Source organism: Nocardia sp. NPDC004278 (genome assembly GCF_053602975.1).
This window is the reverse complement of the sequence record NZ_JBSGEQ010000003.1, coordinates 300,139-357,809: the sequence shown is the minus strand read 5'-3', so window position 1 is coordinate 357,809 and position 57,671 is coordinate 300,139. Positions and strand designations below refer to the sequence as shown.

General features: G+C 66.9%; 54 protein-coding genes and 1 pseudogene (1 of these 55 running past the window's edge). 12 read left to right on the top strand and 43 right to left on the bottom strand.

Annotated features, from left to right (window positions below; all coding sequences use genetic code 11):
- The 3 genes and pseudogenes from ACWEO2_RS06600 to ACWEO2_RS06590 all read right to left on the bottom strand — a co-directional run.
- Window positions 1-11, bottom strand: partial view of an SDR family oxidoreductase gene (locus ACWEO2_RS06600; protein WP_452404421.1) — the start only. Its footprint begins 160 nt before the window's first position; only the first 11 of its 171 coding nucleotides appear in the window; its start codon is at window positions 9-11; its stop codon lies off the left edge, out of view.
- A 97-nt stretch (window positions 12-108) separates the two neighbouring features.
- Window positions 109-213 (bottom strand): annotated as a pseudogene (locus ACWEO2_RS06595) (short-chain dehydrogenase); the annotation flags it as partial.
- A gap of 30 nt (window positions 214-243) precedes the next feature.
- On the bottom strand, window positions 244-1,014 hold the full coding sequence (locus ACWEO2_RS06590; RefSeq protein ID WP_452404420.1) for an oxidoreductase: 771 nt from the start codon (window positions 1,012-1,014) through the stop codon (window positions 244-246).
- Between the two features lie 304 nt (window positions 1,015-1,318).
- On the opposite strand from ACWEO2_RS06590, the gene ACWEO2_RS06585 reads away from it, so the two are divergent.
- Complete coding sequence (locus tag ACWEO2_RS06585) at window positions 1,319-2,275, top strand: NAD-dependent epimerase/dehydratase family protein (RefSeq protein ID WP_452404419.1); 957 nt, start codon at window positions 1,319-1,321, stop codon at window positions 2,273-2,275.
- 242 nt (window positions 2,276-2,517) lie between these two features.
- On the top strand, window positions 2,518-2,685 hold the full coding sequence (locus tag ACWEO2_RS06580; RefSeq protein WP_452404418.1) for a hypothetical protein: 168 nt from the start codon (window positions 2,518-2,520) through the stop codon (window positions 2,683-2,685).
- A 31-nt stretch (window positions 2,686-2,716) separates the two neighbouring features.
- Here the strand turns inward: ACWEO2_RS06580 and ACWEO2_RS06575 are convergent, their stop codons facing one another.
- From ACWEO2_RS06575 to dapA, 5 genes are all read right to left on the bottom strand, one after another.
- On the bottom strand, window positions 2,717-4,411 hold the full coding sequence (locus ACWEO2_RS06575) for a carbamoyltransferase N-terminal domain-containing protein (protein WP_452404417.1): 1,695 nt from the start codon (window positions 4,409-4,411) through the stop codon (window positions 2,717-2,719).
- Window positions 4,412-4,483: 72 nt separating this feature from the next.
- Window positions 4,484-7,072 (bottom strand): DNA translocase FtsK, encoded by a 2,589-nt coding sequence (locus ACWEO2_RS06570; RefSeq protein ID WP_452404416.1) that lies wholly within the window; start codon window positions 7,070-7,072, stop codon window positions 4,484-4,486.
- A 237-nt stretch (window positions 7,073-7,309) separates the two neighbouring features.
- A complete protein-coding gene (locus tag ACWEO2_RS06565; RefSeq protein WP_452404415.1) occupies window positions 7,310-7,936 on the bottom strand; it encodes a TIGR03085 family metal-binding protein in 627 nt (208 codons plus the stop codon).
- Window positions 7,937-8,244: 308 nt separating this feature from the next.
- Window positions 8,245-10,251 carry a ribonuclease J gene (locus ACWEO2_RS06560; RefSeq protein ID WP_452404414.1) on the bottom strand — a complete coding sequence of 669 codons (2,007 nt, stop codon included), beginning with the start codon at window positions 10,249-10,251 and terminating at the stop codon, window positions 8,245-8,247.
- 67 nt (window positions 10,252-10,318) lie between these two features.
- A complete protein-coding gene (dapA, locus tag ACWEO2_RS06555; RefSeq protein ID WP_452404413.1) occupies window positions 10,319-11,227 on the bottom strand; it encodes a 4-hydroxy-tetrahydrodipicolinate synthase in 909 nt (302 codons plus the stop codon).
- A 146-nt stretch (window positions 11,228-11,373) separates the two neighbouring features.
- Here dapA and ACWEO2_RS06550 point away from each other — a divergent pair, with 146 nt between their 5' ends.
- On the top strand, window positions 11,374-11,820 hold the full coding sequence (locus tag ACWEO2_RS06550) for a toxin-antitoxin system HicB family antitoxin (protein ID WP_452404412.1): 447 nt from the start codon (window positions 11,374-11,376) through the stop codon (window positions 11,818-11,820).
- A gap of 292 nt (window positions 11,821-12,112) precedes the next feature.
- Here the strand turns inward: ACWEO2_RS06550 and ACWEO2_RS06545 are convergent, their stop codons facing one another.
- The 8 genes from ACWEO2_RS06545 to ACWEO2_RS06510 all read right to left on the bottom strand — a co-directional run bounded on the left by ACWEO2_RS06545 (window position 12,113) and on the right by ACWEO2_RS06510 (window position 19,049).
- Entirely contained in the window at window positions 12,113-13,312 is a 1,200-nt protein-coding gene (locus ACWEO2_RS06545) for a winged helix-turn-helix domain-containing protein (RefSeq protein WP_452404411.1), read from the bottom strand.
- A gap of 31 nt (window positions 13,313-13,343) precedes the next feature.
- Window positions 13,344-14,357 (bottom strand): hypothetical protein, encoded by a 1,014-nt coding sequence (locus ACWEO2_RS06540; RefSeq protein WP_452404410.1) that lies wholly within the window; start codon window positions 14,355-14,357, stop codon window positions 13,344-13,346.
- Window positions 14,350-15,543, bottom strand: coding sequence for an ATP-binding protein (locus tag ACWEO2_RS06535; protein ID WP_452404409.1), 1,194 nt, complete (start codon window positions 15,541-15,543; stop codon window positions 14,350-14,352). The genes ACWEO2_RS06540 and ACWEO2_RS06535 overlap by 8 nt, the downstream gene beginning before the upstream one ends.
- Window positions 15,544-15,638: 95 nt before the next feature.
- On the bottom strand, window positions 15,639-16,322 hold the full coding sequence (locus ACWEO2_RS06530; protein WP_452404408.1) for a response regulator transcription factor: 684 nt from the start codon (window positions 16,320-16,322) through the stop codon (window positions 15,639-15,641).
- 114 nt (window positions 16,323-16,436) lie between these two features.
- Window positions 16,437-16,889 carry a flavodoxin family protein gene (locus tag ACWEO2_RS06525; RefSeq protein ID WP_354954648.1) on the bottom strand — a complete coding sequence of 151 codons (453 nt, stop codon included), beginning with the start codon at window positions 16,887-16,889 and terminating at the stop codon, window positions 16,437-16,439.
- Between the two features lie 322 nt (window positions 16,890-17,211).
- Entirely contained in the window at window positions 17,212-17,718 is a 507-nt protein-coding gene (locus ACWEO2_RS06520) for a hypothetical protein (RefSeq protein WP_452404407.1), read from the bottom strand.
- Between the two features lie 76 nt (window positions 17,719-17,794).
- A complete protein-coding gene (dapB, locus tag ACWEO2_RS06515) occupies window positions 17,795-18,541 on the bottom strand; it encodes a 4-hydroxy-tetrahydrodipicolinate reductase (RefSeq protein WP_355177704.1) in 747 nt (248 codons plus the stop codon).
- A gap of 100 nt (window positions 18,542-18,641) precedes the next feature.
- Entirely contained in the window at window positions 18,642-19,049 is a 408-nt protein-coding gene (locus ACWEO2_RS06510; protein ID WP_452404406.1) for a MarR family winged helix-turn-helix transcriptional regulator, read from the bottom strand.
- Between the two features lie 59 nt (window positions 19,050-19,108).
- Between ACWEO2_RS06510 and ACWEO2_RS06505 the strand changes: the two genes are divergently transcribed.
- Window positions 19,109-19,546: a MarR family winged helix-turn-helix transcriptional regulator gene (locus ACWEO2_RS06505; protein WP_452404405.1), complete on the top strand. Its 438-nt coding sequence runs from the start codon at window positions 19,109-19,111 to the stop codon at window positions 19,544-19,546.
- Between the two features lie 73 nt (window positions 19,547-19,619).
- Here the strand turns inward: ACWEO2_RS06505 and ACWEO2_RS06500 are convergent, their stop codons facing one another.
- Window positions 19,620-20,726 (bottom strand): alcohol dehydrogenase catalytic domain-containing protein, encoded by a 1,107-nt coding sequence (locus ACWEO2_RS06500; protein WP_452404404.1) that lies wholly within the window; start codon window positions 20,724-20,726, stop codon window positions 19,620-19,622.
- A 199-nt stretch (window positions 20,727-20,925) separates the two neighbouring features.
- Here ACWEO2_RS06500 and ACWEO2_RS06495 point away from each other — a divergent pair, with 199 nt between their 5' ends.
- Entirely contained in the window at window positions 20,926-21,321 is a 396-nt protein-coding gene (locus ACWEO2_RS06495; RefSeq protein ID WP_452404529.1) for a VOC family protein, read from the top strand.
- Window positions 21,322-21,385: 64 nt separating this feature from the next.
- On the opposite strand, the gene ACWEO2_RS06490 is transcribed toward ACWEO2_RS06495, so the two are convergent.
- Together ACWEO2_RS06490 and ACWEO2_RS06485 are read right to left on the bottom strand one after the other, a co-directional pair.
- Entirely contained in the window at window positions 21,386-22,786 is a 1,401-nt protein-coding gene (locus tag ACWEO2_RS06490; protein WP_452404403.1) for a pentapeptide repeat-containing protein, read from the bottom strand.
- 76 nt (window positions 22,787-22,862) lie between these two features.
- Complete coding sequence (locus tag ACWEO2_RS06485) at window positions 22,863-24,128, bottom strand: MFS transporter (protein ID WP_452404402.1); 1,266 nt, start codon at window positions 24,126-24,128, stop codon at window positions 22,863-22,865.
- A 21-nt stretch (window positions 24,129-24,149) separates the two neighbouring features.
- Here ACWEO2_RS06485 and ACWEO2_RS06480 point away from each other — a divergent pair, with 21 nt between their 5' ends.
- Window positions 24,150-24,479 carry an ArsR/SmtB family transcription factor gene (locus ACWEO2_RS06480; protein WP_452404401.1) on the top strand — a complete coding sequence of 110 codons (330 nt, stop codon included), beginning with the start codon at window positions 24,150-24,152 and terminating at the stop codon, window positions 24,477-24,479.
- A gap of 151 nt (window positions 24,480-24,630) precedes the next feature.
- Here ACWEO2_RS06480 and ACWEO2_RS06475 read toward each other — a convergent pair whose 3' ends face one another.
- From ACWEO2_RS06475 to ACWEO2_RS06460, 4 genes are all read right to left on the bottom strand, one after another.
- The gene (locus ACWEO2_RS06475; RefSeq protein ID WP_452404400.1) at window positions 24,631-25,941 is read right to left on the bottom strand and encodes a M16 family metallopeptidase; all 1,311 of its coding nucleotides are present in this window, start codon (window positions 25,939-25,941) and stop codon (window positions 24,631-24,633) included.
- An 80-nt stretch (window positions 25,942-26,021) separates the two neighbouring features.
- On the bottom strand, window positions 26,022-28,295 hold the full coding sequence (locus ACWEO2_RS06470) for a polyribonucleotide nucleotidyltransferase (RefSeq protein WP_452404399.1): 2,274 nt from the start codon (window positions 28,293-28,295) through the stop codon (window positions 26,022-26,024).
- Window positions 28,296-28,863: 568 nt separating this feature from the next.
- Window positions 28,864-29,133, bottom strand: coding sequence for a 30S ribosomal protein S15 (gene rpsO / locus ACWEO2_RS06465; protein ID WP_452404398.1), 270 nt, complete (start codon window positions 29,131-29,133; stop codon window positions 28,864-28,866).
- A 168-nt stretch (window positions 29,134-29,301) separates the two neighbouring features.
- Entirely contained in the window at window positions 29,302-30,267 is a 966-nt protein-coding gene (locus tag ACWEO2_RS06460; RefSeq protein WP_452404397.1) for a bifunctional riboflavin kinase/FAD synthetase, read from the bottom strand.
- A 135-nt stretch (window positions 30,268-30,402) separates the two neighbouring features.
- Here ACWEO2_RS06460 and mntR point away from each other — a divergent pair, with 135 nt between their 5' ends.
- A complete protein-coding gene (gene mntR / locus ACWEO2_RS06455) occupies window positions 30,403-31,185 on the top strand; it encodes a manganese-binding transcriptional regulator MntR (RefSeq protein WP_355177682.1) in 783 nt (260 codons plus the stop codon).
- A gap of 91 nt (window positions 31,186-31,276) precedes the next feature.
- On the opposite strand, the gene ACWEO2_RS06450 is transcribed toward mntR, so the two are convergent.
- Both ACWEO2_RS06450 and ACWEO2_RS06445 read right to left on the bottom strand, forming a co-directional pair.
- Window positions 31,277-31,699: an EF-hand domain-containing protein gene (locus tag ACWEO2_RS06450; RefSeq protein WP_452404396.1), complete on the bottom strand. Its 423-nt coding sequence runs from the start codon at window positions 31,697-31,699 to the stop codon at window positions 31,277-31,279.
- Window positions 31,700-31,820: 121 nt separating this feature from the next.
- On the bottom strand, window positions 31,821-32,234 hold the full coding sequence (locus ACWEO2_RS06445) for a DUF4345 domain-containing protein (protein ID WP_452404395.1): 414 nt from the start codon (window positions 32,232-32,234) through the stop codon (window positions 31,821-31,823).
- Between the two features lie 87 nt (window positions 32,235-32,321).
- On the opposite strand from ACWEO2_RS06445, the gene ACWEO2_RS06440 reads away from it, so the two are divergent.
- Window positions 32,322-32,942 (top strand): TetR/AcrR family transcriptional regulator, encoded by a 621-nt coding sequence (locus ACWEO2_RS06440; RefSeq protein ID WP_452404394.1) that lies wholly within the window; start codon window positions 32,322-32,324, stop codon window positions 32,940-32,942.
- Here the strand turns inward: ACWEO2_RS06440 and truB are convergent.
- The 7 genes from truB to ACWEO2_RS06405 all read right to left on the bottom strand — a co-directional run bounded on the left by truB (window position 32,914) and on the right by ACWEO2_RS06405 (window position 41,596).
- Window positions 32,914-33,828 (bottom strand): tRNA pseudouridine(55) synthase TruB, encoded by a 915-nt coding sequence (truB, locus tag ACWEO2_RS06435; RefSeq protein WP_452404393.1) that lies wholly within the window; start codon window positions 33,826-33,828, stop codon window positions 32,914-32,916. The two genes, ACWEO2_RS06440 and truB, sit on opposite strands and share 29 nt — an antisense overlap.
- On the bottom strand, window positions 33,828-34,499 hold the full coding sequence (npt, locus tag ACWEO2_RS06430) for a 4'-phosphopantetheinyl transferase Npt (protein ID WP_452404392.1): 672 nt from the start codon (window positions 34,497-34,499) through the stop codon (window positions 33,828-33,830). Before npt ends, truB begins: the two co-directional genes overlap by 1 nt.
- Before the next feature lie 84 nt (window positions 34,500-34,583).
- The gene (locus tag ACWEO2_RS06425; RefSeq protein WP_452404528.1) at window positions 34,584-35,540 is read right to left on the bottom strand and encodes a metallophosphoesterase family protein; all 957 of its coding nucleotides are present in this window, start codon (window positions 35,538-35,540) and stop codon (window positions 34,584-34,586) included.
- Window positions 35,541-35,610: 70 nt separating this feature from the next.
- Window positions 35,611-36,426: a TIGR03943 family putative permease subunit gene (locus tag ACWEO2_RS06420; RefSeq protein WP_452404391.1), complete on the bottom strand. Its 816-nt coding sequence runs from the start codon at window positions 36,424-36,426 to the stop codon at window positions 35,611-35,613.
- A complete protein-coding gene (locus ACWEO2_RS06415) occupies window positions 36,423-37,436 on the bottom strand; it encodes a permease (protein WP_452404390.1) in 1,014 nt (337 codons plus the stop codon). Before ACWEO2_RS06415 ends, ACWEO2_RS06420 begins: the two co-directional genes overlap by 4 nt.
- A gap of 224 nt (window positions 37,437-37,660) precedes the next feature.
- Complete coding sequence (locus tag ACWEO2_RS06410) at window positions 37,661-39,772, bottom strand: Ig-like domain repeat protein (RefSeq protein ID WP_452404389.1); 2,112 nt, start codon at window positions 39,770-39,772, stop codon at window positions 37,661-37,663.
- Window positions 39,773-39,781: 9 nt separating this feature from the next.
- Window positions 39,782-41,596, bottom strand: a complete 1,815-nt coding sequence (locus ACWEO2_RS06405) for an Hsp70 family protein (RefSeq protein ID WP_452404388.1) — start codon at window positions 41,594-41,596, stop codon at window positions 39,782-39,784.
- A gap of 104 nt (window positions 41,597-41,700) precedes the next feature.
- Between ACWEO2_RS06405 and ACWEO2_RS06400 the strand changes: the two genes are divergently transcribed.
- The gene (locus ACWEO2_RS06400; protein WP_452404387.1) at window positions 41,701-42,264 is read left to right on the top strand and encodes a nucleotide exchange factor GrpE; all 564 of its coding nucleotides are present in this window, start codon (window positions 41,701-41,703) and stop codon (window positions 42,262-42,264) included.
- On the opposite strand, the gene ACWEO2_RS06395 is transcribed toward ACWEO2_RS06400, so the two are convergent.
- Entirely contained in the window at window positions 42,261-42,680 is a 420-nt protein-coding gene (locus tag ACWEO2_RS06395; protein WP_452404386.1) for a MerR family transcriptional regulator, read from the bottom strand. The two genes, ACWEO2_RS06400 and ACWEO2_RS06395, sit on opposite strands and share 4 nt — an antisense overlap.
- A gap of 64 nt (window positions 42,681-42,744) precedes the next feature.
- On the opposite strand from ACWEO2_RS06395, the gene ACWEO2_RS06390 reads away from it, so the two are divergent.
- Window positions 42,745-43,221 (top strand): PPOX class F420-dependent oxidoreductase, encoded by a 477-nt coding sequence (locus ACWEO2_RS06390; protein ID WP_452404385.1) that lies wholly within the window; start codon window positions 42,745-42,747, stop codon window positions 43,219-43,221.
- Between the two features lie 119 nt (window positions 43,222-43,340).
- Here the strand turns inward: ACWEO2_RS06390 and ACWEO2_RS06385 are convergent, their stop codons facing one another.
- The 8 genes from ACWEO2_RS06385 to rimP form a co-directional block, all read right to left on the bottom strand.
- On the bottom strand, window positions 43,341-44,786 hold the full coding sequence (locus ACWEO2_RS06385; RefSeq protein WP_452404384.1) for an MATE family efflux transporter: 1,446 nt from the start codon (window positions 44,784-44,786) through the stop codon (window positions 43,341-43,343).
- A gap of 132 nt (window positions 44,787-44,918) precedes the next feature.
- Complete coding sequence (locus tag ACWEO2_RS06380) at window positions 44,919-45,944, bottom strand: DHH family phosphoesterase (protein ID WP_452404527.1); 1,026 nt, start codon at window positions 45,942-45,944, stop codon at window positions 44,919-44,921.
- A gap of 22 nt (window positions 45,945-45,966) precedes the next feature.
- On the bottom strand, window positions 45,967-46,410 hold the full coding sequence (rbfA, locus tag ACWEO2_RS06375) for a 30S ribosome-binding factor RbfA (RefSeq protein ID WP_354957838.1): 444 nt from the start codon (window positions 46,408-46,410) through the stop codon (window positions 45,967-45,969).
- A 27-nt stretch (window positions 46,411-46,437) separates the two neighbouring features.
- Window positions 46,438-46,728 carry a DUF503 domain-containing protein gene (locus ACWEO2_RS06370; protein WP_040693064.1) on the bottom strand — a complete coding sequence of 97 codons (291 nt, stop codon included), beginning with the start codon at window positions 46,726-46,728 and terminating at the stop codon, window positions 46,438-46,440.
- A gap of 86 nt (window positions 46,729-46,814) precedes the next feature.
- Window positions 46,815-49,874, bottom strand: coding sequence for a translation initiation factor IF-2 (gene infB / locus ACWEO2_RS06365; RefSeq protein WP_452404383.1), 3,060 nt, complete (start codon window positions 49,872-49,874; stop codon window positions 46,815-46,817).
- Between the two features lie 108 nt (window positions 49,875-49,982).
- Window positions 49,983-50,315 (bottom strand): YlxR family protein, encoded by a 333-nt coding sequence (locus ACWEO2_RS06360; RefSeq protein WP_355177652.1) that lies wholly within the window; start codon window positions 50,313-50,315, stop codon window positions 49,983-49,985.
- A 122-nt stretch (window positions 50,316-50,437) separates the two neighbouring features.
- Entirely contained in the window at window positions 50,438-51,469 is a 1,032-nt protein-coding gene (nusA, locus tag ACWEO2_RS06355; protein WP_452404382.1) for a transcription termination factor NusA, read from the bottom strand.
- Entirely contained in the window at window positions 51,466-52,134 is a 669-nt protein-coding gene (gene rimP, locus ACWEO2_RS06350) for a ribosome maturation factor RimP (RefSeq protein WP_452404381.1), read from the bottom strand. The genes nusA and rimP overlap by 4 nt, the downstream gene beginning before the upstream one ends.
- A 286-nt stretch (window positions 52,135-52,420) precedes the next feature.
- On the opposite strand from rimP, the gene ACWEO2_RS06345 reads away from it, so the two are divergent.
- Together ACWEO2_RS06345 and ACWEO2_RS06340 are read left to right on the top strand one after the other, a co-directional pair.
- Complete coding sequence (locus tag ACWEO2_RS06345; RefSeq protein WP_452404380.1) at window positions 52,421-53,041, top strand: hypothetical protein; 621 nt, start codon at window positions 52,421-52,423, stop codon at window positions 53,039-53,041.
- Between the two features lie 115 nt (window positions 53,042-53,156).
- On the top strand, window positions 53,157-53,591 hold the full coding sequence (locus ACWEO2_RS06340; protein WP_452404379.1) for a ferritin-like domain-containing protein: 435 nt from the start codon (window positions 53,157-53,159) through the stop codon (window positions 53,589-53,591).
- A 150-nt stretch (window positions 53,592-53,741) separates the two neighbouring features.
- Here ACWEO2_RS06340 and ACWEO2_RS06335 read toward each other — a convergent pair whose 3' ends face one another.
- Both ACWEO2_RS06335 and ACWEO2_RS06330 read right to left on the bottom strand, forming a co-directional pair.
- On the bottom strand, window positions 53,742-55,493 hold the full coding sequence (locus ACWEO2_RS06335; protein ID WP_452404378.1) for an acyl-CoA dehydrogenase: 1,752 nt from the start codon (window positions 55,491-55,493) through the stop codon (window positions 53,742-53,744).
- Window positions 55,494-55,675: 182 nt separating this feature from the next.
- A complete protein-coding gene (locus ACWEO2_RS06330) occupies window positions 55,676-57,430 on the bottom strand; it encodes a proline--tRNA ligase (protein ID WP_452404377.1) in 1,755 nt (584 codons plus the stop codon).
- Window positions 57,431-57,671 lie beyond the last annotated feature (241 nt).

Here is a 57,671-nt window from a genome sequence, read left to right as displayed (position 1 = left end):
GCTGCGGTCATCGTGTTTTCCAGAATTCCCGTGTCGACGGGACCGGGGCTGATTGCGTTGACAACGAATTCCGCGCGGAAGCAGCTCGCGGGAGAGGCTGCGGGCCATCGAGCGCAGCGCCGCCTTGCCCGCCGCATAGACACTGGTTTCCGGCAAGCCCATGACGTTCGCGTTCGAGGTGGTGAGGACGACGCCCGCGCCCGTGCTGAGCAGCGGGGCGAGCTTCTGTGTCTCGAAACTCGTTCAGCCCCTGGGGAATTCGCCGCCGTCGACGACGAGACTGCTTCCGGTCAGCCAGCTTGCCCGCTGGGACACGAGGAACAGCACCGCGTGGGCGATGTCATTGGGCTGACCATCGCGCCCCAGCGGTGGGGTGGTGTTGTCCTGGCCCGGCCCCGCGGCCAAGCGCGCCCACTGCTCCCGCGTTGCTTCGCCGCCGGGGGTGGCGGTTCTGCCGGGAGACACGGTGTTGACCCGGATTCCGAACGGGGCCAACTCCGCGGCCAATCCCCGGCTGTAGTTCTCCAGCGCCGCCTTCGCTGTGGTGTAGTGCAGGAACGGCGGTGCCACAGTGGGGACCGCGGCCGAGGAGATGTGCACGATCATCCCCGAACGCCGTTCCCGCATCCCCGGTGCCAGCAACGAGTCCAGCCGCACCGAAGCCAGAAAGTTCAGGTCCAGTGCGTCCTGCCACGCCTGGTCCGGGATCGCCAGAGCGCCTTGGTACGGTCCCGCCCCGCCCGCGTTGTGGACCAGGATGTCCACCCCACCGAGCACCTCCTGCGCAGCCGCGGCGAGCGCCTCCGCGCCCGCCCGCGTCCGCACGTCGGCCGCCACGAAGATGGCCCCCTCCGGCACCGCACCAGTCCCCGACCGGGCGGTCGTGAGTACCTCGGCACCCGCGTCCAGGAGTTGGCGCACAACGGCCGCCCCGATTCCGCGAGTTCCACCCGTCACCAGGGCCCGCTTACCCGCGAGTTCTCGCGTTTCCGAACCGTTCTCGATCGTGCTCATGCCGGCGTCCTCTCGATTAGGTGTTTGTCGGCTCGACGGAAAAAGAGATCGATGTGCCCCAGAGCGCGAATCTTCGGAGAACCGCTATGGGCACCTCGTCGAGCTGTTTCACGGTATGTCCGCAGAAGAACGAGAGGCAAAGACGAAAATTCAGCAGGCGCCATAGGCAATTCCTATGCCGTCCCGGCCCTTTCGCTCATGGTCGACGCAGGCTGATGACGCCGAAGCTCTGAACCGACCGTTGGCCAATCCACGATGAGCTACCACCGCACCGGCGCTTCCGCGGGCCTGGTTCGATAGTCCCGTGCGGACACTCGTCACCGGAGTCAATGGCTATCTCGGCAGCGCGGTCGCGGCGACCCTGTGCGCCGCCGGACACGACGTCGTCGGGCTGGTGCATCGCGAACGCTCCCGTGTCCCGGAGGGGATTCCGATACACAGCGCCGACCTGCGCGACCACGATGCCCTCGGTGCGGCACTGCGCGAGGTCGATCTGGTCTGCCATCTCGCCGGGCTGACGCGCGTTCGCGAATCATTTGCCGGGCCGCTCGACTACTTCGCAGTAAACGTGGCGGGGACCGTGACGCTGCTGCGGGCCATGGCGGCAGCCGGGGTGCAACGACTCGTATTCGCATCTACCGCGTCGATCTACGGGACACCGGAGCGGCAGCCCATGTCGGAGGATCTGATGGACGATCCACCGCACCCGTACGCGGCCAGTAAGCAGGCCGCCGAATCGGTAATCGCCGCACAGGCCGCGACCGGTCGGCTCGACGCAACGGTATTGCGGCTGTTCAACATTGCCGGTGGCCCGGATCCGGATGACACGCGCATCGTCTCGCGGATCCTCGCCGTGGCCGCTGGCGCGGATGCGACGCTGAACGTCAATGGCGATGGCACGGCGGTCCGCGACTATCTGCATCGCGACGACGCCGCACGCGCCTTCGTCGCCGCCGCGACCGGACTCCCCCGGCCGGGCCGGTGCCGTCGCTACAACATCGGCACCGGTATCGGCACCAGCGTCAACGACCTCGTCGCCGCGGCCGCGCGGGTGACCGGACGCCACATCGCGGTGGAATACCGTGCCGCGGCACCGGAACCGCAGCGCCTCATCAGCGACAGCCGCCGGGTGCGTGCCGAACTGGACTGGTCGCCGATGTCATCCGATATCGACACCATCATCAAGGACGCCTGGGCAGTTCGGATCGGCGCCGTCACCGGTGGGAAGGACCTGCTCCGGCACTCGCCCGGTTGTGCATAGTTTCGCGAAATGCGAATTGCCTCTTCACTTCTCACCGCAACGCTGGGCACCTTGGTGAGTGCCTTCGGCGCTACCGCGGTGGCCGCACCGCCCTCGGGTTCGGCATTGCTGCAACCGACCTGGGATCTGCCGACCGACACCGCTGCCGCCGTACACGCCGCCGGTCTGCCGCTGCTGGACAAGATGTCGACGACCGGGTCACCCGCTACCAGCGGTCGCTGGAGCGCTTCCGCGCCAGCGGTATGCAGGGCAACTACCTGCCCGATGACCTCGAGGTCGATTCGGCCTGGCATGCGCACCAGTGCGACCCCATCGGCTACGCGGAGTTCTGCAAGAGCTACTTCGGCGGCATCCTCGCGCACACCGTGACGCTGTGTGTCTGCAAATTGGTCGATCTCGACAGGAAGTAGGCATCGGACCGGGAGAAGCGGGCCGTGCCCGTCAGGCAGTGACGGACTGATCGGTGAAGAGATACCCCTCGGACCAGATGTAGCGGGTACCACCCCACCGTGCCGCGGAGGCCACGTCCGGAAAGAACCCTCGGCCTTCGAAATTCGCGCTGGTATTGCACAACACCGGCACGCCGCTGATGGCCGCGTACCCGGCCAGGATGCGAGCGGTGGCGCGATTGGCCGATTCATCGATGGTCTGCAGCCGTGCCGTACCGTCGACATGCAGCACCGCCGGAATACGGTCGGTCCACTCGGGGCGGGTGCGATGTTCGAAGAGCATGTACGGATCGCTGCCGCCGGGCTGGAAGACCTCCGCTGCACGGGCGGTCAGGCAGACCGGTGCCACCGGCCGGTAGTGCGCACGGTTCTTGATGTCGTTGAGCCGGTCTTTCATCGCCGCATCCGTCGCGGGAGCCAGAATGCTGCGGTTGCCCAGCGCCCGCGGTCCCAGCTCCGCCCGACCCGACAGCACAACCACCGGCTCGCCCACCCGGTGCAGCAAGCGCGCGACTCCCAACTCGTCGCAGGGCTGTCTGCGCCAGTTCTCCGGCACCCCACTGACACCGACCCGCGGACCGGAGTACACATCCCACCGCAATGCCGGACTCCGCCCGTACCGGAACATTTCACAGCATGCGGCGCCGATCGCGGCACCCGAGTCATTGGGAAAGGGCGGAATCCAGATCTCCTCGACAATGCCCTGTGTGCGCAGCAATGAGTTCCATTTGATGTTCAAGGCGCAGCCGCCGGTCACAACCAGCTTCGATGGCAACGAAGAGTCCTGACGCAGCAGCGAACTCAGCGCCCGCGCCAACCGATCCCCCAGATACGCCTGGAAGGTGGCGATGAGGTCGGCATCGGACAATCCCGGAAAGAGTTCGTCCCTATTCGCCGATGTCTTCGCACCGACCAAACGGGCCGCATCCTGCGACGGATTCGGTTGCGCCGCAAGGATTCCATCGAACACCGGGTACGCCGACTCGGCCACGGTGCCCAGCCCGGCGTAGGCCATGGCCTTCCCCGGAATGGCCAAGTGCTGCCGCAGGATCTGAGCCCGGGACAGACCTTCGGTTTTCGGGATGAACGGCTCGAAGTGCGAACTGAAGTAGGTGAAGATATTGCCGACGACCGGCAGCACGGTGGCCACCGCCCGGACGGTTCGGGCCGCCGCCGCGACATGGTAGACCCGTGCTGCCGTGCCGCCGTCCCAGACCAGCACGAGCGCATCCTCCGCGCGCGCCGCGAACGGGCTGGTGCAGTAGCCACCCAGGATGTGCTGATCGATATGGTGATAGCTGACGTACTCCTCCGCGGCGGAACCGAATCCGTGACCGCGAAAGCGATGGCGCGCGACCGGCAGCGTGCGCCCTGGGCGATCCTGGTACGGCGCGACCGCGAGTTCGATCGGGCGGCCACCGGCCAGCGTCGAGATACTCGACGGCTCCGTCGAATCAGTATCCGGCACCGCACCGTTCGCGAACCAGCCGTCGACCACAAACCGGTCGATATCGGTGGGCGTCAGCCCCTCCGAACGTAGAATCTCGGCGACCCGGTCGAGATCACCCAGCGCGCTGTACCGGAGTCCGTTGCCGAGCTTTTCCATCTCGATGCTGAACACCAACCGGTCGTCCTCGACAACCGCGACACCGCCATCGTGCGACACCTTGATTCCGCAGATCACCATGTCGGGCCACTGTACCCACGCCGCAGTGGCCCGCCGACGGTGAGAATAGTTGTCGCCGAAGGATTTTCGGCGCTAGGCCTCCGGACTCTCCGGCTCCTCGGCACCGCCGCCGCGGATCGTCCACAGCAGACCCGCTAGCTCGTCGGGCTTGATGAGCACATCGCGTGCCTTGGAACCCTCACTCGGGCCGACGACGCCCCGGGTTTCCATCAGGTCCATCAGGCGGCCCGCCTTGGCGAAGCCGACACGCAGCTTGCGCTGCAGCATCGAGGTCGAGCCGAATTGTGAAGTCACGACCAACTCCACGGCCTGAACGAAGACCTCGAGGTCGTCGCCGATATCGGGATCGACGTCCTTCTTCTCACCCGCCTTAGCGGCGGTGACGCCTTCCTGGTACTCGGGTTCGGCCTGGTTCTTGGTGAAGTCGACGATCGCGTGGATCTCCTCATCGGAGATGAACGCGCCCTGCAGGCGGGTGGGCTTATTCGCGCCCATCGGCAGGAACAGGCCGTCGCCCATACCGATCAGCTTCTCGGCGCCCGGCTGGTCCAGGATGACGCGCGAATCCGTCAATGACGAAGTGGCGAAGGCCAATCGGGACGGCACGTTGGTCTTGATCAGACCGGTGACCACGTCCACCGAAGGCCGCTGTGTCGCGAGCACCAGATGAATGCCCGCGGCGCGCGCCTTCTGGGTAATGCGCACGATCGCGTCCTCGACATCGCGCGGCGCGGTCATCATCAGGTCGGCGAGTTCATCGACGATGGCCAGGATGTACGGGTATGGCCGGTACACGCGCTCGCTGCCCAGCGGCGCGGTGATCGCACCCGACTTGACCTTCTTGTTGAAGTCGTCGATGTGGCGCACCTTATTGGCCTGCATATCCTGGTAGCGCTGCTCCATCTCCTCGACCAGCCAGGTCAGCGCGGCGGCGGCCTTCTTGGGCTGGGTGATGATGGGCGTGATGAGGTGCGGAATGCCCTCGTAAGGGGTGAGTTCCACCATCTTCGGGTCGATGAGGATCATCCGGACCTCGTCCGGGGTCGACCGCGCGAGCAGCGATACCAGCATCGAGTTCACAAAACTCGACTTACCGGAACCGGTAGAACCGGCGACCAGCAGATGCGGCATCTTGGCCAGATTCGCCGAGACGAAATCGCCCTCGATATTCTTGCCGAGTCCGATCACCAAGGGGTGGTGGTCATTTCGAGTCGCGGGCGCCTTCAGCACATCGGCCAGGCGCACCAGCTCCCGATCGGAATTGGGCACCTCGATGCCGACGGCGGATTTGCCCGGAATCGGGGCGAGCAGCCGAACATTCTCGGTGGCAACGGCATAGGCGATATTGCGGGCCAGCGCGGTGATCTTCTCGACCTTCACACCCGGGCCGAGCTCCACCTCGTAGCGGGTCACCGTCGGGCCGCGCACGAAGCCGGTGACCGCCGCATCGATCTTGAACTGCACCAGCACCTCGGTGATGGCCTCGATCATCGATTCATTGGCGGCACTGCGCTTCTTGGGTGGCTCCCCATCGGTCAGCAGCGTCAGCGGCGGCAGCGTGTAATCGCCCTCGACCTCGCGGTCGGTGACGAACTCCAATTGCTTCGATGGTGGCGGCGTCTGGTCCTCGACCTTGGCCGGGGCACGCTTCTTCGGCTTGGGCTTCTCCTCGGGGACCTCCGCCACCGCAATCGGTTTCGCATCGCGCAGCGGCGGCTCACCGATGACCTCGGTGACCGCGTCCGAGCCGCCGAATTCATCGGGCGGGTAGTTCTCCTCCGGTGTCCGACCGCGTCGCTTGGACTTCGTATTTCGATGCAGCGGAAATCCGTCGGCGTCGTAATTGGCCGGATCGAACTCGGATTCGCCGTCGAAGTCACCGTATTCGTCCCCGCCGCTGCCGGTCCCGAAATACTCGCGCAACCGTTGCGGCACCTCGCGCACGGTGGTTCCGGTCACCAACAGCAACCCGAAGACGATGGCCAGCAATAGAATCGGTACCGACAGCCAAGCGGTGAGTCCATTGGTGAGCGGCCCGCCCACCACGAAACCGACGAAACCCGCTGCGCGGGAACGTCCGTGCGCATCGGTTGGCGCCCCGGCCGCGATATGCCACAGTCCCAGGATCGGCAACCCGGTCAGCAATCCGCCGAGTACGAGCCGCGGCCGGATCTCCGGATGCGCCTCGGTCCGCATCAGGATGATGGCGATGCCCGTGGCCACGAAGGGCAGTCCGGCCGATGCCGATCCCGAGACGGCGCGAATCGCCGCTTCGACCCAATGCCCGATCGGCCCGCCCGCGGACAGCCACACCGCGGCCGCGATCACCGCGCTGAGCGCGATGAGGGCCAACGCGGTGCCGTCGCGACGATGGCCGTGTTCGATTTCGCCCGCCCGGCTCACCGCCCGGGTGGTGGCGCCGAGTCCGCGCGCGAGCATATTCCAGCCGCTGCTGACGCCGCGGCTGAGCACCGCGAGCGGTGCGGTATCGGACTTGCGGGGGACCGGGCGGCGCGCCGGGGCGGTTCGGGCGCGCGGCGCGGGCGACCGGCGTTGACCAACGGAGCGAGCCTGGCCCGAACGAGATGCCGCGGTGGTCCTCCCCCGGGCCGATCCCGCCCGCGCACGAGTGTTCGTGGAGCTGCGGGACTTACCTGCCATAGGCTCAGGCTAGCCGCAAACGCCCCATCCAGACCATCAACCACACACGTATCGCAGGTCACTGATCCGCCTCCCCGAGTATTTTGCCGGTCGCAAGTGCCGCTAAAGTCCCGAATCGGGCCGAGAGTGAAGTGCTAGGCGGCTTTTGGGCGTGCCCGACGAGTTACCCATGTACGGACGAAATCGGTCATAGCGAAATTGTCATCGCAGTGGGCATGTTGCCCGGTACGGCACCGGCTACACCGAGCGATCGAGGCTCAGCACACTCCGGACGGCATCGGGATCACCCGCGGTTTCGATCCGGACCTCATCGCGACCGAAGGCGTGCAGCAGCAGTTCGGAGGGCTTGCCGGTCAGCGTCACCTTCGCGGTTCCGGATTTCGTATGTACGACGGCGTTCTTTCCATCCGGTGTGGCCAGCTCGACGGTGACCGGCGATTTCCGGTAGGCCATCTTGCCCATGCGGCGCAGCGCCGCCCACAGGCTGGCCTCATCGCCGGCGGGCAGCGCACGCGGCTCCCAACCGGGCGCGGCGCGGCGCACATCCTCGTGATGGACGAACATCTCGGTCAGGTTGGCGACCGCATCGACCGGCTTGAGCGGCGACCACCACGGCGGACCGGTCCGCACGTCTTCCAGCAGGTCGGGGAAGGGCCGCCGTGCCGCCTTGGTCTGTACCGACTCCAGGTATCCGGCGAGCGGCTTCAGCATGATTCCCGGGGACGCGTCCGGGCGGCGTTCACGAACGACCAAGTGCGCGGCCAGATCTCGCACGGTCCACTCGCCGCAGAGGGTCGGCGCATCCGGTCCGACGGCGGACATCGTGTCGACCAGCGCCCGGCGTTCCCGCTGTGCCATGTTCACACTGCCGAACATAGCCGACCAGCTCCGGCAATTCGACGCCCGTCAGCTCCGGTTCTGCCGCCATAGCCCCGAATCCGGCGGGCGCACTACATATCCCCGCCCGAGAAAGTCATGTGTGCAGCTCCGACAACAGCCCGTCGAGCTCGGGTTCATGCGTGACGGGCGCGCCAAATCGAGTGACGGCTTCGAAAGCAGCACCCGCCATGACAGGGCCCGGCGCCGACCGCGACCACGCGACTCGATCTGTCCGAGCCAGAACGTGAAGAACCGCCGGGCGACAATGTCATCCGGCGGTTTCACAACAGCTGTCAGACCCCGATAACCGTCGGAACGATCATCGGGCGGCGGCGGTAGGTCTCGGCCACCCACCGCCCGACCACGCGTCGCACGCTCTGCGCGATCCGATGGGTATCGGTGACACCCTCACCGGCCAGTCGCAGCAGTTCGGCCTCGACCAACTCCGCGGCGTCCAGCAGTGCGGTCGGATCATCGGAGAATCCGCGCCCACTGATCTCGGGGGTGCTGACCGCCTTGCCCGTGGTCGAGTCGACCGCGAGGGTGATCGAGATGAACCCGCCCTCGCCCAGGACCAGACGATCCGACAGCGTCGACTCGCCGACATCGCCGACAGACAGACCGTCGACATACACATGCCCGACCGGAACCCGGCCCACGATCGAGGCGATCCCGTCGACCAGGTCGACCACCACGCCGTCCTCGGCGAGCACCACCCGATCCTCCGGCACACCGGTCGCCACGGCCAGCGCGGCATTGGCGCGCAGATGCCGCCATTCGCCGTGCACCGGCATGGCATTGGTGGGCCGCACCGCGTTGTACAGATACAGCAGCTCACCCGCCGACGCGTGCCCGGAGACGTGCACCTTCGCGTTCTGCTGGGTGATCACCGTGGCGCCGAGCCGGGCCAGACCGTTGACCACCGCGAACACCGAATTCTCATTGCCGGGGATCAGCGATGAGGCCAGCACCACGAGGTCGTCGGCGCGGATATTGATCTGGCGGTGTTCACCGCGCGCCATCCGCGACAAGGCCGAAAGCGGTTCGCCCTGTGATCCGGTGGAGATCAGCACCAGCCGATCGCCCGGCAGGGTGGCGGCGACATCGAGATCGACGACCACACTGTCGGGCACCGTCAGATAGCCCAGCTCCTGCGCGATCTCCATATTGCGCGTCATCGACCGGCCGACGAAGCACACGCGGCGCCCGTACTTTTGGGCCACATCGACCACCTGCTGAATGCGGTGCACGTGGCTGGCGAACGATGCGACGATCACCCGGTTGCGAGCCTTGCCGATCACCGTGTCCAGTACGCCGCCGATCTCGCGTTCGGGCGTGACGAAGCCGGGCACCTCGGCATTGGTGGAGTCCACCAGGAACAGGTCGACGCCCTCGTCACCGAGGCGGGAGAATCCGGCCAGGTCGGTGAGGCGACCGTCCAGGGGCAGCTGATCGAGTTTGATATCGCCGGTGTGCAGCGCGACGCCCGCCGGGGTGCGAATGGCGACGGCGATGGCGTCCGGAATCGAGTGGTTGACGGCGAAGTATTCGCAGCCGAACGGGCCGTGCGTGGTGTGCTGGCCCTCGATCACCTCGACGAGTTTCGGGCGCTGCCGGTGTTCGCGGCATTTCGCGGCCACCAGCGCGAGGGTGAATTTCGATCCGACAACCGGGATATCGCCGCGCAGCCGCAGCAGAAACGGCACCGCGCCGATGTGATCCTCGTGGCCGTGGGTGAGCACGATGGCTTCGACATCGTCCATCCGGTCCTCGATGGGCCGGAAGTCGGGCAGGATCAGGTCGACGCCGGGCTGCTGATCCTCCGGGAACAGCACACCGCAGTCGACGATGAGCAGTTTGCCGCCGTATTCGAAAACGGTCATATTGCGGCCGATTTCGCCGATGCCGCCCAGGGCGAAGACCCGCAGACCGTGCTTGGGGAGCTTCGGCGGTGCGCCGAGCCGGTCGGTGGCGGCGCGTTCGGCCGGGGCCGGAGGCTGCTCACCGCGTCCGCGGCCACCCTGCGGACGGCCGCGGCCCTGTCTGCGGGGCTGCTCGGCCCTGGCGGCCGGAGCCTTCGCGGCCGGAGCCTTCGCGGCCGAAGCCTTCGCGGCCGAAGCCTTCGCGGCGGGAGCCTGCTGGGCGGGTGCCGATTCGGGGGATCGCGATAGCTCGCCAGCTTCGGATTGCGCTGCCCGATCGGACTTTTCCGAGGCGGCCGGACGCTGCGCCGCGGGTTCGGGCGCGCCCGCGGCTCGGGTCGCGCTCCGCCGGGGTCTGCGGCCTACTGATTCAGTCATGACTGCACCTCACCTCTGGTTGGTTCGATCATGTCTGACAGTGCGGTGTCGTTGATTCGCTTACTCCTCATGAAAGCACCCCTGCCAGCCGAAGGTCGGCGGCCAGGGCGTCGAGTTGTTCGATGGTCGGCATCAGTTGCGGCAGACGCGGTTCGCCGACCTCGATGCCGAGCAGGCGCAGACCGCCCTTGCTCATGGCGACGCCGCCCAGGCGCGACATCGCGGCATTCAATGGCAGCAGGCTCGCATTGATCTCACGGGCGCGCACCACGTCACCGGCGGTGTATGCGTCGAGCAGGGCGCGCAGCCGCTCGGGCACGAGATGTCCGATGACGCTGATGAATCCGGTCGCGCCGACCGAGAGCCAGGGCAGATTCAGCGCGTCGTCGCCGGAGTAGAAGGCCAGATCGGTATTCGCGATGAGGTCGGCACCGGCATTCAGATCGCCCTTGGCATCCTTGACCGCCACGATGCGCGGATGTTCGGCGAGCTTGCGAATGGTGTCGCTGGCGATGGGAACCACCGAGCGCGGCGGAATGTCGTACAGGGTGACGGGCAGGTCGGTGGCGTCGGCGACGGCGGTGAAGTGCGCGAGCAGGCCGTCCTGGGTCGGGCGGGAGTAATACGGAGTCACCACGAGCAGGCCGTGCGCGCCCGCGCGCTGGGCATTGCGGGCGAGTTCAATAGAGTGCGCGGTGTCGTAGGTGCCCGCACCGGCGATTACGGTGGCACGATCGCCGACGGCGTCGACGACGGCGTGCAGCAGGTCCGCCTTCTCTGATTCGGTGGTGGTCGGCGATTCCCCGGTGGTCCCGGAAATCGCCAGCAAATCGACGCCACGGTCGACCAAGCGTGCCGCGAGCGCGACCCCGGCATCGACATTGAGCTTGCCGTCGGCACCGAAGGGGGTCACCATCGCGACACCTACTGTGCCGGACGCGCGCAACTCCGTTGGCGTCGATTCACCGTTCGTCATGGTCAGAAAGGCTACCCGCTCCAGGGAACGCCCTCGACACCCCGACCGCCGATCGGCTTGCCCGGGCAAGTGATTCGCCTCCCACTCCATGATCATGATGTCAAAACTTCCTTGAATGACATCACAAATGGCGTCACACTGATGTCATGGATTTGAATAAATACACCGCCCGGCTACGCGAGGACCTGATCGCGGCCGCCGCACTCGGTGATGAAAAGACCCAGGCCACTGCCGCCGCACTGGCGGCGGCGACGGAGAGTTCGGCGCGACTGGCGCTGCTGGCGGCGCTGTCGGATCTCGCCGCCGAGGTCAGCACCGAACTCGGCGACCGGACGGTACATGTCTCGGTGGACGGCACCGATGCGACCGTGGACGTCCGCAAGAACCCGCCCGCGGAGAGCGAACATCCGACCTTCGAGGAAATGACCGGTGATATCAGCCGGGTCACCCTGCGGTTGGTCGAGCAGATGAAGGCCAAGGCGGAGGAGGCGGCCGCGGCGAGCGGGGTTTCGCTGAACTCGTGGCTATCGAACGCCGTCAGCGGGGCACTGCGCGATCAGATGCGCGGATACGGACCCAAGCGCGATATCTGACCGGGGCCGATATCCGATCGAGAGCGGTTTCCCTCCAGCGTGGCGGTTGGTTCGGGTACCGCTAGCTATTGCAAGCAGCGTTGTGTAGCAGGCGGACACCGCCGAGGTATTGGTGGCCGATGCCGCAGCGTATTGCGCGGCGACAGCGAGGCCCAGCTGTGGCGGGGCAGGTTCCACATGTTCCCGCTGCTGCCCGAAGCCAGGGACGCGCTCGATCACGTCGAGCGGTTCGTGGCACGGGTGTGGAACACGCAGCCACGCGGGAACCCGAAATCGGCCTGAGTGCGACCGTTCACAACAGCCGCGCGAGATCGCCGCGTTCGCCGATCACCACCTCATCGAGTTCGAGCCAGTCGGCCATCTCGCGCAGCGCGTCGGTGAGCGCTCGGGCCGTCTCCGGAGTGCGGTGGCCGGGCTCGGCGAACGCACCGGGCACCAGCAGCCGTCCGGCGGCACGCTCGGCCCGCAGGTCGACGCGGCCCACCAACTCCCCGTTCAACAGGAATGGAAAGACGTAATAGCCGTGCACCCGTTTGGCTTCCGGCGTGTAGATCTCGATCCGGTAGTGAAAGTCGAAGATCCGCTCGGTGCGGGCGCGGAAGAAGATGAGCGGATCGAACGGGCACAGCAGCGCCGCACCCTCGATCCGGCGCGGCGTCGACGCACCGGCACGCAGATAGGCGGGTTTATCCCACCCTGTCACCTCGACCGGCTCCAACTCCCCCGCATCGACCAGATCGGCGATCGCCGGTTCGGTTTGTGATCGGTGCAGCCGGTAGTAGTCGCGCAGGTCGGTTTCCGTCGCGACGCCGAGTGCGGTCCCAGCGCGCAATACCAACTCCCGCACCGCGTCGGTCTCGGAGACATCGCGTGCCAGGATCTCCGGCGGGATCACCCGCTCGGCCAGGTCGTAGTGCCTGGCGAAACCGACCCGCTTGTCGACCGAGAGTTCACCGGCGGCAAAGAGCTGTTCGCAGATCATCTTGGTATCGCTGAGATTCCACCAGGACCCTTTGGGGCGCGGCTTGTCCAGTTCGAGATGACGCTCCACCTCACCGGCGGTAGCCGCGCCGACCTCGGTGATCACATCGAGAATGTCCTTGCCGAGGGTGGGGTTGCGCTCCTTCGCCCGGCGCACGCCATCCCAGCGACCGTGCTCGTATCTGCGCATTCGCCATCGCATCAGCGGCCAGTCCTCGACGGGGATCAGCGCCGCCTCGTGCGCCCAGTACTCGACCAGTCGCCGGGGGCGCCGCACACCATTGCTCCAGGCGGCGTCGTCCAGCAGCGTGCGGTCGTATCCGCCGATCCGGCTGAAAACCGGCGCATAGTGCGCGCGCACCACCGCCGATACCGAATCCAGTTGCAGCAGCTGTGTTCTCGCCACCGCACCCAGAACCGACTTCCGCGTTGTCGTGCTGGGCCGCCGCGCCGCGAACCCCTGCGCGGCCAGCGCCGTCCGACGCGCCGCGGCCGCACTCATCTTCCGCATGCTCACGACAATGCCATGAGGGTCCGACAGATCACGTCGAGACCGAGACCTCACCCGCGGTATCGATCTCGGTGCGCCGATCGCAGTCCGGTGCGTTCGCGAGCACCGTGGCGAGCACCCGCCGTCCCATCGGCAGCACCCGCACGGTGACCGAACCGACATTGGCCGCGTCCAATTCGCGGGTCGCGGATTCGATCACCTGCTGGCGCACCCACTTCGGGACCCCGGCGAAACCACCGTCATCCAGCAGCACCACCTCGACCCCGCGTGAGCGCGCGCCGCGGGCGGCACTGCTCAGCTCGTCGGTCACCAACTGGGGCGCGCGCAATCCGTCGCGCAGTTCGGCCTCGAGCAGTCGGCACTCCTCCCGCTCACCTGCGGTGAGTTCCGCGCCGTCGGCAATGCGTTCCAGAATCGGGCGGGCCACCTTGTCGAGCCGGGCCAGTTGCCGATCGCGCTCACCGTTCTGCGCGGCCATGGTCGCCTCAGCGGCCGCGCGCATGGTCGCCTCCTCCCGCAGCAGCCGCAGCGAACGCTGCATCGGCCGCATGACTGCCGCGCCGATCGAGACCCCGGCCACCGTGGCGATCGGCACGATGGATCCGACCACCACGCGCAGTCCGGTCGTCGCGCCGACCACCGCGATCACCGCCGCGATCCCGGCCACACCCCACCAGGCCGCGCCCAAACGGCCGCGCAACACCAGCACCGCGAGCACATAGGACGAGGCGAATGCGGTCCAGACCTGTTTGGACACGCCATGATCGATATCGACGGTGGTCAGCGCGGTCGCGAGCGGTCCGGCCGCGGCCACCGCGATCGCTGCGGGCAGTGGCAGCGGGTCGACCGGAATCACCAGGACCACCACCCCCGCCCCGACCAGCAGCACCAGCGCGATCAGGGCCAGAATCAGCGGCGATTCGGCGAAATTGCGCGTCATGTAGAGCAGGATCGTCGCCTCGAAGATGACCAGGAACAGCCATGCCGACCGGTCCCGCAGACCGAGCAGGTCGCGCAGACCGAATTCGTTACCGGTGTCAGCCATCGCCACCCCAGACCAGGGTCACCGTGGTGCCCTCCCCCGGTTGAGATTCCACGAATCCGGCCCCACCGGCCAGTTGGCGCATCCGGCCGAGGATGCTCACCGAGACACCGAGCCGATCGGCGGGCACCCGATCCAGATCGAAACCCGCTCCGTCGTCACGGAATACGACCCGGATACCGCCCGCACTGATCGTCACCGTGACGGTGCGCTGCACATCGCGGCCCGCAACGGTGGCGTGGCGCAGACTATTTCGCGCCGACTCGGCGAGCGCGGCTGCGATGGTGCCAGCGGCTTGCACGGGCAGTCGCAGATCATCGAGTCCGGCCCAGCGCCGCGCGGTGAAGCGGATTGCCGGATTCACCTCGTACACTGCTGCGCGCAGGAAGCCGATCGCCGATTGCGCGTCCAAACGGTCGGGTTCGGTATTGGCGCCGCGACATTCGTCGAGTTGTTCGAGCGTGCGTTCGGCCTGACGGCGCAGTACCGGCGATTCGGCACCGGCGCGCGAGGCATCGAGCAGCGTCGACAGCACCGCGTCGTGGATGAGCGCGGCGAATCGGGCGCGCTCCCGATCCCGGGCCGCCGCACCGGCCACCGCCGCCGCACGCCGACTCGCGATAACCGATTCACGGTCCACCCGCGCGGCCGCCGCCAGCGCGTAGATACAGCACCAGAGGAAAAGCGCACACAGGCCAGCGGCCCTGGCGAAGTCGTCGATCAGTGACCACACCGTCGCGTCGGGCACCACATACCGGTTCGCCAGCGCCGCGGCCGCGGCGGCAACCAGCAGATAGGCCACGGCCAGCGCCGGACGCCAGGCCAGCACCGCGGCCAGCACACCGAGCGCGAGCACTCGATACATCCACACCGATGCGGTATCGGTCAGCGGTTCGGCATAGATGAACGGCATGGTCGCCAGCGCCGCAAGGTAACTCACCGCGGCCGCGCCCGCCACCACGCGGATCACCCTGGTGCCCATCGCGATCGATACGACCGCGAGCACCGGGAACCATCCCAGCGCCACGCCGACCACCACGCCCGCCCACGGGCTGGAGACGAATTTGACCTGGTCGGCGATATCGGGCAGTTCGACGATCGCGACGATCATTCCGGCGATGCCGACGGCCAGACCCATGCGGCGCAGAATGCGATCCGAGGCCGCCTCGACAATCTTCTGTCTGGACACCGCGGCCCGCCCACGGCGCCATCGACTCGCCCGGAGTGGGTCGAGCGCGGCCGAACTCGCGGTTGGTGATGAGGTGTCCAGCATGCTGGACGCGGTCATCCCCGGGTCTGCCGCTCGGGAACTGGTAGCCATCCGTCCTCGACCGCCCGCTTGTAGAGGTCGGTTTTGGTGGGAGCCGGACGCCCCGCATCGGCGTACTTCTGCCGGATGCGCCCAAGATAGTCGTTGACGGTCTGTTCGGAGAGTCCGGTCAGCCGCGCGACGCGGGAGGCCTTCTCACCGGAGGCGTAGAGCGTGAGCACCTCTTCCTGGCGCGGGCTCAGACCCACGTCGGACAGCTGCGGATCACCATCGATGGCGGCAGCCCAGTCGGTGGTCACCACCTGCTCACCCGAGGCGGCGCGACGCACCGCCGCGACCACGGTCGGCACATCCTCGGACTTGCGCACCACGCCGAGTACACCGGCCTTCGCGGCGGCACGCACCAGGAACGCGTTATCCGCGCCGGTGAATACCAGGACCTCGACGCCGCGGTTGCGCAGCGCGCGCACATTGTCTTCCGGCGAGGATCCATCGGCCAGTCGCAGATCGAGGACGACCAGATCCAGCGGCGCGCTATTCGCCGCCGCCGCGAGCAGTTCCGGTACGGTCCCCGCTGTCAGCACCAGATCTAGATCGGGTTCCGGCGCCAGCATCGCGGCCAGCCCGATCGCCACCGATTCGTGGTCCTCGACCAACCCAATTCGGCGCGGTGCTGTTTCGCCCCCTTCGGCCCACATCACCTCAACACTCCGTTCCCGAGCAAACTCGTCCACATCCCCACCGCTACAACGTCACCTCGTAGTATGCCCGGCTGCCGCGGCGACCTGTCAGACACCAAAATTCGGGGGCCGTCACGCCATGAGGTGCGCCGCGACGGTCGCCCCGAGCTCCCAGCAGCGCTGAAGATCGTCCTTGGAGGGCGGGCCCATCACGATAACCGGCGCCGCGACCTTCTCCCAGCCGAGCCCATTGGTCACGCTGACCACTCCGCGTTCGGCCCCTTCGGTGCCCTCATTGCCGTGCAGGTAGAAGCCGAACGGCCGACCACGCGTCGAGTCCAGACACGGGTAGTAGAAGGTATCGAACGCATGCTTGAGCGCACCGGACATATAACCCAGATTCGCCGGGCTACCGAGCAGATAACCATCCGCGCCCAACACATCGCTGGCGGTAACCGCCAGCGCCGCCCGGCGTTGCACCTCGACACCCTCGATCTCCGGATCTGTCGCACCGGACACCACGGCCTCGAACATCGCCTGCATATGCGGTGACGGAGTGTGATGAATGATCAGCAGCCGAGACACATCCAGCAGCGTACTGCCGCACTCGAGTTAAGGGTGGGACACCAGCACACCATTGAGCCAAAAATCGGGCATATTCCAGGGCATCTAGCTATTGACTGGCGACAAAAGTAGAGGAAAATTAAGGGTTACACCGGAATACCGGAAAGTGCCGAACTGTCGGACGAAGACGTTCGTCGATATCGGAGACACCTTCCAGGATCTGGCCAGGCCCCCGGCAAGTCAGTCGAATATCGGAGTAATCAACGACGGTTGAGACCCACGAATTCGATGGAGACTACCGGGGACTGATCTGTTCGGGGGTCTTTGTCAGGCAGGCGCGTGATCAATCCGCGCGCTGATCGCTTTCGATCTTCTCCAGCGCGACTGCGCGCCGCATGGTTTCCCGGGCGCGGCTGCGGTCACCGGCGTAGTCGTAGGCGCGGGCCAGGCGGTAGGAGACGCGCCAGTTGTCGGGATCGGCCTCCCATTCCTGTTTGACCTGGTTGAACAATTGGTCGGCGGCTTCACGTTCGATGCGGCCGGAGGGGCGGCGGGGTAGTTCGGAGGTGTCGAGTTCCAGGCCCTCCTCGTGGATGCGACGGGCCAGATGCTGGTGTGCCAGGGCGGCGCGGACGGTGGCCACGACGATCCAGACGCCGAGCAGCGGCAGGATCAGCACACCGATGCCGATGATCACGGCGGGCGCGTCACCGGAACCGATCAGGCTGATCGCGATGCGGCCGAGCAGCACAAAATAGAAGCCAAGCACGACGACCAGGACCGCGATGAACAAGACGACCTTGCGGACCTCGGTGCCGCGGCCCGCCTCGACCGGTTCTGGGGCGTTCATGACTCCACCTCGCTGATGCTCGGTTCCGCCATGACCGCCCGGGCGGCCGTGGCCATGGTTCCCTCGCTGCGCTCGCTCACAGATCCAGGAACGGGTCGAGCCCGACGGTCAGGCCGGGGCGGTTCGCGATCTGGCGCACGCCGAGCAGCACACCGGGGGCGAAGGAGGAGCGGTCGATGGAATCGTGCCGGATGGTGAGGGTTTCGCCCTGGGTGCCGAACAGCACCTCTTGGTGCGCGACGAGTCCGGCCAGGCGCACCGAATGCACCCGGACGCCGTCGACGTCGGCGCCGCGCGCACCGTCGAGTTCCTGGGTGGTGGCGTCGGGGCTGCGGCCGACTCCGGCCTTGTCCCGGGCCGCGGCGATCAGGCCTGCGGTGCGGTAGGCGGTACCCGAGGGGGCGTCGAGCTTATTCGGGTGGTGCAGTTCGATGACCTCGACCGAATCGAAGAATCGGGCCGCCTGTTCGGCGAAGCGCATGGACAGCACCGCGCCGATGGCGAAGTTCGGGGCGATCAGCACACCGGTCTCCGGTTGCCCGGCCAGCCAGCCGCGCACCTCGTCCAGGCGCGCCGCATCGAATCCGGTGGTGCCGACGACCGCGTGAATCCCGCGTTCCACCAGGAACTTCAGATTCCCCATCACCACATCGGGATTGGTGAAGTCGACGACCACCTGCGTCCCGGACTCGGTGAACGCCTCCAGCGAATCGTCCTTATCGACGGTAGCGACCAACTCCAGATCGCCCGCCGCCTGCACCGCCTCGCAGATGGCCTGCCCGACTTTTCCGCGCGCACCGAGCACTCCGACCCGAATGGTCACCGCACCTCCTCATTCGCCTGCTGTCCCCGCAAGCCTATCGACCCTGCTCACATCCCCCTCCGCTGACCTCCCGCCGGGTACGCATGGCTACGTTGCACTGCTAGGCGGCCATATTTTCGGCCATCCTTTCGAGCAGGCGGACCGTCTCGCCGTACTGCTCATCGGTAATGCCGTCGAGCATGGCGCGGCGGCGCTTGCCGATCAGGGCGAAGGCTTCCTGATGGGTGGTGCGGCCCGCTGCGGTGAGGGCCAGGGTGCCCGAATCGTCGGTGATGTCGCCGCGGTCTACCAGATACGCGAGTTGAATGTCCCACTCCGACACGTCGTTCCAGAATGGCGCAAGACCGTCGCGGACATCGGCGGCGGGGCGGGGGCCTTCGGCCAGCGAGTTGAGCATCTGCCAGTGCCGACGAGTCAGCCCGGCGGCGGCCAGGTCGTCCTCGAAGCGGGCATTGATCAGGCGATCGAGTTCCTTGAGCCAGTAACCGATCGGGCGTTGTGCTGCCACGATTCCTCCGATACATGTAGAATTACAACTACATGTAATATGACATGAAAGTGGAGAGAATGGAAGAGCACGATGTAGTCACCGAGGCCGTCGAGGCGGCAATGGTCCGGGTTCGGCGGCGTCAGACGCGGGGGGCACTCGGCAAGGATTCGCCGGTGCCCGTCGCGGTCTTCCGGGTGCTGGATGCGGTGGCCGGTACCAGCGCAGCTAGCGTCGGAGCCCTCGCCCCCGCGCTGGGCGTCGATCAACCGCGCGCGAGTCGCCTTGTCGCCCAAGCGGTTTCATCCGGACATCTCGAACGGGTCGCGGATCAGCAGGATGGCAGGCGAGCCGTCCTGCGGCTGACCCCCACCGGGCACGCCGTCGTGACCGCGGCCCGCGATGGCCGCCGCGCCGCCATGGCAGCCGCGATGTCGGACTGGACCGATTGCGAGCGCACCGAATTCGCCCGCCTGCTGGGACAATTCGTCGACGCATTGGACAGGCGGGAAACCTGAGCATCTCGATCGCCGCCGTAATCCAGCGCACAGGCCATCTAAGCGGGTGTCCCGAAAGGGCACCGCGGGCGGACTACTCGAACACGATCACTTGCCGCAGCGCATGCCCTGCGGCCAATTCGTCCATGGCATGGTTGATTTCGTCCAACCCGACATGGGAGGACACCAGCTTCTCGACGGGCAGGCGACCCGCGCGCCACATGCGGACGTATTCGGGGATGTCACGCGATGGGACTGCCGAGCCGAGATAGCTGCCGATGATGGTGCGCCCCTGGGCGACCAGGGCGAGAGGTGAAATGCTCGCGCGGGCATCGGGGGCGGGCAGGCCGACGGTGACTGTCGTACCGCCGGGTCCCGTTGCGGCGATGGCGGTTTCGAAGGCACGGACATTGCCCGCGGCCTCGACAACGATATCGGCCACGATGCCCTGTTCCGCGATTTCGGCCGGCGTGTAGGCGGCGGTTGCGCCGAGTTCCTTTGCGAGAGCGAGCTTTTCCGCGACGGTATCGACGGCGATCACCTCGTGCTCGCCCAGCGACACCGCGACGAGCACCGCCGCCATCCCGACACCACCGAGCCCGACCACCATGATCCGGTCGGCCGGACCGGGCTTCACGGAATTGAGCAGCGCCCCACCACCCGTCAGCACCGCGCAACCCAACACCGCCGCGACCTCCGGCGGCACATCGGCATCGACCGGCACCACCGATCGGCGATCGACGACGGCATGCGTGGCGAAGGCGGACACCCCGAGATGATGGTGCACCTCAGTACCCGCGCGGTGCAGCCGCCGCCCACCATTCAATAGCTCACCTGCATTATTGGCCGCACTGCCCGGCCCACATGGCGTGCGGCCCTCGCTGGCGCAGCCCGCGCAGTCCCCGCAGCGCGGCAGGAAGGTCATCACCACGCGCTGCCCCACCGCGAGATCACTGCCGCCGGGTCCCACCGCCTCGACAATGCCCGCCGCCTCGTGTCCGAGCAGCATCGGCACTGGTCGCACCCGGTTCCCGTCCACCACCGACAGGTCCGAATGACAGAGTCCGGCGGCCTCGATCCGCACCAGCAGCTCCCCTGGCCCCGGCTCGCCGAGGTCCAGTTCACAGACGGTGATCGGCGCCGACTCGGCGAACGGCACGGGCGCTGCGATCCGCTCCAGGACCGCCCCTCGAATCTTCATTCCACGACGCTACCGCGCGGCATCGCAGCCAGCGAAGTGGGTCACAGCCGGAAACGCGCTCGACGAATGATGGTCCCGATCACTCGGGGGTGGCACGGTGGGAACCGATTCGCTAGCCTCGACGCCCGTGACGGTGCTCCCGTAGGCCGCCTTGTACCGAGCCCGGGGTCGGGACCGTCACCACACAAGGAGTAATCCCCTGTCAGTACAGTTCAATCACACCATTGTCGGTTGTCACGACCATCGGGTGTCCGCCGAATTCTGGTCGGACATCCTGGGTTTGGAACTGGGCAAAGAGTGGGGCCCGTTCATCCCGCTTCCCACGGGTAATGGAGTCACCTTCGACTTCGCGAACGTGCCACCGCACATCACCGAAATCCAGCCCCAGCACTACGCATTCCTGATCTCCGAGGCCGAGTTCGACGCGGCCTACGCCAAGATCCAGCGCTACAAACTGGAGCACTGGGCCGATCCACGGCAACAGGGCGTCAACGAGATCAACCACAATGACGGCGGTCGCGGCGTCTACTTCCTCGACCCCAACGGTCACTTCCTGGAGCTGATCACCGTCCCGTACGGCGGTTGGCCGACGTAGTGCGCCCGTCGGGGCAGCGCACACGCGGCTGCCCCGACACGACACCATATGCGGCGGCTGCGCATCACCCCGCCGCGGTCGGCGGCCAGGGATTGGGTTTGACGCTGGTCGGTTTGCGCGTGGGCACGTCATCCCAGTCGAAATGCGTGCCCACCCAGGCCTTCGGGCGATCGAAGTGGACTTCCTGGGCGGCGAAACGGGTGCCGAGGAACGAGATATCGCCGAAGAAGTCACCCTCGGTGAAGTCGACCATGCGCCCGCCGAACACGGTCCGCGGGAACCTGATATCACCGTGGAACTCCGCCCGCGAGAAGTCCGTTTCGCGGGCGCCCCGGTTGCGCAATCGATTCGGCGTGCCCACCCTGGCCTCGTCAAAGGCGGTGAGCGTGGCGTAGAACTGTGCGCTTTTGAATGTGACATGGGGACTCGTGAATTCGGCGCGGTCGAAGGCGATGTGGTCACCATCGAAGGCAGCCCGCTCGAACGAGGTCAGCTCGGCCCGGAACTTCACGTCCTGGAACGAGGTTCGAGCGCCGAGGAAGCGTGCGCCGCTGAAGTCGGTGCGCGGACCCCGGAAGGTCGCACCCTCGAACGATGCCGGATCTTCGAAGGTGACCTCGGCGAAGGTGGTGCCGACACCTGCCGGTTCACGCCGCTCCATGCGATCGGACCCGAACCCCGCGCGATCGAACAGCGCCGGACCCGCCCGAAAGGTCGCGCCGCGGAAGGTCAGATGCAGCCCGGCGAAGCTCGCGAACTCGAAGGTCGTCGGTCCGATGAAGGTCGCTCCGGCAAATGAGGTATGCCGTCCCCGGAACACCGCATACCGAAAGTCCGCCTGCTCGATCACCGCGTTATTGAAGGTGAATGTGCACGCCGACCACGAGATCTCCGCCGACGGCTTCAGATGTTGTGCGATCACTCGCACGATCGCGCGACGCACCTCCCGATCATTGCGCCGGAATTCGTAGATCCGCTCGACCCTGACCCCGGCTTCCTCCGCCGACTCGGCCCGCGAGACAAGATGATTCGCCCCATCGGCCGGTTCGTACGGCAGCTGCAGATATCCGCACATCACATCGATGCACTGCTGTCTTCGGCTCGGTGCCGAGAATTCGTCCGCCACCCCCGCCATCGCATAGACCCCGGCGATCCGAACCGCCGCATCCGCATCCCCCAACTGCCGTGCCGCCGCCCCGAACAACTCCGCGAACCGTCCCCGCTCCAGATCCCGCTGCCGCCGATATGCCACCACCAGCGCGACCGCCCCGCCAACTCCGGCCGCCACCGATAGCGCGATCTTGGTGAGGTCCAACTGATTCGGGGTCTCGGCCTTCGCACCCAGTAGCCACCACAACAACCACCAGGTCAGCCCGGCGATCACCAATCCGCCGACCACCGCACCGAACACCGCGAGCAACAATGCCGCGCGGTGTAGTCGGTCGCCCAACCGCCCCCATCGCATCACCGCATGTTAGCCGGATTGTCGCTCGCCCACTACCGGATGAGATCGGCCGAGTCTGTGCCCCTTGGGTTTTCGACTACCGATTGCGCCGCAGACCCAGCCCCGCCGCCACCAGGCAGGCGAAGGCGACCGCGCCGACGAACCACGGGAACACTTCGCTCAGCCCCCACTCGGTCGCCGCCCATCCGGCCAGGATGGTCGGCAGTGCCATGGCCGTGTAGGCGAGCAGGTAGTACGCCGACATGGTCTCGCCCCGCTTGTGCTGCGGCACAACCTCGGACAGATGCCGCAGCGAACCACCGAATCCGAGCCCGAACGTCACGCCGAGCAACACTCCGGCCAGCAGCACCACGACCCAGTTGCCGGTGTGCAAGGCGGGCACCGTCAACACCAGCGCCACCGCCATGCCGGCATCGCCGCCGATCGCCGCGCGCCGCGCCGGAATTCCGGTCGCGAACAGCTGAGCCGTGGCACCGGCCACCGCGGTCGAGGCGACGACCGCACCACCGAAGACCAGATTGTGAATGCCCGTCTCCGCCGAAGCGAGCGAAGGATACAGCGACAGCAGCACACCGAGCACCGACCAGGCTGCCATGACGCCCAGTGCCGAGAACCAGAAGTCACCGCGAATCTCCTGCGGCACTGCCGGTTTCGCGATCTGGATGCGTCCGGCCACCCGCGCGGTATGCGGTTCGCGCAATGCGACGACGCCGAGTCCGATGAGCAGGCACACCACGGTGATCACGACGTAGGGCATGCGCAGCGGATGCGGCGCGTACTGCGCCAGCACCGCCGACCCCAGAATCGCCACGGCCATACCGACATTGAAGGCAACGCCACTGAGCTGCCCCGACCGCGCACCGTGCTTCGGGCGCAGATCGAGCAGCGCCGCGGCACCGGCCACCACGGTCGAGCCGACCGCCAGTCCGTGCAGCGCCCGCGCCACCAACAGCATCGCGACATTATCGGCCAGCAGGAAGACCACCAGCCCGATGATCATGGTCGCGAACGCACCGAGCAGCACCGGCTTGCGGCCGACCACATCGGAGATACGCCCCGAGACCAGCACCGCGGCCAGCGCCGCGAATGCGTAGACCGCGAAGACGAATGTCGTCGTCAGCGGCGAGAAATGCCATTCCTTCTGGTACATGCCGTACAGCGGCGCGGGCACCCCCGAGACGCCGAGCGCCACGCCGCTCGCCGCCAGAATCAGCGGGTAGGCCCAACGCTGAGAGGTCTGTTGGTCGGCCGCCACCGTCATTGTCGCTGCCATCGGAACCCCGATCAGGTAAGTTTGATGATGATCGAACCATAGAGACGATACAGCCGGTACGATGGTCATCAAACCACTGTGAGGTAGATCATGACCGAAACTAAGGAATCGGCCACCGAGGCACCGCCGGTTGCCTCATTACCCGCCGTGCTCGGAGCACTACAGGATCCGGTGCGATTGGAGATGGTCCGCCGACTCAGCAATGCGGGCACCGCCATGCGCTGTGGTGCGCTCTACGAGGTGATCAACAAATCGACCGCGACCCACCACTTCAAGATTCTGCGCGAAGCCGGTGTTATCGAGCGACTGATCATCGACGGCCAGACCTGCCAGCGCCTGCGCTCCGAGGATCTCGACAATGCCCTGCCGGGCCTGCTGCCCTCGATCGTCGACGCCGCCAATCGCGCCCGCAGCGAGTGATCCGCGGTCGGCCGACCGCCAATCGTCGCTTCCGACACCACGGCGAACATAGAGCGCCGCGCCAACCGCACAAGCGTCGAAACGTGATCGCGGGCCCACCTTTGCAGATCGAAGACCGGAGCGAATCACTCCGGCCCCCAGGGGATCTACTTCAGCTCTCGACCAATCGCCGCACCGTGGCAGGCAATTCCCGAGTCCGCCGGTACGGCCCGGCCACGGAAGCCGCGAACGGCCGCGCCAGCAGGGTGCGGGCGATTGCCGAAACCTCCTCGGTGGTCACCGCATCGATGCGGGCCAGCGTCTCCGAAACGCTGCGGTGATTGCCGTAACTCAGTTCGCTGCGACCGATCCGGTTCATGCGCGATGCCGAATCCTCCAGCCCAAGTACCAGTCCGCCACGCAACGAACCCTTGGCGCGAGCGCATTCCGCATCGGTGATCCCGTTGGCCGCGATCTCTTCGAGCACGCCGCGCGCCAGTGCTGCCACCTTGCCGAGATTTTCCGGCTGGCAGCCGATGTACACCGAGAACGCACCGGTATCGGCGAAGGTGTCCACGCTGGAGTACACCGAGTACGCCAGCCCGCGCTCCTCCCGAATGCGTTGGAACAGACGCGAACTCAACCCGCCGCCGACGACGGTATTGAGCACCGACAGCGGCCAGCGCCGCTCCCCCTCGTGCCGCCCGAAGGCACGCACGCCGAAGGCCAAGTGTGCCTGTTCGCTATCGCGGTGGTTCCAGTGCAACTGCGGCACGCCGTGCGGTCGAAACCGGCCCTCGCGCCGCCGGGCGGGTTCGGCGGACGGATCGAGCCGGGGGCCGAAGGCACGGTGCACCAGTTCCACGGTGTGGTCGTGCTCCACATTGCCCGCGACCGCGACGACCATCCGGTCCGGCCGGTAGCGACGCAGATGGAAACCGCGCAATTGCGCGGCATTCATCGCCTCGATGGTTTCGACGGAGCCGATCACCGGACGCCCGATCGGATGATCACCGAAGAGCGCGGACAGGAAGGCGTCGCCGACCAGATCCTCCGGATCGTCGTCGCGCATGGCGATCTCCTCGAGCACCACCTGTCGTTCGACGTCCACATCCTCGGCCCGGCACAGGCCGTTGAGTACCACATCGGAGACCATATCCACGGCCAGTGGCAGATCCTCGTCGAGGACGTGGGCGTAGTAGCAGGTCTGCTCCTTCGCGGTGAACGCGTTGAGTTCGCCGCCGACCGCATCCATCGCCTGCGCAATATCCAGCGCCGAGCGAGTCGGAGTCGCCTTGAACAGCAAGTGTTCTAGAAAGTGCGCCGCGCCCGCGACCGTTGCGCCTTCATCGCGCGAGCCGACCCCGACCCACACACCGATCGATGCCGAACGCACGCCGGGCACATGTTCGGTGACCACACGCAGACCGCCGGGTAGCACGGTCCGCCGTACTCCGGAGTCGCTGGCCCGCATCTGATCCATCCGCAGCTCCGGAGACGAACCCCCCTGCTCGCCGCGGAGCAGAGGGGTTGCCGTCTTCTTCTTCGTCACAGAGACAAGTACTACTCGGTCTCCGCCGGGCCCGCATCAACGGCGTCGGCCGCCGCGGGCTCGTCGGCGTTCTCATCGACGGGAACCAGCGAAATCTTGCCGCGGTTGTCGATATCGGCGATCTCCACGCGCAGCTTGTCGCCGACGTTCACCACGTCCTCGACCTTGGCCACGCGCTTGCCGTTGCCCAGCTTGGAGATGTGCACCAGGCCGTCGCGGCCGGGCAGCAGCGAGACGAACGCGCCGAAGGCGGTGGTCTTGACGACCGTGCCGAGGAAGCGCTCGCCGACCTTCGGCAGCTGCGGGTTCGCGATGGCGTTGATCTGGTCGATCGCCGCCTGCGCCGCGGGGCCGTTGGTCGCACCGACGTAGACGGTGCCGTCATCTTCGATCGAGATATTGGCGCCGGTCTCCTCGGTGATCTGGTTGATCACCTTGCCCTTCGGGCCGATGACCTCACCGATCTTGTCGACCGGGATCTTGATCGCGGTGACGCGCGGTGCGTACGGGCTCATCTCGTCCGGAGTGGCGATGGCCTCGGCCATGACCTCCAGGATGGTGGTGCGGGCATCGTGCGCCTGGCTCAGCGCGCCGGCCAGCACCTGCGAGGGGATGCCGTCCAGCTTGGTGTCCAGCTGCAGCGCGGTGACGAAGTCCGGGGTGCCGGCGACCTTGAAGTCCATATCACCGAAGGCATCCTCGGCGCCGAGGATATCGGTCAGCGCGACGTAGCGGACCTCCGCCTCACCCTTGTCGTTGGTGATGGTGTCCGACACCAGGCCCATGGCGATACCGGCGACCGGCGCCTTCAGCGGCACACCGGCGTTCAGCAGCGACAGGGTCGAGGCACAGACCGAACCCATCGAGGTGGAACCGTTGGAGCCCAACGCTTCCGAGACCTGACGGATGGCGTAGGGGAACTCTTCCTGACTCGGCAGCACCGGGATGAGCGCCCGCTCGGCCAGCGCGCCGTGGCCGATCTCGCGACGCTTCGGCGAACCGACGCGACCGGTCTCACCGGTGGAGAACGGCGGGAAGTTGTAGTGGTGCATGTAACGCTTGGAGGTCTCCGGGCCGAGCGAGTCGACCTGCTGGGCCATCTTCACCATATCGAGGGTGGTGACGCCCATGATCTGGGTCTCGCCACGCTCGAACAGCGCCGAACCGTGGGCCCGCGGAATCACCGCGACCTCGGCCGAGAGCGCACGGATATCGGCCAGACCGCGACCGTCGATGCGGAAGCCGTCGGACAGAATGCGCTGGCGCACCAGCTTCTTGGTGACCGAGCGGAACGCCGCGCCCAGCTCCTTCTCGCGACCGGTGAAATCGTCGACGAGCCGGTCCAGCACGGCGAGCTTGATCTCATCGATCTTCGCCTCGCGCTCCTGCTTGTCGGCGATCGACAGCGCCTCGCCCAGCTCGCGCTTGGCGGTGCCCTCGACGGCCTCGTAGACATCGGCCTCGTACGGCGGGAAGAGCGGGAACTCCTCGGTCGGCTTGGACGCCAGCGAGGCCAGATCCTGCTGTGCCTTGCACAGGCGGGCGATGAACGGCTTGGCGGCCTCGAGGCCCTGCGCCACCACGGCCTCGGTCGGCGCCTGCGCACCGTCCGCGACCAATGCGATGACCTTATCGGTGGCCTCCGCCTCGACCATCATGATCGCGACGTCGCCGGACTCGACGACCCGACCCGCGACCACCATGTCGAAGACCGCGCCCTCGAGCTGCTCGACGGTCGGGAATGCGACCCACTGGCCGTCGATCAGCGCGACGCGCACGCCGCCGACCGGGCCGGAGAACGGCAGGCCCGCGATCTGGGTGGACGCGGATGCGGCGTTGATGGCCACGACGTCGTACAGATCGTTCGGGTTCAGGCTCAGCACGGTGACCACGACCTGGATCTCATTGCGCAGGCCGTCGACGAAGGACGGACGCAGCGGACGGTCGATCAGGCGGCAGGTCAGGATCGCGTCGGTGGAGGGGCGCCCCTCACGACGGAAGAACGAACCCGGAATGCGGCCCGCGGCGTACATGCGCTCTTCGACGTCGACCGTCAGCGGGAAGAAGTCGAACTGGTCCTTGGGGTGCTTGCCCGCGGTGGTTGCGGACAGCAGCATGGTCTCGTCGTCGAGGTAGGCGACGACCGAACCGGCGGCCTGACGAGCCAGGCGGCCGGTCTCGAAGCGTACGGTGCGGGTTCCGTAGGTGCCGTTATCGATCAGCGCGACGGACTCGAACACACCGGGTTCGACCTCAATGGCCGACGATGTAGTTGTCTCTGACATTTTTCTGCTCTCAACCTCTCGTCTTCGCTGGATCGAGCGCATCGGGGCGCGATCCAGCTCTCGTCAGCCGTACCGGATACGGACGCGCAGCAACCCTCCTGGCTGCGACGCGCACACCCGGCCGAATCCCCTTGGAAACGGCGACGCGGAGGCGGTCATCGATCGAAGCCCGCCGACGGCATCGCGCCTGTCGGGAGGCCACTACCGAAGACCGACGCCACGCGGGCGGGTGCATACGGCTGTGCAATGTTGTCGTGCAAAACGGGATTGTGCCGTTTCGAGCAACATACAAGTTGTGGCTCTGGCAATTACCCCTTACACACAAATAGCCAACGGGGAGATTGTACGTCTCCCCGTTGGCCACCTGATCGACCGCCTCGGGCGAACCGTGTGTCGAGCGCTTTCAAGCCCGACTCAGCCACCACGGAGCGAGTCTTGCGAGCGACGTTCGCGGCCCGTCTCGCATCCGAGTCGTCGAAGCGCATGCGACGAAGTCGCGAGTCTCGACGGCTCGGATGTGAGACACCAGGGGGCCGCGAACACGCAGCGCCGCAGGCGCTGCAAAATGTTACCGGCGCAGGCCGAGGCGCTCGATGAGCGAACGGTAGCGGTGGATGTCCTTGTCCGCGAGGTACTTCGACAGCCGCTTGCGACGACCGATCAGCGCCATCAGGCCGTGGCGGGTGTGGTGGTCGTGCTTGTGCTTCTTCAGGTGCTCGGTGATATCGGCGATCCGCTTGGACAGCAGCGCGATCTGCGCCTCCGGAGAACCGGTGTCCTTCTCGTGCAGGCCGTACTCGGCCAGAATCGTCGACTTCTGCTCGGTGGTCAGCGCCATGGGGCATCCACTCCTATTTCTCAGTTCCGCGCTCGAGGATTCCGGTCAACCGGCCGGGTGCCGCCGCGGACCGCAGCAAACCCGAGGATCCACCTTACCGGATTCGGTTCACCGTACCGAATTCAGTACGCCGAACCGAATCTCGCGAGCAAACTCGCTGCTAGGAGGTCAGTCGATGGTGGTAAGGACCTTGCGGGCGTTTTCCACGTCGCGGCCCATGGCCTCGAGCAGTTCATCGATGGAGTCGAACTTGCGCATGCCGCGCAGGTGCTCGACGAAATCCACCGCGACATGCTGGCCGTACAGATCGGCCTCCCGGTCGAGGACGTACGCCTCGACCGTGCGGGCCCGCCCGGAGAAGGTGGGATTGGTGCCGATCGAGATCGCGGCCATGGCCCGCTCCCCCGGCGTCACGGTGCCGATGGTCGGACCGGGACCGAGCACGGTGAACCAACCCGCGTACACCCCGTCGGCGGGGATGGCGGCGAACATCGGCGGGGCGATATTCGCGGTCGGGAATCCGAGCTCGCGGCCGCGGCCGTCGCCGTGCACGACCACGCCCTCGACGCGATGCGGACGACCGAGCGCCTCCGCGGCCGCGGCCATATCGCCCGCGTCGACGCAGGCTCGGATGTAGGTCGAGGAGAAGGTGACCGCGTGCTCGCTGAGCAACTTCACACCGTCGACCTCGAAGCCGAAGCGCTCACCCAGTTCGCGCATGGTGTCGATGGTGCCAGCGGCCTTCTTGCCGAAGGTGAAATTGTCACCGACCACGACCTCGGCCACATGCAACCGCTCGACCAGGAGATCGTGCACATAGCTCGCCGGGGTCAGCTTCATGAATTCTTGGGTGAAGGGCATCACGCAGAACACGTCGACGCCGAGTTCCTCGGCCAATTCCGCACGCCGGGTCAGGGTGGTCAGCTGCGCCGGATGTGAACCGGGACGCACCACTTCCATCGGGTGCGGGTCGAAGGTCATCAACACTGCCGGAACACCCCGCGCGGCAGCGGACTTCACCGCCCTGCTGATCAGCTGCGCGTGGCCGCGATGCACACCGTCGAATACACCGATCGTGAGTACGCACCGCCCCCAGTCCGCGGGTACGTCGTCGAGGCTCCGCCATCTCTGCACAGTCCGCAGCCTACGCAAAACAGGTGTCGAACAGTATTCGGAGGTGCCGATCCACACACGATTCCGCGCCGCTCGTGTACACCCGGTGAATCGCCGGGTGCACTCGGGTGGCGTGATGTGTGAATCACCCGTCATATGCATAAGCTCGAACATGTGCCCGGTAAACGAGACATCGCAACCCGACGCGAGCTGGCCGACACCGCAGCGCAGCCGACCGAGACCACAGGCCCCCACGGCAGCACCGCAACGATTGCGCCGGAGCTCACCTCGGTCGCCCAGGACTATTTGAAAGTGATCTGGACCGCTCAGGAGTGGTCACAGGAAAAGGTGTCGACGAAGCTGCTCGCCGAACGGATCGGCGTCTCGGCCTCCACCGTCTCCGAGGCGGTCCGCAAGCTGGCCGATCAGGGCCTCGTCGAACACGCCCGGTACGGGTCCATCACACTGACCGAGCACGGCCGCCGCGCCGCCGTCGCCATGGTGCGTCGGCATCGGCTGATCGAAACCTTCCTCGTCAACGAACTCGGCTACGGCTGGGACGAGGTGCACGATGAGGCCGAGGTGCTCGAACATGCGGTCTCCGAACTGCTGATGGCGCGCATCGACGCGAAACTCGGCTATCCAGACCGGGATCCGCACGGCGATCCCATTCCGTCGGCCGATGGCGCGGTGCCCACCCCACCGGCCCGCCAGCTCAGTGACTTTCGCGCGGGCGAATCCGGCCATGTCGCTCGGATTTCCGATGCGGATCCGGATATGCTGCGCTACTTCGATTCCGTCGGCATCGCGCTGGATACCCCGATCGTGGTGGTGGAACGCCGAGACTTCGCGGGCACCATCGCAATTCGCATCGCGGACCGGACCATCGATCTGGGCAGCCCGGCGGCCGAGGCCATCTGGCTCAGCACCCGGGACTGAACAGGTCGGCGGAAATAGTGCTGCCGACTGTCGGCCGCGGCGGCTTCGGGGCGCAGGCAGGCTTTGCCCCCTCGGCGGACCCGACGAAAAGTCAGCGGGACAGGAAATCCAGCAGCGCACGGAATTCGGACGGAGACAGGTAGCCATCCCCGTCGGTGTCCGCGGCTGCCAGCAATGATTCGGCGGGCTCGTCGATCAGGCCCGCACCGACGTGGCGGATGAGGGATTCGAGTTCTTCGACCGAGATCTTGCCATCGCCATTGATATCGAAAACCCGGAAGGCCGCATCGGCATCGGTGACCTCGATACGCCCGCCGACCAGTGCGGCGTCGAATTCGGCCCGGGAGACCAGGAAGTCACCATTGGTATCAGCGGCGGCGACCATGCGTTCGACGGCCTCGTCATCGACTTCCAGTCCGAGCGAACGGATTCCGGTGGTGATGTCCTCGACCGACACCAGACCGTCGCCGTCGCGATCCCAGAGTTCGAACGCATCGACGGGTTGTTCGCTCATTGCCCCACTGCCTTCTTCGCACTGTCCACCGCGGCCGCCGCAGCACACCGAGCTGCGCACGGCCACGGCCCACTGTACGGATTGCCGTGCCAGCGAACGACTCCAGCCGATGAGTTCCGATTCAGCCTACGGCGGTGAGGCGCTCGACACCCGACGCGGCGCGCTTCTCGTCGGCGGTGGCGAGCCAGAAGAAGATCGGTGGTAGCACCAATTCGATTGCGGTCAGCACGATTTGGAACCAGTGCGGCCAGCCGTATACGGCGACGGAGATCAGCCGGGCGACGCCGCTGAGCAGGAAGATTCCGGCGAGCCAGTGCACCGCAAGCGCCGGGATGGGGACTTGGCGCGCGGCCCAGATCCAGGCGACGCCATAGCCGACGAAGATACCGCCGAAGAAGCGGGTCTGGCTGTCGGCGGTGACGCCGGAGGAGCCCATATCGGGGATGCCGTCGATACCGGCGGCCATGTGGAAGATGCCGATCCCCACGATGGCGATGCCCATCGCCATGGACAGCCATTTGAGTGCCGTGGCCATGAATTCCTCCCTTCATTAGTAGACGTTTGTCTACTAAGACTAAATACTACGACCGTTAGTAGACAAACGTCAACTAAGCTTCGAGGGGTGACCCGCCGCCGCCTCGCCCCCGACGAACGCCGCCGCCTCCTGCTGGATGCGGGCGCGAAATTGTTCGCCGAACGCGCCTACGATGCGGTGCTGATGGAGGACGTCGCGACGGCCGCCGGGGTCTCGCGCGCCCTGCTCTACCGCCATTTCCCGACCAAACGCGATCTCTTCGCGGGCGTCTACCAACTGGCCGCGGATCAGCTGCTGGTCGCCACCAAACTCGACAACGAAACCCCGCTACCCGAACAGCTCGCGGCCGGACTCGACGAACACTTCGACTATTTCGAGGCCAATGCCAATACCGTGGTCGCCGCCAATCGCCTGCTCGCGGGCGATCCGACCATCCAGGCGATCATCTCGGGCGAACTCGGTGAACTTCGCGTTCGCCTACTCGATGTGATGGGCGTCGAAGGGCCCACCCGCGAGCTCACCTCATCGATCCTGACGAGCTGGCTGACCTTCGTCCGCGTTCTGTCGGTCGACTGGCTGGAAAAACGCACCTGCACGCGCACCGAACTCCGCAATATCTGCGTCGGCGCCCTGCTCGGCGCTTTGGAACCGCTCGGCGCATTGGAAGCGCGTGGCGCGGTTACAGATTCGAAGGACGCACGACCATAACCGAGGCCGCGCGCTTACCGCTCTCCCGCAATAGCGCGATCGCGCGTCCGGCGGGGTCGATGGCGGCGTAGACGCCAGGGATGCCGACCGGTTCGAGCCACCGGCCGTTGCGCAGATCCTCGGCCTGCTCGTCATCGATATCGCGGCACGGGAACGCGGTTCGGATGGCGTCGTCGATATCCAGACTCAACAGCGATTCCTCGGACTCGGCCGCCGCGGCCAATTCGTCCAGGGTTCTGGCGTGTTCGAGGGTGAACGGCCCGACCCTGGTGCGGCGCAGCGCGGTCAGATGCCCGCCGACGCCGAGCGAAGCACCGAGATCGCGGGCAAGGGCGCGGATGTAGGTGCCGGAGGAACATTCGACGACCACGTCCAGATCGACGAATGTCGAACTATCCCGGCGGGCCAGGATATCGAAGCGAGAGACGGTGACCGGTCGAGCGGCGAGCTGCACCTCCTCACCCGCACGGTGCCGGGCGTACGCGCGCTCACCGTTCACCTTGATGGCGCTGACCGTAGCCGGAACCTGCTCGATGGCACCGGTCAATTTCGCGGTGTACGTCGCGATTTCGGCATCGCCGAGATGGGTCGCCGATGTGGTCGCGAGCACGTCGCCCTCGGCATCGTCGGTGCTGGTGGCCTGGCCGAGCCGGATGGTCGCGGTATAGGCCTTGGTGGTCAAGGTGAGCAGGCCGAGCAATTTGGTCGCGCGCTCGACGCCGAGCACCAGCACACCGGTGGCCATCGGATCGAGCGTCCCGGCATGTCCGACCTTCTTGGTGCGCAGTAGCTTCCGGCACTTCGCGACGACATCGTGGCTGGTCCAGCCGCCGTCCTTATCGACGATCAGCAGACCGCCCAGGGCATCGATACGCGCATCGGCCATCAGGTGTGCACGATCGCGGTCAGGATGAGCCCGTCACCGATCATCCAGCGGCCGTCGAAGGAAACCAGTGCCGCGCCACCATCATTGACCTGGCCGGGTACCAGGATCTGGCTGTGGAACGTGCCGGAGCCCGCACCGTCGGAACTCTCATCGATGGTGAAGGTGATGTGGGCGTCCTCGAAGCCGAGCCAGCGCGCGGTCAACGGGAACCATGCCTTGTAGGTGGCTTCCTTCGCGCAGAACAGCAGGCGGTCCAGGTGCAGGCCGGAGCCGTCGGCGGTGGTCAACCAGTCCCGCTCGGGCGGCAGGCTCACCGAATCCAGGACGCCCTCGGGTAGGGTGCCGTGCGGTTCGGCATCGATGCCGATCGAGCGGAACCGCAGTTTGTGACCCAATGCCGCCGCCCGGTAGCCGTCACAGTGCGTCAGGCTGCCGACGATCCCGCGCGGCCATACCGGCACACCACGCTCGCCCTTGCCGATTGCGACCGGCGGCTCGCCCAGCTCCTGCAGTGCGAGCCGGGCACAGTGTCGCGCACCGATGAAGTCGCGGCGACGCTTCTCCACCGACTTCTCGATGAGATGCGCCTCCGCCGGATGCGGCTGCAAATCCTCCGGGTACGCAAACAGTTCCGCCGAAGCGACACCCGCGGGAAGAATTTTCTCGATCATCACCGACGAGCCTAGTCGAGCCGCCCAGCCGATAGTCGCCTCGGGAGGCACGGCGCACCTCTCGGCGCAACGGCACCGTCAGGCTCACACACCACGACGGCGCTGGGCCTTTTCGCGCATCTCGGCGGCCGCGGCCTCCATCTCGGGGGTGACCTCGAAGTGGCCGCCCCACTTGTTCAACGAGCCCGGCGGGTACTCCGGCGTCGGGAGGATTTGGCGCAACAGGCGGTCCGGCAGCCCGCGCCGCTGCCATTCCCGCGGATAGCCCAGCGACACCTCCTCGAAGCGCACGCCGTCGTAGTAGGAGGTGCGCGGGATGTGCAGGTGGCCGTAGACCGAGCAGACCACGTTGTAGCTGGTGTGCCAGTCGGCGGTCAGGTCGGTGCCGCACCAGAGCGCGAACTCCGGGTACCACAGCACGTCGGTGGGCTCGCGGACCAGCGGGAAGTGGTTGATCAGCACGACCGGCGTCTCCGGTGCCAGCGCGTCGAGTTTGCGCTTGGTCACCTGGACCCGGGCGTGGCACCAGGCGTCCCGCGTCAGATACGGGTCCGGCGAGAGCAGGAATTCGTCGGTGGCCACCACATTGCGCTCACGCGCCAGGGCCAGTCCCTCGGCCTTGGTCCTGGTGCCCTTGGGCAGAAAGGAGTAGTCGTAGAGCAGGAACATCGGGACCAGCGTCACCTGCCCGCCGTACGGCTCCGAACCCGCGCCGGTCCACACCGGGAACGGATCCTCCGGTGTGATCACGTCGAGGTCCCGGCAGATCGACACCAGGTACTCGTAGCGTGCGACGCCGTGCATCTGCACCGGATCCTTCGCCGTGGTCCACAACTCGTGGTTGCCCGGTACCCAGATCACCTTGGCGAAGCGGCCGCGCAGCAGCTCCAGCGCCCAACGAATATCGTCGGACTTCTCCGCCACGTCCCCGGCCACAATGAGCCAGTCCTCGGGGGAATCCGCCCGAATCTGCTCGACAACCGGCCGATTCCCCTGGTGCCCGACGTGAATGTCGCTCACCGCCATCAACTTGGGTATCACCACACCTACATTGGCACATCCACGCGGGTTGCCGCCGTTCGGCTCGATGATCATGGGCGATGCCGATCCACTACCGGCCGCGTTCGTATGGTCGGTCCGGGGCTTCGATCCGCCGATAGTCGCTGACGACGAAGGTCGGCGTCCGGTCCGGATCCCGCTGGGCACTGCCGGTTTCGACGACACCCCGAACCTCGAGCCACGCGTCGTCCTCGATCACTTCCCGCATCCCGGCCAGATGTACGAGCACATATCGGGCGTCGGCGACACAGCAGGTGATGACCACGCGCGCCAGATCGGCATCGGGCGCGTCCGGATGCTGTTGTTCGAGGTCCTTGGGCCGGATGACGAAACCTCTGATGGTGACCTCGCGACCGTCCAGGGAATGGCTGGAGTCCTGCAGGGCCCGCTCCACCAGATCCACCATCGGAAGTGTCGGCGCGGGCTCCGGCGGCAGCGGCGGGAATGCCAACAGCTTGGGTTGCGCCGCAGGTAGATCGCGCGGAGCGACCTGGACGGGAGAACTGGTCACCGCCGCGCCTGCGCCCAGGGCTGGCGGGGCGATGAGCAGGAGCGCGGCGGCCGGTGCGAGCAGCAGCCATTGCGCGCGGCCGGAGCCGTGCTCATGGCCGTGGTCGCGGTCGAGCACATCGCCACCACCGAATCCATCACCACGACCGAAGGCGTAGTACCGCTCGTCAAATGCTTTGCCGCAGCGGATATCTCGTATGATCGCCACCATCGCGAGCAAGACGAAGCCGACGCCGCTGACCAGTAGGTACGGGTAGAGGCTGGGTTTCACATAGCGCAGATAGCTCCCGTCCAGTGTGATCCACAGCACCGCGGCACCGATGAGCAGCAACAGCAGATTCTGTGTCTCCCGCTTCATCGGGCACCTCCCAGGAAGATGTATCCGGCTACCGTGCCGCAGGCCACGGCGACCACGAAGGTCAATGGCGTGAAGCGCAGGGCGAACCGCCGTCCGAAACTGCCCGCCTGCATGGCGAACAGCTTCACATCGACCGCCGGTCCCACCACCAGGAAGACCAGCCGCGGCAGCAGGGGCAGTGTCGACATACTCGCCGCGACGAACGCGTCGGCCTCCGAGCACAATGCGAGCACGATCGCCAGCACCGCCATGACCAGGATCGCAATCACCAGCTGCCCGGCCAAGCGCTCGTACCAGGCGGGCGGAACCAGTACATGCAATGCCGCGGCCGCCGCCGCGCCGAGTACGAGAAATGCGCTGGCCTGCAACAGATCGTGACGCGCGGCCTCGGTGCAGACCTCCCACCGGGTCCGCCCCGCCACGCAATGCTCGCGTCCAGAGCCGCGCGGCAGCAGCCAGGCCGGACGCCCGATCCGCGACCAGATCAGCCCCATCACCACCGATGTGGCCAGCGAACCGGTGAACCGCGCGCCCACCATCCCGGGCTCGCCGGGAAACGCCACCGCCGTCGCGATCAACACCACCGGATTGATCGCGGGTGCCGACAGCATGAACGCCAATGCGACCGAGCCCGGTGCACCCTGATCGGCAAGCCGCCGCGCCACCGGCACGACACCGCACTCACATCCGGGCAGCGCCATCCCGGCCAGTCCGGCCATACCGATCGCCGCTGGCTCATTGCGCGGCAACACCTTTCGCAGCACCGCGGGTGATACGAAGGCCGCGATGCCCCCGCTCACCAAAACCCCGAGCGCGAGAAAAGGCACCGCTTGCACGAAGACACCCGCGAAGATGGTCACCGCGGTCTGCAGTCGTGCCGAAGCCCCCACCGCCCGCACGAGCGGCGCCTGTAGCACCAGTCCGAGGATGATCAGCGCGGCGAGCACGTACGTCGAGGACACCCGTGTCCGTACCGAATTCACAGCGTTCTGTGCGAGCACGTCCCCCATCCTGCCTGGTTCGATCGACAAATCCCGGCTACCTGAGCTCACCCCGCGTTGCGCCGCCCACCACCGGTATGTCGCGGCGCAATAGGCGGGCACGCCCATTCCGCTCATGCTGCCAGCGCGTCCGCCCGACGGGAATCGGAGAGCCGCACGACGCATCCGTGCTCGGCACACGCCGGGCAGCCTTGCCGAATTCCCAGCGGCAGAGCCGAACCCGATCTCGCTCGCTATCCGAACCAGCGGATTCGCGCGGTCGCCGCGAAACCCGCCGCGACAGTGAGCTTTCCATTCGGTTCGCGGCGGCAGGATGCGATGGCGATATGGCAGGGGCGCGGAATATCGGACGGAATTCGGACGCCGCCGTCGATTTCATAGCGCATATTCGTGACCTTCCAGGAGCGTGCCCGAGGGTCGTCCGGTGTGGTCGGTGGCTGGTCGGGACGCACTACGGCCATGACCTCGGTGACGCCGACGGGCCAGGTAAAGATCAACAGGCCCGCCTGTTCGGCGAGCCCGCTGACGGCGGGGATGCCGCTCGGCGCCGGGTCGTCCTGCGGCGATTGTTCTGGTCCGTCTTGCGGTTTCACGGCTGGGCCGGTATCGGATCGGGTGATCTCGGAGTATCGGCCCGCAACGGCGGCGGCCACCGCGTACACCGGTTGCCCAACAGCGGGCGCACCACCGTCCTCGAGTTCGGTCGCCTGGGTGCGCCCGACGACCCGCCACGAACCGTCCGGCTGCAGCCGGGTCACGCGGTAGGCGACATTATTCGTCGACGATGGCGACCACGCGACGAGTACCGATCCATTCGCCAGCCGGGTGGCCTCGACCCGCGGTGGCGCCTCGACCGGCGTTTCCGCGAGCGCAGCGACCGCACCGGCATGATCGGCGCACACCGCCGCCGCCGCGAGCAGCCCGGGCATTCTGGCATCGGCCGGTCCGGCCTGTGCCACGGCGACGAGCCGATCCGCTTCGGCGACGGCCTGCCCGGCTTCGGCGAGCAACTGGTCGATGCTCGGCACCTGGTTCGGCGGAAGCAGATCGGATGCGGTGCGCCGCAACTGCTCCAGGTGCGCAAGCGCCTCGGCATACCGCCTGCCCGCGCAGGCGGTCGTCGCGCTGCGCCAGCGCCCCTCTGCCTCGGCCAATACCCGGTCCACCTCGTCGGATACCGAACGAATCGGGGTCAGGCCCGTCTCATCGGAGCCGACAAGTCGGCGCGCCTGCTCGACATGCCGCGCGGCCTCCCGCGGGTGACCACCGCGCAGCGCCGCCCGCGCGGCCTTCAGCGGTGCTTCCCAGAGTCTCGGCGCCGGCGGGGGCGGTATCGGCGCGGCACCCGAAGGGGACGCGGTCGGCCCTGCCGGTGGCGAATTGTCCACTCGCGCACCGAGTTCCGTGGCGATATCGGTGAGAACCCGGGTCGCATCGGTCTGATCCAACCCCAACCGCATCGCCTCGTCGAGCAGATACCGGAAGTCATCGCCGACGAGTTCATCCTCCACGAGCACGGCCGCCCTGACCTTCGGCCGCAGTTCGTTGGCGACCTCCTCGGCCACCGCGCGAAGATACTCCCGCAGTGTCGCCGCACCCGACTCGAGCACATCGTGGATGTGAATGAGCAACTCGTCCAATACCACTCGGATGCGCCCCGGCGGCAGCTCGCGCGACCGTGCCCGCAATGCCTCCGCGCGCAGCCGAATCTCCTGGGACTGACCGGCTTTCGATGGATCGACGCGCAGCAGCGCGAACAGCGTCGGCGTCGGTTCACCGTCGACCAGTCGTTCCCATTCACTGAGCAACTGTCGAATCTGTTGTCTGCGTTGCTCGGTGAGCACACCGACGGGCATGGGCTTGTCTTCGATGACCCGATGTCGGCGCAATCTGGTCGCGACCTCGGCGGCGCTGAGCCCGCCCATCGCGCCGATCTCCGCCAGTCCGGAAATCTTCCCGGCCGGTACCCCGCCGTGTCGCTGCACCAAGCGCGATATCGCCGCGTCGAGTATCTCGTAGCGATCCGCGTCCCGCTGGGCACGCACCTCTCGGACCCGCGCCGTCTCCACGCGACGCACCGCGGAGTCCAGCAGCAGGCGCGACAACGTTGAATGCGCGTCGACCAGCAATCCAACGAGCACCCGATACTTCGGATGATCGCGCTGCCGCTGCCAGAAGCCCCAGACCTCCTCGACCCGCGCGGCGACCTCGGCATCGCTCAGCGACTCCGCTTCCTCCAGTGGAATGTCGTAGAGCTCGAACGGATCCGACTCCTCGATCCCGCCGCGGCGCTCGACCTCGGCGAGCACTCGCTTGCGGTAGTCGTTCGGGCTGAACGGCTGCACGGCCGCGGCTCAGCTATCGCGACGGCGCGTGCGCTGGACCTGATCCAGTTCGCGTGCCACATCCGCTTGGGACAGGGTCGCGCCGGTCTGCGCGGTCAGCGTCAGCGGGATATCGGCGTCGACGTGATGGCAGGTGACGTGCAGGACGCCGTCGAACCCCATCTCGAAGGTCACCCGCACCTCGCTGCCCTCGGGATAGCCGGCGGGAATGCCGCGAATGCGGCCCTCCACCAGCACCTTCGTATCCTCTGGCCGCAGCGATGCCGCTTGGCCCTGCTGTTCGACGATGGTCAGCGCGATCTCGTCCTGGTCCGCGCGCACGGTGCCGAACGAACGGCGCACCTTCACCGGCAGGGTCGCGTTGCGCTGCACCAGCCAGGTCGCCGCCAGCCCGTACTGATAGTCGAGCGCGAGCACGCCGAAGCCCCGCGAAACGACGGTATCGACCTGGATCTCGAGCATCCGGCGCACCGTAGCGACCGGCTGGCCGAAGGATGCGGCGACGCGTGCGATCGACTGGTCCAGATCGGCGGGTGCGGCATCGTGGATATCCGCGCCGTCGCGCAGTCGGCCGCGCGTGGTGAGATCGGCGAGGATCAGGCGTTCCATCTCGAGCTTATCGCCATAGAGCGCCGCACCGCGCGCCACCGAAAGGTCGGGGTCGCGCAGCTCGCCCGCGAGGCCGAGTTCCCTGTTCAGTTCGCGCGCCACCATCGGCATGCGTGACGAGCCGCCGACCAGCAGTAATCGGTCGACGGATGCGACGCCGCGCTTATTTGCCGCGGCCAGGCAGTCGCGGGTGAGGTCGATGGTGCGGCGCATCAGCGACGACGTCATCGCATCGACTTCATCGCGCGTCAATGGAATCACGGCTCGGGCGCCATCGTGCACGATCACCACATCGGTGCGGTCGGCGTCGGTCAGCTCGCGTTTGGCCCGCTCGGCGGCGAGCACCAGCATCTGCGAGCCCGCCGAATCGTCCAGTGGGTCTTCGGCATCCGGATTCGCTTCGCAGAACTTCTGCGACAGGTACAGCGCGATGCGCTCGTCCCAATCCGCGCCGCCGAGTTGGTGATCACCCTCGACTGCGAGCACCGAAATGCGACGGTCGGCCAACTCGATAACGGTGGCGTCGAATGTACCGCCGCCCAGGTCGTAGACCAGTACCGTCTCCCGCGCCCCCTGCTTGCCGACGTCGGTATCGGATTCGCGGTACTCCCCGGGCCCTACGGCGGCCCGCCCGTCGCCCGCCGCCACCCGCAACGGGCGGCCTGCGGCCGACTGTGCTTGCCCATGCGCTACCGCCTCCGGACCCGTCGCTCGCACCGCATGGCTGCCGCCGAGTCTGCCGAAACCGTACGAGAGCGCGGCGGCGATCGGTTCGGACAGCACACCGGCGACATCGAAGCCCGCATAGGTGCCCGCCTGGATGGTCGCGCGTCGCTCCTCGTCACCGAAATAGGCGGGAACCGTGATGACCACACGTTTCACCGGCTCGCCGCCACCGAATTCCGCATCCGAGGCAAGGCTTTTCAAGATGAGCGCCGAAACCGCGGGTGCCGACCAGGTCTGCCCATGCGCGGCAAAACGCCAATCGGTATCGCCCATCCGCCGTTTCACCAGCGCGCACACATGCTCCGGATCGAGACGGGCCTGCCGCCGCGCACCCTCGCCGACCAGATGGTCGAATGCGGAGGCGAACAGGACAACTGACGGCACGGTCGCCGCACCGTTCAATCCGATCATTACTTCAGGTCGACCGTCGGCGTCGATCCGCGCGATTGCCGAGTTCGTTGTGCCCAGGTCGATCCCGTAGACCCCCATGAGACGCGATGGTAGCAGCCGAATCCGACACCCGACCATCGGTCGATCCGCGAATCCGGCTGACGCCCAATCCAATCGGCTTGATCTCGGGTTATGGTGCGATCATGACCGAATCAGCGGCCCAGCGGACCGATGCTTCCGCGCAGTCCGAAGCACGCTCGGCCGAGCTGGTGCCCGACGGCGCGGCGCACACCATCGCGCACTTGGTCGAATCCCAAGCACGGCTCGGTGAACGAATCGAAGACCTGGGCCGCGTGATCGCCCGCCAAGCCGCGACCATCGAACGTCTCACCGATGCGGCGAGGGCGCGCGCCGAACAGGGCCGCGCCGATCTCCCCCTCATCGTCGAACTTTTCGCCCTGCACGGCGATGCCGCGGCCTGTGCGACGACGGCCGAATCGGTCCGTGAGCGAGCCGCTTTCGCGGCCATCACCACCCGGATCGAACGACTCATCATCGGCCGGGGCGGCAGTCTGGTCACGCCCCGAGCGGACGACGCCTTCGACGCACTCATCATGGAGGCCGCGGACACCACGAAGACCGACGATCCGGAGCTGGACCGCACCGTGGATTCGGTCATCTGGGCGGGCCTGATCGTCTCCGGTCGATCCGTCCGTCCAGCGGGTGTGGTGGTCCGCCGCTACCGGGCGTCGGCGTCCGCGCCCTAGGGCTCGAGCGTCTGTCGCCCGCTGGCTCCGGCGTCGAGCATCGGGTGGATATCGCAGGTACAGGTTTCAATGGTGGGACAGGTGCACCGCAGGCCCCATTCGACGATCGTTCGGGCCTGGGTGAGCGCGGCGATGCGGGCATCGATATCGGCCAGTTTCGCCGCGGCCAATGCCCGCGTTGCCGGCCGGCCCGGTGTTTCATCGGCCAGCAGCACCTTGATCTCATCGAGGGTGAATCCGGATATCTTGCACAGATCGATCGCCTCGAGCCTGGTCAGCACCGATTCGTCGTACATGCGCCGACCGCCGAGGCGGGTCGGCGGCCGGAGCAGACCCAACTCTTCGTAGTAGCGCAGCGTGGTGGCCGCGGTACCGGAACGCCGAGCGATCTCACCGATGGGCAGCTGTGATCTCACGGTATCGATCCTGCGGCGAGTACGCACTTGACTTCAAGTCGACTCTAAGTCGTTGAATTCCGGCATGACATCTCATACCTCCTCGGACCCCACATCGGCACTCGATTCACTGACCGGCGCGCGCTATGCGCTGTTGCGCAGCTACCGCCGCGACGGCACCGCGGTCGATACGCCGATCTGGTTTCGGATCGATGGCGACGCCCTGACCTTCCGAACCAAATTCGGTCCCAAGACTCGTCGATTGGCCGCCGGCCCACAGGTCGAACTGCGCCCCTGCGACTACCGCGGCCGGGTCGCCGACGGTGCCCGCGCCGTCACCGGGCGAGCCACGATTCTCGACGGCCAGACCGCTGAAGCCGCGAATCGTGCGCTGCACCAGCGGTACGGCTGGCAGTGGAATATCGTCCCGCTCATCAAAGTGCCCGGTGTGGTCAATGTCCATCGCGAACTCGGCCTGCGGGAAAGGCTCCGCAGAGCCAGGTCGAAGACGCTGTGGCCGGACAGCGCCATGGTGCGGGTCGACCTGGACCGCATCCCGTAGCCGAACCGAGCGGCGACTGTTCACTCCGCAACGACGCATTCGATCCCATGAACAATCCACGTTCGCAGTGGCGGCCAGAACCACCCCGGCGTCATCGAACCGACGCCCGGCCGACCGCGTCAGATGACCCGAGGCGGAATCTCGGTGCCGACTCTGGCCCAGCGACCGGATTCGGCGCGCCAGACGACCGCGATCAGACGCAGCACCATGAATGCGACCAACCCGGTCCAGATTCCGGCGATGCCCCAATCGAAGATCAGGGCAAGCCAGATGGCGGGCAGGAATCCGAACACGGCGGCTCCGAGGGTGGTGTTGCGGAGATAGGCGGCGTCGCCCGCGCCGAGCAGGACGCCATCGAGGGCGAAGACAATGCCCGCGATCGGGATAATGGCGACGAAGAACCACCAGGCGATATGGGTGCGGTCCAGAACGGCGGGGTCGTCGGTGAACAGCTTCGGGATCACGCTGGCGCCCGCCGCGAAAACCGCCGCCAGCACCAGCGCGAATGCGCCCGACCAGCGGGTAATGCGCCGCGCCAGTCCGCGCGCGCCGGATGCGTCGCCCGCGCCGAGCGCCGCGCCGACCAGGGTTTGGGCGGCGATCGCGAGCGAATCCAGGGTCAGGGCAAGGAAATTCCAGAGCTGCAGGACCAGTTGATGCGCGGCCACTGATGCCGCACCGAATCGAGCGGCGACCGCTGCCGCGGAGACGAAGCTCGCCTGGAAGGCGAGGCTGCGGGCGATCAGGTCACGACCGAGCACGAGTTGAGCCTGCATCACCGACCAGTGCGGCGCCAGCGAAACACGTTCGCGTACCAGCGCACTCAGGAACAACCCGGCTGTCACGGCCTGGCCGGTGACGTTCGCGACCGCCGAACCCGCCAACTCCAATCGCGGTGCACCCAGCAATCCGTGCACCAGCATCGGGCACAGCATCCCCGAAACCAGAAGTCCGGCAATAACGAACAGCAGCGGCCTGCGCGTCTCCTGCACCCCGCGCAGCCAGCCATTGCCCGCCATCGCGATCAAAATCAACGGCACACCGAACAACGCGATCCGCACCCAGACCAGCGCTGCCCCGGCGATATCCCCACCACCCGCGATCACATTCGTCAGTGGAACCGCAACCGCCTGTCCCACAACAAGAATCAGCGTCCCGGCGAAGACGGCGACCCAAGTCGCCTGTACCCCCTCCGCTATCGCACCGCGCTCATCACCGGCCCCATGCCGCCGTGCCGCCCGCGCCGTGGTCCCATACGACAGAAACGTCAGCTGCGAACTGACCTGCGCCAGAATCAATCCGCCAACCGCGAGACCAGCCAAGGCCAATGCCCCGAGCCGCCCCACCACCGCCAGGTCGAACAGCAGATAGATGGGTTCGGCCACCAGCACGCCCAGAGTCGGCAGCGCAAGCCCGATAATCCGTCGAGGGTCCACCCCACCAACCGAATCCGGCACATCCACAGTGATCTCCGGGGCAGCCGCGGGCTCCGGTATCCGATCCGCCACCGAATCGAGGCCATCCCCCGCTGCTCCGGGCGAGGAATCGGCTCGTATCTCACCCATCAATGCACCATTCCGACTCCGCCAGATCCCAAGATCGCCATCCATTCCGAAGCGAGAACTCGGCGACCGTGCGCCCGGACAGCACCGATGTGTCGTGCCCCTGCTGGACCGGACAGCCGACGGCCGCCGTGCTCACCCGAGTTCGGCCAGTAGAGCCGCGACTACCGACTCCGATGTGCCGGTCGTGGTGTAGCCGGCGGCGAACCGATGCCCACCACCGCCCAAAGACGTTGCGACCGTAGCGACATCGACGCCGTCCTGCGCACCGGGCGCACTATCGCGCGAACGCAGCGAGACGGTCCACCGATCCGCGACGGTGCGAGATTGTTTGAACACCGCGGCGACCCCGGCTTCGGCAGTGGTGCGGACGATATCGACCACACTCTCCACCTCTTCCGAGCGCACCCCATCGACATCCTCGCGGCGTACAAAGGCATATACCAGCCCGGTACCGCCACCCGCCTGCGGCTCCAACCGCGCCGTACCGAGCACCCGCGACAGCATCGGCAACCAGCCGAACGGATGCGTATCCATCAGTGACCGGGTGATTTCGGCGCCGTCGATGCCGGTGGCCAGCAACCGTTCGGCCAGCTGATGGGTGCCGGGCCGGACCCAGCGGAACGATCCGGTATCGGTGACCAGTCCGGCGTAAAGGCAATGTGCCACTTCGGAATCGATCGGCACCTGCCAGGCATCGAGCAGCCGGGCGATCAGACTCGTCGTCGACTCCGCGCCCGCGTCGATCACATTGATCGTCCCGAACCGGGTATTGGAGCGGTGATGATCGAGCACCAAAGTTGTTCGGGCTCCGGCCAATCGATCGGCGAGCGCACCGAGCCGGCCGGCACTGCCGCAGTCCACGGTGACGAGCAGATCCACCTCCGCCGGTACGTCGCCGGGCGGCACCAGATGCCGCACGCCGGGCAATGTCCGCATCGTAGCGGGCAGCTCGGCGGGTTCGGCGAACGACACCCAGACCGGAATGCCCCGACGGTGCAGCACCAATGCCAAGGCCAGCCCGCTGCCGATGGTGTCGGCATCGGGCTGCACATGACACAGGATGGTGACCGAACGGGCCGCGTTCAGTGCGGCAACGGCCGGTCCGAACTGGACCGCCGCATCGAGATCGACCCCCCTGGTACCCGGGTCGGCAGGCATCGTCGTCATCGCCTACCGCACGTCACTCGTCGGATTCGCGTTCGACCTTGTACGGGTCGGCGGCACCGGCATGGGTGGCGGTGGCCGCCACCTTCGCGACCGCGTCATCGGCGGCCCGCGCCCTGGCCAGCAGCTCCTCCATATCCCGCGCGGCGTCGGGCACCTTGTCGAGCACGAACGCCAACGTCGGGGTGAATTTCACACCGGTGCCAGCACCCACCTTGGAGCGCAGCACGCCCTTCGCCTTCTCCAGGCCAGCGGCCGCGGCCGCGTAATCCGGCTCCACGTCGAGGGTTTCGCCCATTACCGTGTAGTACACCGTCGCCTCGCGCAGATCGCCGGTGACCTTCGCATCGGTCACGGTCACGAAATTCAGACGCGGATCCTTCACCTCGTATTCGATCGCGGTCGCCACGATCGCGGAAATCCGCTTGGCGAGTCGGCGTGCCCTGGCTTGATCCACCATGGCTGAACCCTCCTCACTACTAACTCGTCAGTCCTCGGGTCCGAAGATCCTGCGGCGCACTGCCAGCAACTCTAACTCCGGACGTGCCGCGACGTGTCGTTCACATTTGTCGAGCACCTCGGTCAGATGGTCCATACCGGAACTGACCATGGCAACCCCCAGCAATGAGCGACGATGGCGGTCTTGTTCCCCACCCTCAGCAGCACTCACACCGAAGCGCTGCAATTCGGCCAGCACGGGCCGGATCACCGAACGCTTCTGCTTCAGCGAGTGCACATCTCCGAGCAGGATGTCGAACTCCAGTGCACCCAGGTACACCCAAGCCTCCCGTATCGATACCTACGAAATGATCGTCTCGGTGGTCCGGCACGGCATCAATACCGTGCCGGACCACCGGCACACGATCAGTCGCGCGGCTTCTCGCGCAGCTCGTAGGCCTCGATCACATCGCCTTCCTTGATGTCGTTGTAGGTCAACGTCATACCGCATTCGAAGCCCTCGCGGACCTCGGTGACGTCATCCTTTTCCCGCCTCAAGGTGGAGATCGTGACCGTCTCGGCGACCACCACGTTGTCACGGAGCAAGCGCGCCTTGGCATTGCGCTTGACCGAACCCGAGGTGACCATGCAGCCAGCGATATTGCCGACCTTCGACGAACGGAAGATCGCGCGGATCTCCGCCCGGCCCAGCTCGACCTCTTCGTAGATCGGCTTGAGCATGCCCTTGAGGGCCTTCTCGATCTCGTCGATGGCCTGGTAGATCACCGAGTAGTACCGAATGTCCACGCCTTCGCGGTTGGCCAGCTCGGTCGCCTTGCCCTCGGCCCGGACATTGAACCCGATGATGATCGCGTTCGATGCCGACGCCAGGTTGACGTTGGTCTCGGTGACGCCACCGACACCGCGGTCGATGACCCGCAGGCGCACCTCGTCGTCGATCTGGATGCCGAGCAGCGCCTCCTCGAGGGCCTCGACGGTACCGGAGTTATCGCCCTTGAGGATCAGGTTGAGCTCCGAAGTCTCCTTCAGCGCGGCATCCAGATCTTCCAGGCTGATCCGCTTGCGGCTGCGCGCGGCCAGTGCGTTGCGCTTGCGCGCATTGCGGCGGTCGGCGATCTGGCGAGCGATCCGGTCCTCGTCGACGACGAGCAGGTTGTCACCGGCGCCGGGCACCGACGTGAAGCCGATGACCTGAACCGGCCGCGACGGCAGCGCCGCGGCGACATCGTCGCCGTGCTCGTCGACCATGCGGCGGACGCGACCGTAAGCGTCGCCCGCCACGATCGAGTCGCCGACGCGCAGCGTGCCGCGCTGGATAAGTACGGTCGCCACCGGGCCACGGCCACGGTCGAGGTGCGCCTCGATGGCGACACCCTGGGCGTCCATATCCGGGTTGGCCCGCAGATCCAGCGCCGCATCCGCGGTCAGCAGCACCGCCTCGAGCAATTGCTCGATATTGGTGCCCTGCTTGGCGGAGATGTCGACGAACATGGTGTCGCCACCGTATTCCTCGGCAACCAGGTTGTATTCGGTCAGCTGCTGCCGGATCTTGTCCGGGTTCGCGCCTTCCTTGTCGATCTTGTTGACCGCCACCACGATCGGCACATCGGCCGCCTGCGCGTGGTTGATCGCCTCCACCGTCTGCGGCATGACGCCGTCGTCGGCGGCGACCACCAGGATCGCGATATCGGTGGCCTTCGCACCACGGGCACGCATGGCGGTGAACGCCTCGTGACCCGGGGTGTCGATGAAGGTGATGAGCCGGTCGCTGTCGCCGAGGTGGGTGAGCACCTGGTAGGCACCGATGTGCTGGGTGATGCCACCGGCCTCGCCCTCACGGACGTTGGCCTTGCGGATCGTGTCGAGCAGTCGGGTCTTACCGTGGTCGACGTGACCCATGACGGTCACCACCGGCGGACGCTGTTCGAGGTCTTCCTCGCCGCCCTCGTCCTCACCGTAGGTCAGATCGAACGATTCCAGCAGCTCGCGGTCCTCGTCCTCGGGGCTGACCACGTGCACGACGTAGTTCATCTCGCTGCCGAGCAGCTCGAGGGTCTCGTCGTTCACCGACTGGGTCGCGGTGACCATCTCACCGAGGTTGAACAGGGCCTGCACCAAGGCAGCCGGGTTCGCATCGATCTTCTCCGCGAAATCCGAGAGCGACGCGCCACGGGCGAGACGGATGATCTCGCCGTTGCCGCGTGGCAGACGAACGCCGCCGACCGCGGGCGCTTGCATGCTTTCGTACTCGGCGCGCTTCGCCCGCTTCGACTTGCGGCCACGACGAGGCGCGCCACCGGGACGGCCGAACGCACCGGCCGCACCGCCACGGCCACCGGGACCACCCGGACGACCGCCGCCACCGCCACCGGGACGACCACGGAAACCACCGGCCGCCGGAGCACCCGCACCGGCACCGGGGGCACCCGTGCCGCCGCCGCCCTGGCCACCGCGGTAGCCACCGCCACCGCCGCCGCCACCGGGACGACCGCCGCCACCACCCGGACCGCCACCGGGACGACCCGGACGGCCCGCACCTGCGCCGCCGCCGGGACCCGGACGGGCCGAACGTGCGGGCATGGCACCGGGATTCGGGCGCGGCGGCATCGAGCCGGGGCTCGGCCGCGGACCACCGGGACGCGGACCACCTTGGCCGGGACCCGGACGCCGCTCGCCCTGGGCGCCACCCGGACGAGGACCGGGACCGCCCTGGGCCGGACCCGGACGCGGCCCCTGGCCGGGACCGGGACGCGGGCCCTGGCCGGGACCCGGACGGGGTCCACCCTGACCGGGGGCCGGCCGCGGCGCGGGACGCTCACGATCGGGCGCGGAGGAGAAGGGATTGTTGCCGACGCGTGGGGCCTTCGGACCCGGCTTCGGTCCGGCCGCGGCCGGACCACCGGGACGCGGACCACCCTGCGCGGGTGCACCCGGACGCTGCTGACCGGGACGTGCGCCACCCGGTGTCGGGCGGGGTCCGCCCTGAGCCGGAGCGCTCGGCGCCGGAGCGGCCTTCGCGGCCGGGGCCGCCGGGGTCTCCTGGACCGGGGTGGTGTCCCGCGGGGCGGGCTTGGCCGCCGGACCGGGACGCACGGCCGGGCCGGGCCGGACCGCATCGGACGGACGGGCAGCCGGAGCCGCCGTCTCACGGGCGGCCGGAGCCGCCGGGGTCGCCGCCTGCGCAGGCGCTGGGGTACGTGGACCGGGACGCGGACCGCCTGCGGCGGGCTTCGCGGCCGGAGTGCTCGACGGTGCGGAACCGGAGCGCGCCCCGGACTTCGCAGCGCCGTTCGCCGGGGCGGACTTGCCTGCCACCGACTCGCGCAGTCGACGTGCGACGGGTGCTTCCACCGTCGAGGACGCCGACTTCACGAACTCGCCCTGCTCCTTGAGCCTTGCGAGTAGTTCTTTGCTCGTGACACCGAGTTCTTTGGCCAACTCGTGCACGCGGGCCTTGCCTGCCACTGCTCTCCTCACTGAGAGGTCGAGCAGTGCCTCCGCCTAGGGATGGCGGGCCCGCACGACCTCGGGTTATCTCCGATGGACGTTCATCGTTGGTGCTTCACGGTGTGCTCATGAGTGCTCGTGCCTGTTCTCGAGGTACTTCTCCAGGGCTGAGATATCCAGATTTCCGGACACTCGTAGTGCTCTGCCGAATGCTCGGCGTCGTTCTGCGGTGCGCAAACAAACCGAAACGGGGTGCAGCCAGGCACCCCGTCCGGGAAGTCTGCGCTGCGGATCGGGAACTATCGCAACAACCTCGGAACCGTCACCGGTCTCACAGTCCTGCGCCACGATCCGCAACAGATCGACGGCCAGCTCGCGCTTTCGGCATCCGATACACGTCCGCACCGGAGCCGCTCGACGTCGGTGCGCCGGGACTTGCTCGGTGGTGCGTTCGAACAAAGGAACCGAAGGCTCGTGCTGAACCTGACACCACTCTACCGCTGTCCCGCTCGGAACACCGAACCCCGTCCCTTTCGAAGTTACGAACATGTCATCCGATGGGCCCGATTGGCGGGAATCGGTCAACTGCGATGCGCCTCCGTCCGCACGCTGCCGCTGCCCGTATCCGGTGCGGCATCGCTACGGATATCGATCCGCCAGCCGGTCAGGCGAGCCGCCAACCTGGCGTTCTGCCCTTCCTTGCCGATGGCGAGCGAGAGCTGGAAGTCGGGCACGACCACCCGGGCCGCACGCGCCTCCGGATCGACGATGGTGACCGAGACCACTTTCGAGGGCGAAAGCGCATTACCGACGAAGGTCGCCGGATCATCGGCGTAATCGATGATGTCGATCTTCTCCCCGGCCAGTTCGCTCATCACATTGCGCACGCGCTGCCCCATCGGGCCGATACAGGCACCCTTGGCGTTGACACCGGGCACGGTGGTGCGCACGGCGATCTTGGAGCGGTGTCCGGCCTCGCGGGCGACGGCGACGATCTCCACCGAGCCGTCGGCGATCTCGGGCACCTCGAGCGCGAACAGGCGGCGCACCAGATTCGGGTGGGTGCGTGAGAGGGTGATCTGCGGACCGCGCGGACCACGGGATACGCCGACGACATAGCACTTGATCCGGTCGCCGTGCTCGTAGCTCTCCCCCGGCACCTGCTCGGCGGGCGGGATCAGCCCCTCGGTGCCGTGCAGTTCGCTGCCGATGCGCACCACCACGGTGCCGCGGGCATTGGCGCGGGCATCGCGCTGCACCACACCGCCGACGATGTCGCCCTCGTGAGTGGAGAACTCGCCGAAGGACTTCTCGTTCTCGGCATCACGCAGCCGCTGCAGCACCACCTGGCGCGCGGTGGTCGCCGCGATTCGACCGAAACCCTCTGGGGTGTCGTCCCATTCGGAGATCACATTGCCGTCGACGTCAAGTTCGCGGGCCATCACCCGGACCACGCCGGTCTTCTGATTGATATCGATGCGCGCGTTGGGCTGGTGGCCCTCGGTGTGGCGGTAGGCCGTGAGCAGTGCCGACTCGATCGCGGAGATCACGGTCTCGATCGAGATCCCTTTATCGGCGACAATCGCGCGCAGGGCTTCGATTTCGATGTTCATTCCACGATCCCTTCGGTCGGCGCATCGGACGCGTCTAATGATTCGGTTGGTGCATCGGTTGTTCCTCGGACATCGGTGGCGAGGTCCACCGCTTCCTCTTGTCCCGGCCGCGGACGGCCGGGCGCGACTCCGCCCGCGAGTTCCAGTTCCCGCGCGCCGGGTGGGTTGAACTCCACCTGGACGACGGCCTCGGCGATATCGGCCACCGGAACGTGCACCCGGTGCGGCTTGTTCTTGCCGCCGAGCACCAACGCCACTGTGTCGTCGGTGAGCATGCCGACCCTGGCCTCGAACTTGTCCGATGACTTGGGATCCGGTGACGGTGCACCAGCGCGGAGTTTGATCCGCACCTTGCGGCCCTGCGCGCGGCGCCAGTGCCGGTCGGCGGTGAGCGGACGGTCGATGCCCGGGCTGGTCACCTCGAGCAGGTAGGGGGTTTCGCCGAAATCGCCCGCCTCGTCGAGGACCTCGGACAGCTCGGCACTCAGTTTCGCGATCGAGTCGAGATCGGAGGCCGCGTCGCTGTCCACGATCACCTGCACCCGAACCCGCGCATCCACATGCGTGCCCGTCGTCGAGATCTCGACACCCTCGAGGTCGAATCCTCGGCGCTCGACGAGTCCAGCAACAAGCTGGCTCACCCTTTCCTCGGTCGGCATGGGCATGTGGGGCGGCTCCTGGTTCAGTTGTCAGACGGCTGATCTGTCCAGCGAACTGTGGGCAGTCGCTGGCGGAAAAATTTCTCTACCGAAGATCTAGCGTAACGCGCTCCGAGAGTGTAATGGACCAGCGGCCTCGAGCAAGTTTCCTGGCCACACGCCTGCGACACGGCGCGGCGGGTGCCGTGCCGACCGGACGGTAGGCGTGCGGCCGACCTTGCGGTAGATGCGCGGCCGGCGGTGCGGTGGCCGCTTGGTCGGTGGTGCCTCGTGAATCTGGCACGATGGTGCCGTGCCCATCCGCCTCCCCGCCCCGCCGCGCGCCGGGTGCACTTCCGGCATCCCCGAAGACCGGGACCGAGTCCAGCACAGCGACGCTGGCACCGGTCGCCCGAACATCGTCGACCGCCGGACCGCGCTGCGGCTGGCAGGCGGCGGTGCGGTGGGCGCACTGGCCGTCGGCGCGGTGGCCGGGTGTACGGACAAGAAGGTGTATGAACCCGATCCGCTTGCCGCACAAGAGGTGCTGGCCCTCGCCGACGCCGCGACTGCGACCGCGGCGATCGCCGTGACGCCACAGCGGCACGCCGCGCTGACCGCGATCGCCAGCGAACGCACCGAACACGCCGACGCGCTGCGCGCCGAAATCAACCGCGTCATCGGCGTTTACGGCGATGGGACCACCCCGGCGCACCGCACCCGGCAACCCGCCCCATCCGCCGCCGCCCCTGCGGCGTCCGGTACCGAAACAACGCCCACCCAGCCGGCGAGCATCGACGAGCTGCGCACGCGCCTCACCAAATCGCAGCAGTCCGCAGGCGATCTCGCCCACACCCAATCCGGTTACCGCGCAGGGCTATTGGCCTCCATCAGTGCGGCATGCGCGGCCCATGCGGGGGTCTTGCTCGCGTGAATCGTGCCGAACACCAAGCCTTGTCCGAAGCCGGGAACGCGCCCCCGACCGACATCGCCCACCGAGCTGCTGCCCGCTTTGCGCACGGCTCACCTCCTCAGGCAGAGATGAGCAGATGACCGAAGCCGAACGCCACGCCTTGCTCGACGCATTGCGCGCCGAATACTCGGCGGTATACGCCTATGGGGTGATCGCGGCCTATGCCGCCGCCGAGCGAACCCGGTTGGTCGCCCAGGACACCGCCGCCCATCGCGCCCGTCGCGACACCGCCATCGATGCGCTGCAGTTGGCCGGAGTGGCGGCGCCGCCGCCCGACGCGGCCTATGCCACACCGTTCCCGGTGAACGACCCGATCCCAGCCGCGAATCTGGCCGTCACGGTGGAAACCGACACCGCCGTCGCCTGGCGCTCGGTCGTCGAAAACGGCACCTCGGACCCCATCCGCCGGATGGGCGTCGACGCCCTCACCGAATGCGCCGTCCGCCTGGCCACCTGGCAATCAATCCTCGGCACCAACCCGCCCACCACCGCCTTCCCCGGCAAGGCCTGACCCTGCCCCACGCTTCCCAATGCCACGCGCCAATTCGCCGGACGCGGCAGGCCGAAGCAGACTCGACAACCACACCCGACACGGCAGGCCGCGCCGGGCACGTCGTACCGAGCCGGGCGCGGCCTACCGCAGTTGGGCGGGAATGTGGGGTTATGGGCGCATTTCGTAGGTGCCGTCGTAGGCGGCGACCTGGGTCCAGATGCGGTCGAAGCGGGGGCGGTCGGTTACCGGGGGACGCAGGGAGGAGGCGGCCCAGGCCTGTTGGCCGGGGGTGGCGGAGGGCTTGCCGTAGAGGGTGGTGGCGTAGCCGTTGAAGTCGCGGATCTGGAAGTCGAAGATCTGGTCGAGCATGTCGCGGTCCAGGCCGGTGATGGCGGCCTGCTCCAGGATCAGCTGGCCGTAGACCACCAGGGAGAACAGGTGGCCGATGGTCAGCATGAAGTCCAGGTCCTGCTGCTGGCCGGCATCGGGTGCGGCCGTGGTCAGCAGGGTGCGCAGGGCCTGGGCCTGCTCGTAGAAGCGGGCGACGTTCGGTACATCGGTGTGCTTGTCGTAGACCGTGGTCCAGTCGGCGAACTGCACCTTGCCCGCGCCGCGGGCCGGGCCTTGCCGGAAGAAGAACTCATCGTCGGCCGCGTCGTGCCGGGCGCCGATCTCCGGGTAGTCCTTCGGGTTGAACAGGTAGTTCGGCATGAACTTCAGGATCTGGCCGACATTGACGTGCACCGTGCCCTCCAGCCGGGGCAGCGTGCCGATATAGCGGGCGACCTGGGCGAAGTAGGTGTTCTTCTCGAATCCCTTGGCGGCCAGCACATCCAGTAGCAGCGTCATGACGGTCTCGCCCTCGGAGGTCACCTTGGACTTCGTCATCGGGTTGAACAGCAGATAGCGCCGGTCCTCGAGGCTGGCGCTGCGGAAGTAGTCGACGGCGCGGTCGCTGAACAGCCTCATCGCGACGATGCGCGCGTAGGCATCCACGAAATTCGTTCGCACATGCGGGAATTCGGTGACGGCCCGGCCGTAGAGAATGCGGTTGTTGGAGTGCGTGATGGCCTCGTAGAACGAGTGCTCGACCATGCCGATGCTGCCGTGGCACAGGTTGAACTTGCCGACGTTCACGGTGTTCAGCGCGGCGGAGAAGGCCTCGGGACCGGTGGACAGGATATCGGCGGCGGTCACCGGGTAGTCGTGCAGCGCGAAGGTGCTCACATACAACTGGCCGTGGATGACATTGTCGATGAGTTCATAGTTGTCGTGGCGACTGTCGGCGGCGAACCAGACATAGCCGTCCGCGCCGTCGATATCGGCGCGACGGGAGAACACCGACACCATCGATGCGACATTGCCATTGCCGATGTAGTACTTGACGCCGTTGGCGTGGAAGAGAATTCCGGCTTCGGCGTCCGCGCTGCCCGGTTCGGTCGGCGTCAGGATCAGATCGGTGTTGTAGATGTCGGCACCGTGGTCACGCTCGGACAGGCCGAACGCCATTACCTGACCGTCGACGAGATCGGCCGCGGCGCGCTTCTTGGCGGCCTCGTTATCGCTCTGCCAGATCGGGCCGAGGCCAAGGATGGTGACCTGTTCGGCGTACCAGTACGCCAACCCGTAGAACCCGAAGATCTCCGACAGCGCCGCATTGCGCGCACCGTCCCAGCGCCGGTTCTCATCGCCGTCGGCGTAGGCGGCGGGCGTCAGGAAGGTCGCGAACAGCTTTTCCTTCTTGACGAACTCGAGGAAATCCGACACCCACACCGCATCGGCATCATCGGCCAGCAACTGCCGCTTACCCCGCGATTCGAACCACTCGATGGTCGCCTTCAACAGCCGCCGCGTCTCGGCGTCGAACTGCTTCGGGTCATAGGTGGCGGGGTTGAACAACAACGCGTCGGTACTCGTCATGCTGTTAACTTACCAGCGGGTAACAGCAGCCTGGAGTGGGTCTGGCAATACCGCTGGCCACGAATCGTGCCTACGGAACCGTAGGTCAGGGCGGATATGAGAAGCCCGGACGACCCCGGCTGCTGTCATCATCAGCATTGCCGCAGTCGCCCGGGCTCGGCTATCGGTCGCCGAAGGCGGACCTATCGTTCGCCACGCACCTGCGCGAGCACCGATTCGACCACCGCATCGGCGGGGACCTCGATGGACTCCCCGGTGAAGCGATCGCGAATCTCGACCTTGCCCTCGGCCCAGCCGCGACCGACGACCACGATCAGCGGAACACCGATCAGCTCGGAATCCTTGAACTTCACCCCGGGCGATGCCTTGCGGTCGTCGAGCACGACCTCGAGTCCGGCCGCATCCAACAGTGCCGCGACCTGTTCGCCACCCTCGCGCGAGGAGTCGTCCTTATTGGCGATGACCACGTGCACATCAAACGGCGCGACCTCGCGCGGCCAGCGCAAGCCCTTCTCATCGTGCTGCTGTTCGGCGATGACCGCGACCATGCGCGAGACCCCGACGCCGTAGGAGCCCATGGTGAGCCGCACCGGCTTGCCGTTCTCGCCGAGCACGTCCACCTCGAACGCGTCGGTGTACTTGTTGCCGAGCTGGAAGATGTGGCCGATCTCGATGCCGCGCGCCGATACCAGGACGCCACGGCCGTCCGGCGAGGGATCGCCATCGCGCACCTCGGCGGCCTCGATGGTGCCGTCGGGGGTGAAGTCGCGGCCAGCGACCAAGCCGACGACATGTTTGCCAGGCTCGTCGGCGCCGGTGATCCAGCTGGTGCCGGTGCCGATGCGCGGGTCGACCAGGTAGCGAACACCATTGGCCTGCAGCGCCTTCGGGCCGATATAGCCCTTCACCAGGAACGGGTTGGCGGCGAAATCGGCCTCGGTGAGCAGTTCCACCTCGGCGGGTTCAACCGAAGCGCCGAGGCGCTTGTCGTCGATCTCGCGGTCGCCGGGAACGCCGATGCCGAGCAGTTCGGTCTTACCGTCCGGATGGCGCAGCTTCACCATGATGTTCTTCAAGGTGTCGGCGGCGGTGATGGGACGGTCGGCGATGCCCGTGCCATTGGCCCAATCCACCAAGGTCGCGATGGTCGGGGTGTTCGGGGTGTCGTGTACGACCGCGGCGGGCAGACCCTCGATCGGCCTCGATTCGGCAGCGGGCGTGACCACCGCTTCCACATTCGCCGCGTATCCGGACTCCCGGCACACCACGTAGGTGTCCTCGCCGACCGGACTGTCGGCGAGGAATTCCTCCGACGCACTGCCGCCCATCGCGCCCGAGGTGGCCGCGACGATGACGTACTTGACCTCGAGCCGGTTGAAAATGCGCTGGTAGGCCTCGCGGTGTGCGCTGTAGCTGGCCTTGAGCCCGTCCTCGTCCAGGTCGAAGGAGTAGGAGTCCTTCATGATGAATTCGCGCCCGCGCAGGATGCCAGCGCGGGGACGCTCCTCATCGCGGTACTTCGTCTGGATCTGGTACAGCGTGACCGGGAGATCCTTGTACGAGCTGTATTCACCCTTCACGGTGAGCGCGAACAGCTCCTCGTGGGTGGGGCCGAGCAGATAGTCGGCGCCCTTGCGGTCCTGCAGCCGGAACAGGCCGTCGCCGTATTCGGTCCACCGGTTGGTGGTCTCGTACGGATCGCGCGGCAGCAGGGCGGGCAGTGAGATCTCCTGCGCGCCGATGGCGTTCATCTCCTCCCGCACGACCTCCTCGACCCGCCGCAGCACCCGCAGGCCCAGCGGTAGCCACGAGTACACGCCCGGGGCGATGCGCCGCACATATCCGGCACGGACGAGGAGTTTGTGACTGGGCACCTCGGCGTCGGCGGGATCGTCGCGCAGGGTACGCAGGAATAGGTGGGAGAGGCGGGTGATCACGGACGACAGGGTAGTCGCTGGCCGAGCGATGTCTGCAAGGCATCGGCCCATTTCGGCGCGAGCGGGGTCCGTCGTTGCGCAGGCAACCGCCTCCGAGCCCTGACCGCTCACCGCTCCGCTCGCCGACAACCGAGTCCGCCGCACACCGACGCACGCTGACACATGGCATGCTCGCCGACACTTACTCACGGCACCGCCTCGCCGACACCCGACTCCGGCGCACGCCGCATTCATGGCACGC

Coding starts and splice junctions, on each gene's coding strand:
- ACWEO2_RS06545 (WP_452404411.1), bottom strand. CDS start 13,312: ATGCGGAAGATGAGTGCGGCCGCGGCGCGTCGGACGGCGCTGGCCGCG.
- ACWEO2_RS06420 (WP_452404391.1), bottom strand. CDS start 36,426: ATGAAGCGGGAGACACAGAATCTGCTGTTGCTGCTCATCGGTGCCGCG.
- ACWEO2_RS06400 (WP_452404387.1), top strand. CDS start 41,701: ATGACCGAATCAGCGGCCCAGCGGACCGATGCTTCCGCGCAGTCCGAA.
- ACWEO2_RS06530 (WP_452404408.1), bottom strand. CDS start 16,322: ATGTGGGCCGAAGGGGGCGAAACAGCACCGCGCCGAATTGGGTTGGTC.
- ACWEO2_RS06340 (WP_452404379.1), top strand. CDS start 53,157: ATGACCGAAGCCGAACGCCACGCCTTGCTCGACGCATTGCGCGCCGAA.
- ACWEO2_RS06490 (WP_452404403.1), bottom strand. CDS start 22,786: ATGCGATGGGGGCGGTTGGGCGACCGACTACACCGCGCGGCATTGTTG.
- ACWEO2_RS06570 (WP_452404416.1), bottom strand. CDS start 7,072: ATGGCAGGTAAGTCCCGCAGCTCCACGAACACTCGTGCGCGGGCGGGA.
- ACWEO2_RS06405 (WP_452404388.1), bottom strand. CDS start 41,596: ATGGGGGTCTACGGGATCGACCTGGGCACAACGAACTCGGCAATCGCG.
- ACWEO2_RS06590 (WP_452404420.1), bottom strand. CDS start 1,014: ATGAGCACGATCGAGAACGGTTCGGAAACGCGAGAACTCGCGGGTAAG.
- ACWEO2_RS06445 (WP_452404395.1), bottom strand. CDS start 32,234: ATGGCCACGGCACTCAAATGGCTGTCCATGGCGATGGGCATCGCCATC.
- dapA (WP_452404413.1), bottom strand. CDS start 11,227: ATGACGAACGGTGAATCGACGCCAACGGAGTTGCGCGCGTCCGGCACA.
- ACWEO2_RS06335 (WP_452404378.1), bottom strand. CDS start 55,493: ATGACGAGTACCGACGCGTTGTTGTTCAACCCCGCCACCTATGACCCG.
- ACWEO2_RS06540 (WP_452404410.1), bottom strand. CDS start 14,357: ATGGCTGACACCGGTAACGAATTCGGTCTGCGCGACCTGCTCGGTCTG.
- ACWEO2_RS06450 (WP_452404396.1), bottom strand. CDS start 31,699: ATGAGCGAACAACCCGTCGATGCGTTCGAACTCTGGGATCGCGACGGC.
- rpsO (WP_452404398.1), bottom strand. CDS start 29,133: ATGGCGCTGACCACCGAGCAGAAGTCGACGATTCTGGCCGAGTACGGC.
- ACWEO2_RS06470 (WP_452404399.1), bottom strand. CDS start 28,295: ATGTCAGAGACAACTACATCGTCGGCCATTGAGGTCGAACCCGGTGTG.
- ACWEO2_RS06390 (WP_452404385.1), top strand. CDS start 42,745: ATGACATCTCATACCTCCTCGGACCCCACATCGGCACTCGATTCACTG.
- ACWEO2_RS06500 (WP_452404404.1), bottom strand. CDS start 20,726: ATGAAGATTCGAGGGGCGGTCCTGGAGCGGATCGCAGCGCCCGTGCCG.
- nusA (WP_452404382.1), bottom strand. CDS start 51,469: ATGAACATCGAAATCGAAGCCCTGCGCGCGATTGTCGCCGATAAAGGG.
- ACWEO2_RS06560 (WP_452404414.1), bottom strand. CDS start 10,251: ATGACTGAATCAGTAGGCCGCAGACCCCGGCGGAGCGCGACCCGAGCC.
- ACWEO2_RS06505 (WP_452404405.1), top strand. CDS start 19,109: ATGGAAGAGCACGATGTAGTCACCGAGGCCGTCGAGGCGGCAATGGTC.
- ACWEO2_RS06550 (WP_452404412.1), top strand. CDS start 11,374: ATGGATTTGAATAAATACACCGCCCGGCTACGCGAGGACCTGATCGCG.
- rimP (WP_452404381.1), bottom strand. CDS start 52,134: ATGCCCATGCCGACCGAGGAAAGGGTGAGCCAGCTTGTTGCTGGACTC.
- ACWEO2_RS06575 (WP_452404417.1), bottom strand. CDS start 4,411: ATGGTGATCTGCGGAATCAAGGTGTCGCACGATGGCGGTGTCGCGGTT.
- ACWEO2_RS06385 (WP_452404384.1), bottom strand. CDS start 44,786: ATGGGTGAGATACGAGCCGATTCCTCGCCCGGAGCAGCGGGGGATGGC.
- npt (WP_452404392.1), bottom strand. CDS start 34,499: ATGATCGAGAAAATTCTTCCCGCGGGTGTCGCTTCGGCGGAACTGTTT.
- rbfA (WP_354957838.1), bottom strand. CDS start 46,410: ATGGTGGATCAAGCCAGGGCACGCCGACTCGCCAAGCGGATTTCCGCG.
- ACWEO2_RS06380 (WP_452404527.1), bottom strand. CDS start 45,944: ATGCCTGCCGACCCGGGTACCAGGGGGGTCGATCTCGATGCGGCGGTC.
- truB (WP_452404393.1), bottom strand. CDS start 33,828: ATGGCCGATGCGCGTATCGATGCCCTGGGCGGTCTGCTGATCGTCGAT.
- mntR (WP_355177682.1), top strand. CDS start 30,403: ATGCATAAGCTCGAACATGTGCCCGGTAAACGAGACATCGCAACCCGA.
- ACWEO2_RS06475 (WP_452404400.1), bottom strand. CDS start 25,941: ATGGATCAGATGCGGGCCAGCGACTCCGGAGTACGGCGGACCGTGCTA.
- ACWEO2_RS06480 (WP_452404401.1), top strand. CDS start 24,150: ATGACCGAAACTAAGGAATCGGCCACCGAGGCACCGCCGGTTGCCTCA.
- ACWEO2_RS06520 (WP_452404407.1), bottom strand. CDS start 17,718: ATGAACGCCCCAGAACCGGTCGAGGCGGGCCGCGGCACCGAGGTCCGC.
- ACWEO2_RS06580 (WP_452404418.1), top strand. CDS start 2,518: ATGCAGGGCAACTACCTGCCCGATGACCTCGAGGTCGATTCGGCCTGG.
- ACWEO2_RS06415 (WP_452404390.1), bottom strand. CDS start 37,436: ATGGGGGACGTGCTCGCACAGAACGCTGTGAATTCGGTACGGACACGG.
- ACWEO2_RS06485 (WP_452404402.1), bottom strand. CDS start 24,128: ATGACCATCGTACCGGCTGTATCGTCTCTATGGTTCGATCATCATCAA.